This window comes from Streptomyces sp. NPDC096105, from assembly GCF_044763335.1.
Taxonomy (GTDB): Bacteria; Actinomycetota; Actinomycetes; order Streptomycetales; family Streptomycetaceae; genus Streptomyces.
The window spans coordinates 113,170-168,351 of sequence record NZ_JBIWGC010000003.1 but is presented as its reverse complement, the minus strand read 5'-3'; the positions used below and the strand labels follow the sequence as shown (position 1 = coordinate 168,351).

General features: G+C 72.8%; 53 protein-coding genes and 2 pseudogenes (2 of these 55 cut by a window edge). 26 read left to right on the top strand and 29 right to left on the bottom strand.

The features are described 5' to 3' along the window. Positions 1-643, bottom strand: the 5' portion of a protein-coding gene (gene nagB / locus ACIQ8B_RS06270) for a glucosamine-6-phosphate deaminase (protein ID WP_403545670.1). 143 nt of this gene lie to the left of the window's left edge; 643 of the gene's 786 nt are visible here — the first part of the coding sequence; its start codon is at positions 641-643; its stop codon lies beyond the left edge, outside the window. Positions 644-1,183: 540 nt separating this feature from the next. Between nagB and ACIQ8B_RS06265 the strand changes: the two genes are divergently transcribed. Then, a complete protein-coding gene (locus ACIQ8B_RS06265; protein ID WP_290006226.1) occupies positions 1,184-2,650 on the top strand; it encodes a sensor histidine kinase in 1,467 nt (488 codons plus the stop codon). 272 nt (positions 2,651-2,922) lie between these two features. On the opposite strand, the gene ACIQ8B_RS06260 is transcribed toward ACIQ8B_RS06265, so the two are convergent. Further along, positions 2,923-3,180, bottom strand: a complete 258-nt coding sequence (locus tag ACIQ8B_RS06260; RefSeq protein WP_003992873.1) for a WhiB family transcriptional regulator — start codon at positions 3,178-3,180, stop codon at positions 2,923-2,925. A 318-nt stretch (positions 3,181-3,498) separates the two neighbouring features. Beyond that, complete coding sequence (locus tag ACIQ8B_RS06255) at positions 3,499-4,467, bottom strand: diacylglycerol kinase family protein (protein ID WP_106412515.1); 969 nt, start codon at positions 4,465-4,467, stop codon at positions 3,499-3,501. Between the two features lie 117 nt (positions 4,468-4,584). Between ACIQ8B_RS06255 and ACIQ8B_RS06250 the strand changes: the two genes are divergently transcribed. Continuing rightward, positions 4,585-5,037, top strand: coding sequence for a hypothetical protein (locus tag ACIQ8B_RS06250; protein WP_290005921.1), 453 nt, complete (start codon positions 4,585-4,587; stop codon positions 5,035-5,037). A gap of 22 nt (positions 5,038-5,059) precedes the next feature. Here the strand turns inward: ACIQ8B_RS06250 and ACIQ8B_RS06245 are convergent, their stop codons facing one another. From ACIQ8B_RS06245 to ACIQ8B_RS06230, 4 genes are all read right to left on the bottom strand, one after another. After that, positions 5,060-6,163 (bottom strand): RNA polymerase sigma factor SigF, encoded by a 1,104-nt coding sequence (locus ACIQ8B_RS06245; protein WP_403545667.1) that lies wholly within the window; start codon positions 6,161-6,163, stop codon positions 5,060-5,062. A 17-nt stretch (positions 6,164-6,180) separates the two neighbouring features. Then, on the bottom strand, positions 6,181-6,594 hold the full coding sequence (locus tag ACIQ8B_RS06240) for an anti-sigma regulatory factor (RefSeq protein ID WP_004925829.1): 414 nt from the start codon (positions 6,592-6,594) through the stop codon (positions 6,181-6,183). Between the two features lie 581 nt (positions 6,595-7,175). Further along, the gene (locus ACIQ8B_RS06235) at positions 7,176-8,102 is read right to left on the bottom strand and encodes a 1-aminocyclopropane-1-carboxylate deaminase/D-cysteine desulfhydrase (protein ID WP_403545665.1); all 927 of its coding nucleotides are present in this window, start codon (positions 8,100-8,102) and stop codon (positions 7,176-7,178) included. Between the two features lie 115 nt (positions 8,103-8,217). Then, positions 8,218-8,811 carry an N-acetylmuramoyl-L-alanine amidase gene (locus ACIQ8B_RS06230; RefSeq protein WP_198602461.1) on the bottom strand — a complete coding sequence of 198 codons (594 nt, stop codon included), beginning with the start codon at positions 8,809-8,811 and terminating at the stop codon, positions 8,218-8,220. Between the two features lie 290 nt (positions 8,812-9,101). Between ACIQ8B_RS06230 and ACIQ8B_RS06225 the strand changes: the two genes are divergently transcribed. From ACIQ8B_RS06225 to ACIQ8B_RS06195, 7 genes are all read left to right on the top strand, one after another. Beyond that, a complete protein-coding gene (locus ACIQ8B_RS06225; protein WP_290005926.1) occupies positions 9,102-10,508 on the top strand; it encodes a family 2B encapsulin nanocompartment shell protein in 1,407 nt (468 codons plus the stop codon). A 133-nt stretch (positions 10,509-10,641) separates the two neighbouring features. Continuing rightward, a complete protein-coding gene (locus ACIQ8B_RS06220) occupies positions 10,642-11,763 on the top strand; it encodes a family 2 encapsulin nanocompartment cargo protein polyprenyl transferase (RefSeq protein WP_403545662.1) in 1,122 nt (373 codons plus the stop codon). Positions 11,764-11,960: 197 nt separating this feature from the next. After that, positions 11,961-12,584: a GNAT family N-acetyltransferase gene (locus tag ACIQ8B_RS06215; RefSeq protein ID WP_403545660.1), complete on the top strand. Its 624-nt coding sequence runs from the start codon at positions 11,961-11,963 to the stop codon at positions 12,582-12,584. Positions 12,585-12,927: 343 nt separating this feature from the next. Beyond that, positions 12,928-13,464 carry a hypothetical protein gene (locus ACIQ8B_RS06210; protein ID WP_403546023.1) on the top strand — a complete coding sequence of 179 codons (537 nt, stop codon included), beginning with the start codon at positions 12,928-12,930 and terminating at the stop codon, positions 13,462-13,464. Between the two features lie 123 nt (positions 13,465-13,587). Continuing rightward, positions 13,588-15,300, top strand: a complete 1,713-nt coding sequence (gene ctaD / locus ACIQ8B_RS06205; protein ID WP_403545658.1) for a cytochrome c oxidase subunit I — start codon at positions 13,588-13,590, stop codon at positions 15,298-15,300. A 3-nt stretch (positions 15,301-15,303) separates the two neighbouring features. Then, the gene (locus tag ACIQ8B_RS06200) at positions 15,304-15,918 is read left to right on the top strand and encodes a hypothetical protein (RefSeq protein WP_403545656.1); all 615 of its coding nucleotides are present in this window, start codon (positions 15,304-15,306) and stop codon (positions 15,916-15,918) included. Then, the gene (locus ACIQ8B_RS06195; protein WP_403545654.1) at positions 15,906-16,490 is read left to right on the top strand and encodes a dihydrofolate reductase family protein; all 585 of its coding nucleotides are present in this window, start codon (positions 15,906-15,908) and stop codon (positions 16,488-16,490) included. The genes ACIQ8B_RS06200 and ACIQ8B_RS06195 overlap by 13 nt, the downstream gene beginning before the upstream one ends. 23 nt (positions 16,491-16,513) lie before the next feature. On the opposite strand, the gene ACIQ8B_RS06190 is transcribed toward ACIQ8B_RS06195, so the two are convergent. Then, positions 16,514-16,939, bottom strand: a complete 426-nt coding sequence (locus tag ACIQ8B_RS06190; RefSeq protein WP_290005936.1) for a VOC family protein — start codon at positions 16,937-16,939, stop codon at positions 16,514-16,516. Positions 16,940-16,976: 37 nt separating this feature from the next. Further along, a complete protein-coding gene (locus tag ACIQ8B_RS06185) occupies positions 16,977-17,399 on the bottom strand; it encodes a helix-turn-helix domain-containing protein (protein WP_106412502.1) in 423 nt (140 codons plus the stop codon). 245 nt (positions 17,400-17,644) lie between these two features. On the opposite strand from ACIQ8B_RS06185, the gene ACIQ8B_RS06180 reads away from it, so the two are divergent. The 4 genes from ACIQ8B_RS06180 to ACIQ8B_RS06165 all read left to right on the top strand — a co-directional run bounded on the left by ACIQ8B_RS06180 (position 17,645) and on the right by ACIQ8B_RS06165 (position 20,881). Continuing rightward, complete coding sequence (locus ACIQ8B_RS06180; protein WP_403545651.1) at positions 17,645-19,009, top strand: rhodanese-like domain-containing protein; 1,365 nt, start codon at positions 17,645-17,647, stop codon at positions 19,007-19,009. Positions 19,010-19,044: 35 nt separating this feature from the next. Beyond that, on the top strand, positions 19,045-19,410 hold the full coding sequence (locus tag ACIQ8B_RS06175) for a rhodanese-like domain-containing protein (RefSeq protein WP_403545649.1): 366 nt from the start codon (positions 19,045-19,047) through the stop codon (positions 19,408-19,410). Next, positions 19,407-20,156, top strand: coding sequence for a sulfite exporter TauE/SafE family protein (locus ACIQ8B_RS06170; protein ID WP_403545647.1), 750 nt, complete (start codon positions 19,407-19,409; stop codon positions 20,154-20,156). Before ACIQ8B_RS06175 ends, ACIQ8B_RS06170 begins: the two co-directional genes overlap by 4 nt. 149 nt (positions 20,157-20,305) lie before the next feature. After that, positions 20,306-20,881: a rhodanese-like domain-containing protein gene (locus tag ACIQ8B_RS06165; protein WP_403545645.1), complete on the top strand. Its 576-nt coding sequence runs from the start codon at positions 20,306-20,308 to the stop codon at positions 20,879-20,881. A 75-nt stretch (positions 20,882-20,956) separates the two neighbouring features. Here the strand turns inward: ACIQ8B_RS06165 and ACIQ8B_RS06160 are convergent, their stop codons facing one another. The 4 genes and pseudogenes from ACIQ8B_RS06160 to sodN all read right to left on the bottom strand — a co-directional run bounded on the left by ACIQ8B_RS06160 (position 20,957) and on the right by sodN (position 23,386). Next, positions 20,957-21,148 carry a hypothetical protein gene (locus ACIQ8B_RS06160; protein ID WP_403545643.1) on the bottom strand — a complete coding sequence of 64 codons (192 nt, stop codon included), beginning with the start codon at positions 21,146-21,148 and terminating at the stop codon, positions 20,957-20,959. A gap of 116 nt (positions 21,149-21,264) precedes the next feature. Next, a pseudogene (locus ACIQ8B_RS06155) lies at positions 21,265-21,750 on the bottom strand (hypothetical protein); the annotation flags it as partial. A 557-nt stretch (positions 21,751-22,307) separates the two neighbouring features. Continuing rightward, positions 22,308-22,589 (bottom strand): metal-sensitive transcriptional regulator, encoded by a 282-nt coding sequence (locus ACIQ8B_RS06150; protein ID WP_403545641.1) that lies wholly within the window; start codon positions 22,587-22,589, stop codon positions 22,308-22,310. A gap of 401 nt (positions 22,590-22,990) precedes the next feature. Then, on the bottom strand, positions 22,991-23,386 hold the full coding sequence (gene sodN, locus ACIQ8B_RS06145) for a superoxide dismutase, Ni (RefSeq protein ID WP_006136256.1): 396 nt from the start codon (positions 23,384-23,386) through the stop codon (positions 22,991-22,993). A 145-nt stretch (positions 23,387-23,531) separates the two neighbouring features. Here sodN and sodX point away from each other — a divergent pair, with 145 nt between their 5' ends. Then, a complete protein-coding gene (gene sodX / locus ACIQ8B_RS06140) occupies positions 23,532-23,966 on the top strand; it encodes a nickel-type superoxide dismutase maturation protease (RefSeq protein WP_133169061.1) in 435 nt (144 codons plus the stop codon). Here sodX and ACIQ8B_RS06135 read toward each other — a convergent pair. Then, a complete protein-coding gene (locus tag ACIQ8B_RS06135) occupies positions 23,849-24,499 on the bottom strand; it encodes a CGNR zinc finger domain-containing protein (RefSeq protein ID WP_290005954.1) in 651 nt (216 codons plus the stop codon). The two genes, sodX and ACIQ8B_RS06135, sit on opposite strands and share 118 nt — an antisense overlap. 99 nt (positions 24,500-24,598) lie before the next feature. On the opposite strand from ACIQ8B_RS06135, the gene ACIQ8B_RS06130 reads away from it, so the two are divergent. Beyond that, positions 24,599-25,369 (top strand): trans-aconitate 2-methyltransferase, encoded by a 771-nt coding sequence (locus ACIQ8B_RS06130; protein ID WP_290005956.1) that lies wholly within the window; start codon positions 24,599-24,601, stop codon positions 25,367-25,369. 97 nt (positions 25,370-25,466) lie between these two features. On the opposite strand, the gene ACIQ8B_RS06125 is transcribed toward ACIQ8B_RS06130, so the two are convergent. Genes ACIQ8B_RS06125 through ACIQ8B_RS06115 form a run of 3 tightly spaced genes read right to left on the bottom strand, consistent with a single transcriptional unit; the run spans position 25,467 to position 28,180 of the window. Next, the gene (locus tag ACIQ8B_RS06125; RefSeq protein ID WP_106416244.1) at positions 25,467-26,219 is read right to left on the bottom strand and encodes an amino acid ABC transporter ATP-binding protein; all 753 of its coding nucleotides are present in this window, start codon (positions 26,217-26,219) and stop codon (positions 25,467-25,469) included. A gap of 17 nt (positions 26,220-26,236) precedes the next feature. Then, entirely contained in the window at positions 26,237-27,175 is a 939-nt protein-coding gene (locus tag ACIQ8B_RS06120; RefSeq protein WP_403545638.1) for an amino acid ABC transporter permease, read from the bottom strand. 36 nt (positions 27,176-27,211) lie between these two features. Then, entirely contained in the window at positions 27,212-28,180 is a 969-nt protein-coding gene (locus tag ACIQ8B_RS06115; RefSeq protein ID WP_403545636.1) for an ABC transporter substrate-binding protein, read from the bottom strand. A 580-nt stretch (positions 28,181-28,760) separates the two neighbouring features. Between ACIQ8B_RS06115 and ACIQ8B_RS06110 the strand changes: the two genes are divergently transcribed. From ACIQ8B_RS06110 to ACIQ8B_RS06095, 4 genes are all read left to right on the top strand, one after another. Continuing rightward, complete coding sequence (locus tag ACIQ8B_RS06110) at positions 28,761-29,996, top strand: NADP-dependent malic enzyme (protein WP_290005958.1); 1,236 nt, start codon at positions 28,761-28,763, stop codon at positions 29,994-29,996. Between the two features lie 148 nt (positions 29,997-30,144). Further along, complete coding sequence (locus tag ACIQ8B_RS06105; protein ID WP_106412487.1) at positions 30,145-31,110, top strand: zinc-binding dehydrogenase; 966 nt, start codon at positions 30,145-30,147, stop codon at positions 31,108-31,110. 112 nt (positions 31,111-31,222) lie between these two features. Next, complete coding sequence (locus tag ACIQ8B_RS06100) at positions 31,223-31,432, top strand: HTH domain-containing protein (protein ID WP_028959309.1); 210 nt, start codon at positions 31,223-31,225, stop codon at positions 31,430-31,432. Beyond that, the gene (locus ACIQ8B_RS06095) at positions 31,432-31,992 is read left to right on the top strand and encodes a Clp protease N-terminal domain-containing protein (RefSeq protein WP_403545633.1); all 561 of its coding nucleotides are present in this window, start codon (positions 31,432-31,434) and stop codon (positions 31,990-31,992) included. The genes ACIQ8B_RS06100 and ACIQ8B_RS06095 overlap by 1 nt, the downstream gene beginning before the upstream one ends. 7 nt (positions 31,993-31,999) lie before the next feature. Here ACIQ8B_RS06095 and ACIQ8B_RS06090 read toward each other — a convergent pair whose 3' ends face one another. The 7 genes from ACIQ8B_RS06090 to ACIQ8B_RS06060 form a co-directional block, all read right to left on the bottom strand. Next, on the bottom strand, positions 32,000-33,049 hold the full coding sequence (locus ACIQ8B_RS06090; RefSeq protein WP_403545631.1) for a helix-turn-helix transcriptional regulator: 1,050 nt from the start codon (positions 33,047-33,049) through the stop codon (positions 32,000-32,002). A gap of 1 nt (position 33,050) precedes the next feature. Then, complete coding sequence (locus ACIQ8B_RS06085; RefSeq protein ID WP_403545629.1) at positions 33,051-33,923, bottom strand: DUF4097 family beta strand repeat-containing protein; 873 nt, start codon at positions 33,921-33,923, stop codon at positions 33,051-33,053. A 244-nt stretch (positions 33,924-34,167) separates the two neighbouring features. Continuing rightward, positions 34,168-34,350, bottom strand: coding sequence for a DUF6104 family protein (locus ACIQ8B_RS06080; RefSeq protein ID WP_014176503.1), 183 nt, complete (start codon positions 34,348-34,350; stop codon positions 34,168-34,170). Between the two features lie 88 nt (positions 34,351-34,438). Next, entirely contained in the window at positions 34,439-38,254 is a 3,816-nt protein-coding gene (locus ACIQ8B_RS06075) for a multifunctional oxoglutarate decarboxylase/oxoglutarate dehydrogenase thiamine pyrophosphate-binding subunit/dihydrolipoyllysine-residue succinyltransferase subunit (protein WP_403545627.1), read from the bottom strand. 291 nt (positions 38,255-38,545) lie between these two features. Further along, positions 38,546-39,655, bottom strand: coding sequence for a sensor histidine kinase (locus ACIQ8B_RS06070; RefSeq protein WP_403545625.1), 1,110 nt, complete (start codon positions 39,653-39,655; stop codon positions 38,546-38,548). Beyond that, positions 39,652-40,392 carry a response regulator transcription factor gene (locus ACIQ8B_RS06065; protein ID WP_019522934.1) on the bottom strand — a complete coding sequence of 247 codons (741 nt, stop codon included), beginning with the start codon at positions 40,390-40,392 and terminating at the stop codon, positions 39,652-39,654. The genes ACIQ8B_RS06070 and ACIQ8B_RS06065 overlap by 4 nt, the downstream gene beginning before the upstream one ends. A gap of 125 nt (positions 40,393-40,517) precedes the next feature. After that, positions 40,518-41,207, bottom strand: a complete 690-nt coding sequence (locus ACIQ8B_RS06060; protein ID WP_403545622.1) for a spermidine synthase — start codon at positions 41,205-41,207, stop codon at positions 40,518-40,520. Positions 41,208-41,356: 149 nt separating this feature from the next. Between ACIQ8B_RS06060 and lon the strand changes: the two genes are divergently transcribed. Beyond that, positions 41,357-43,771 carry an endopeptidase La gene (gene lon / locus ACIQ8B_RS06055; RefSeq protein WP_290005979.1) on the top strand — a complete coding sequence of 805 codons (2,415 nt, stop codon included), beginning with the start codon at positions 41,357-41,359 and terminating at the stop codon, positions 43,769-43,771. A gap of 157 nt (positions 43,772-43,928) precedes the next feature. On the opposite strand, the pseudogene ACIQ8B_RS06050 reads toward lon, so the two are convergent. Further along, positions 43,929-44,753 (bottom strand): annotated as a pseudogene (locus tag ACIQ8B_RS06050) (lysozyme); the annotation flags it as partial. A gap of 228 nt (positions 44,754-44,981) precedes the next feature. Here ACIQ8B_RS06050 and ACIQ8B_RS06045 point away from each other — a divergent pair. Next, positions 44,982-45,476 (top strand): MarR family winged helix-turn-helix transcriptional regulator, encoded by a 495-nt coding sequence (locus ACIQ8B_RS06045; protein ID WP_290005982.1) that lies wholly within the window; start codon positions 44,982-44,984, stop codon positions 45,474-45,476. A gap of 107 nt (positions 45,477-45,583) precedes the next feature. Here the strand turns inward: ACIQ8B_RS06045 and ACIQ8B_RS06040 are convergent, their stop codons facing one another. Further along, positions 45,584-46,363, bottom strand: a complete 780-nt coding sequence (locus ACIQ8B_RS06040) for a hypothetical protein (RefSeq protein ID WP_290005984.1) — start codon at positions 46,361-46,363, stop codon at positions 45,584-45,586. 407 nt (positions 46,364-46,770) lie between these two features. On the opposite strand from ACIQ8B_RS06040, the gene ACIQ8B_RS06035 reads away from it, so the two are divergent. Genes ACIQ8B_RS06035 through ACIQ8B_RS06015 form a run of 5 tightly spaced genes read left to right on the top strand, consistent with a single transcriptional unit; the run spans position 46,771 to position 53,133 of the window. After that, positions 46,771-50,259: a nitrate- and nitrite sensing domain-containing protein gene (locus ACIQ8B_RS06035; RefSeq protein WP_403545619.1), complete on the top strand. Its 3,489-nt coding sequence runs from the start codon at positions 46,771-46,773 to the stop codon at positions 50,257-50,259. Next, positions 50,256-50,804: a roadblock/LC7 domain-containing protein gene (locus ACIQ8B_RS06030; protein WP_403545617.1), complete on the top strand. Its 549-nt coding sequence runs from the start codon at positions 50,256-50,258 to the stop codon at positions 50,802-50,804. Before ACIQ8B_RS06035 ends, ACIQ8B_RS06030 begins: the two co-directional genes overlap by 4 nt. Next, positions 50,801-51,229, top strand: coding sequence for a DUF742 domain-containing protein (locus tag ACIQ8B_RS06025; protein WP_106412473.1), 429 nt, complete (start codon positions 50,801-50,803; stop codon positions 51,227-51,229). Before ACIQ8B_RS06030 ends, ACIQ8B_RS06025 begins: the two co-directional genes overlap by 4 nt. Continuing rightward, complete coding sequence (locus ACIQ8B_RS06020; RefSeq protein WP_290005988.1) at positions 51,210-51,848, top strand: ATP/GTP-binding protein; 639 nt, start codon at positions 51,210-51,212, stop codon at positions 51,846-51,848. Before ACIQ8B_RS06025 ends, ACIQ8B_RS06020 begins: the two co-directional genes overlap by 20 nt. Before the next feature lie 22 nt (positions 51,849-51,870). Further along, the gene (locus ACIQ8B_RS06015; protein ID WP_403545615.1) at positions 51,871-53,133 is read left to right on the top strand and encodes a styrene monooxygenase/indole monooxygenase family protein; all 1,263 of its coding nucleotides are present in this window, start codon (positions 51,871-51,873) and stop codon (positions 53,131-53,133) included. On the opposite strand, the gene ACIQ8B_RS06010 is transcribed toward ACIQ8B_RS06015, so the two are convergent. The 3 genes from ACIQ8B_RS06010 to ACIQ8B_RS06000 all read right to left on the bottom strand — a co-directional run. Beyond that, positions 53,097-54,266, bottom strand: a complete 1,170-nt coding sequence (locus ACIQ8B_RS06010) for an NlpC/P60 family protein (protein ID WP_366251961.1) — start codon at positions 54,264-54,266, stop codon at positions 53,097-53,099. The genes ACIQ8B_RS06015 and ACIQ8B_RS06010 overlap by 37 nt on opposite strands. A gap of 103 nt (positions 54,267-54,369) precedes the next feature. Continuing rightward, positions 54,370-54,684, bottom strand: a complete 315-nt coding sequence (locus ACIQ8B_RS06005) for a hypothetical protein (protein ID WP_290005994.1) — start codon at positions 54,682-54,684, stop codon at positions 54,370-54,372. A 28-nt stretch (positions 54,685-54,712) separates the two neighbouring features. Further along, a protein-coding gene (locus ACIQ8B_RS06000) for a TetR/AcrR family transcriptional regulator (protein ID WP_403545612.1) crosses the window boundary here: on the bottom strand, positions 54,713-55,182 show its 3' portion. Its footprint extends 184 nt past the window's final position; only the last 470 of its 654 coding nucleotides appear in the window; its start codon lies beyond the right edge, outside the window — the gene reads right to left on this strand; its stop codon occupies positions 54,713-54,715.

The window sequence follows — 55,182 nt, the reverse complement described above, 5'->3', positions numbered from 1 at the left end:
CCGGGCCCTCGACGGTGGCGGCGACCGCGTCCGCCTTGCCCTCGCCGGTGGCCAGCAGCACCAGGTGCCGGGCCTCCAGGATGGTGCCGATGCCCTGGGTGATGACGTGGTGCGGGACCTGGTCGACGTCGCCGTCGAAGAAGCGGGCGTTGTCCGCCCGGGTCTGCTCGGTCAGGGTCTTGATCCGGGTGCGCGAGGCGAGCGAGGAGCACGGCTCGTTGAACCCGATGTGGCCGTCGGTGCCGATGCCGAGGAGCTGGAGGTCCACACCGCCGGCCTCGGCCAGCTCCCGGTCGTAGCGCTCGCACGCGGCCTGGACGTCCTCGGCCGTGCCGTCGGGGCTCAGGAAGGCGTCCACCGGGATACCGAGCGGGTCGAGGACCTCGCGCCGGAGCACCGAGCGGTAGGACTCGGGGTGGTCGGCGGGCAGCCCCACGTACTCGTCGAGCTGGGCCACCCGCGCACGGGAGGTGTTCACGGCGCCGGCACGGACCTTCGCCGCCAGCGCCTCGTAGACGGGCAGCGGCGTGGAACCGGTGGCCACGCCGAGCAGGGCGTCGGGCTTGCGTCGCAGCAGCTGGGCCATGGCCTCGGCGACGAGCTCGCCGCCCGCCTTGGCGTCCGCGACGATGACAACTTCCACGATGGGCCTGCCGATCTTCCGGTGGACTCGACTGGGACGGGCCCCGGGACACCGGGACCATGTGGTGTAGACCAATCTCAATCTAGCAGAGGGGCACCCGTCCGCCCAGGTGAGACCGGCCTCCGGAACGGAAACGGCACCCGGGCCCGGGTGCCCCGGAAATCCCGCGTCCGACCGGCCCCGCCGGCACACCTCTCGGGTTAGGCTGCATGCGGGACCCGTCCGCGTCCGCGGGGACGCGGAGGGACGGCGAAGAACCCCCGTACGACGCATTTACAGGCGCAGTGGTCTAGTCCACAATGCGTAGCAGGACACACAGACCTGCCTTCCCCGCACAGGAAGGCGGACCGAGGATCCGAGGCTCTCTGCCCTGACTGCCCCGGCTCCTCATCCTTCGGCCGACCGGGACCGCACACCCCACCGGCCGATATTGCTCCGGGCTGCGGTGCCGGGAGGGTTGAGGGTCCCTCCCAGGCGCCGCGGCCCGCGGGTGTTCCGGGGCCGGACGATCCCGCGGGTACGCTCGCTGACGTGCCCTCCATGAACGAACTCGTACGCCAGCACACCGCCCTCGACGACACCGACCTCGAGTGGCTCCACCTGCTGGTCTCGGAGTGGCAGCTGCTCTCCGACCTCTCCTTCGCCGACCTGGTGCTGTGGGTCCCCACCCGCGACGGCACGCGCTACGTCTCCGTCGCCCAGATGCGGCCCAACACCGGCCCGACCTCCTACCAGGACGACATGGTCGGCCACCTGGTCCCGCGCGGACGCCGGCCCATGCTGGACGCGGCCCTGGACGAGGGCCGCATCGTGCGTGAGGGCGACCCGGAGTGGCGGGAGGAGGTCCCGGTCCGCGTCGAGTCCATCCCGGTACGGCGCGAGGGGCGGGTCCTCGGCGTCATCGCGCGCAACACCAACCTGCTCACCGTGCGCACCCCGAGCCGGCTGGAGCTCACCTATCTGCAGAGCGCCTCGGACCTCGCGCAGATGATCGCGGCGGGCGCTTTCCCGTTCGCGAACCAGCAGCTGGAGATGGACGCCTCGCCACGGGTCGGCGACGGCCTGATCCGGCTCGACGCCGACGGCGTGGTCCAGTACGCGTCGCCCAACGCCCTGTCCGCCTACCACCGGCTGGGCCTGGCCGCGGACCTGGTGGGCCATCACCTCGGGCGGACCACCGCCGAACTGGCGCCCTCGCGCGGGCCGGTGGACGAGGCGCTGGCCAAGGTCGCGAGCGGCTGGGCGCCCCGCGAGTTCGAGATCGAGTCCGGCGACGGCGTGATCCAGTTCCGCGCGATCCCGCTCAAGCCCAAGGGCACCCGCATCGGTTCGCTGGTGCTGCTCCGGGACGTGACCGAACTGCGCCGCCGTGAACGCGAGTTGATCACCAAGGACGCCACCATCCGGGAGATCCACCACCGGGTGAAGAACAACCTCCAGACGGTGGCCGCGCTGCTGCGGCTCCAGGCCCGACGGATCGGGTCGGAACGCGGGCGCGCGGCGCTGGAGGAGGCCGTGCGGCGGGTCGGATCCATCGCCATCGTCCACGAGACGCTGTCCCAGAACCTGGACGAGCGGGTGGAGTTCGACGAGATCGCCGACCGGGTGCTCGCCATGGTCGCCGAGATCTCCCCGGGCAAGGTCACCGGCCGGCGTTCGGGCCGCTTCGGGATACTCGACGCCGAGGTGGCCACGCCGCTGTCGATGGTGCTGACCGAGGTGCTGCAGAACGCCCTGGAGCACGGCTTCCGCGAGGGCGAGACCGGCACCGTCGAGGTGTCGGCGGTGCGCGGCGGCACCTCCCGGGAGGCGCGTCTGCTGGTCACCGTGCAGGACGACGGGGTGGGGCTGCCCGAGGGGTTCGACCCGCACACCGCGGGCAACCTGGGCCTGCAGATCGTACGGACGCTGGTGGAGGGGGAGTTGGGCGGCGCCTTCGACATGGTGCCGGCGCCGGGGCGGGGGACCCGGGTGATCCTCGACATCCCGGTGCAGTCCCACGCGTAGCCGCCGGGCCCGGCGTGAACGGGCCCGGCGTGAACGGGCCCGGCGTGATGCGGGGCCGGCGTGATGCGGGGCCGGACAGCAAAAGGCCCCGGACCACGGTCCGGGGCTGATGCTCGTTCCTTCGCTTCCCCTGCCCGACCGGGTCGGGCACCGGGGGAACGTCGCGCTGCGGCTCGGGGCGGGAGATGCGTGTGCGCCGTCCACGGAATCATCCGGACGGGCGCACACGCGCCGCCAAGCTCAGGCTGTTCGCGGGGGCGGGGGCGGGGTCGTCAGGCGGAGGCCTGACGCGCCCGGTTGCGGGCAGCGCGGCGCTTCATCGCGCGACGCTCGTCCTCGCTGAGACCACCCCAGACGCCGGAGTCCTGACCGGACTCGAGCGCCCACTGCAGGCACTGCTCGATCACCGGGCAGCGGCGGCAGACGGCCTTGGCTTCCTCGATCTGCAGCAGCGCGGGACCGGTGTTGCCGATGGGGAAGAAGAGCTCGGGGTCTTCTTCGCGGCAAACGGCGTTGTGACGCCAGTCCATGGCTGCTACCTCTCCTTGGTATTACTGCGGTTAGCTTGTGAATGTGAACGCTTTCACGAATCCCCCAACAAGTGAAGGGCCGACTGCCAGGGTTCCTGGCGTGGTCCTTGGGTTTGAAGAGGGGTTCCGGTGATCTGTGGAGGCCGGTGTTGCGGGCCGTCCCGATCGCCAAGAAGAGACTCGCAAACCTCGGCGGCGGATACAACCCCTTCCGGAAAGTTTTTTTTGATTCTTCGGTGTCGACTAGGTCACAGCCGTACTTCCATGGGGTGGACCCTGGCCTAAACGTTCGACTGAAAGGACTTTGGGCCTTTCTGCTCACACAATCACACGCAGTGCACGGCGTACGCCTGTGAACGTCACGCTCGTACGCAGCCCCAGATGGTCACCGTCCATCTGAAGGGGCAGTGGCACCTTCGAATGCAAGGTGAAGCGTGTCAGATCGTGCCGCGACACCGCGTGCTTGCCGCGGGGGCCGCGCTCCGGGGACGAAGTGAGCAACTGCGTGCCATACCGGGCAACCGCGGCGGTGGACATCCGCGTGAGACCGAAGAGATCGAGTCCCGCGTCGAACGACGCCCGGGGCGACGCGTAGATCGGGCGATTGCCGAGGAACGTCCACGGCGAGGTGTTCGAGACTATGGACAGCACCAGGTCCTCGACCGGCTCCTCGCCCACGAGATCCAATGTGATCATTCCGTGCCGACGGTGCGGGTCGCCCAGCAGTTGACGCACCACCTGGCGCATGTAGAGCGCGTGGGTCGACCTCCGGCCCCGCTCCCGCTGCTGCTCCACCCGGCCGACCACGCCGGCGTCGAAGCCCAGCCCCGCGTTGAAGGTGAACCAGCGGGCCGGCACCGCCTCGTCCTCGGTGCCGGGAGTGCCCGAGGTCAGCCCCAGGCCCACGGTCCGCTCCCGGCCCTCGCGCAGGGCGTCCAGCAGCGCGCCGGTCGCCTCCACGGGCTGGTTGGGCAGCCCCAGGGCGCGGGCGAAGACGTTGGTGGAGCCGCCGGGGACCACGGCGAGACCGGGCAGGCGCTCCGGGTCGGGCCCCGCGTGCAGCAGGCCGTTGACCACCTCGTTCACCGTGCCGTCGCCGCCCAGGGCGACCACCAGGTCGATCTCGCCGCTCTCCGCCGCCTGCCGGCCCAGGTCGCGCGCGTGTCCGCGGTACTCGGTGGTCACCGCGTCCAGCTTCATCTCGCTGGCGAGCGCGTGGATCAGCACGTCGCGCGTGCGCGCACTGGTGGTGGTTGCCGCCGGGTTGACCACGAGGAGTGCACGCATGACGTGCAGGGTACCTACTGAGCGGTACCCGGCCCAGACCGAGGTCCCGCACCGTGGACGGCGCGGGGCGTGAACCTCGCCACGGGACGGCTCCCCGGCGGCGGCTACCCTGCAGGGGTGAGCAGCGAGCAGACCCCCGCCACCAGCCCCGACGACACCGGTGCCCGTCCGCGCCGCCTGACGTACGCCGCGGCCCTGGCCGCGTTCGAGGGCCTGGCGCTGGTCGTGGGCGGCGTCTGGCTGCTGGTGCTCGGTCTCGCGGGCGAGCCGGACGGCCGGGCGCAGGCCGTCACCGGCGGGGTCACCCTGATCGTGCTGGCGCTGCTGCCGCTGCTGGCCGCGCGCGGCCTGTTCGCCCGGCGGAGCTGGAGCCGCGGGCCCGCCGTCATCACGCAGATCATGGCGCTGCCGGTGGCCTACAACATGCTGCTGTCCGACGGGGCGGCGATTCCCGCCGGGATCGTGCTCGCCGTCGTCGCCGTGACCGCGCTGGTGCTGCTGATCAACGCGGAGACCACCCGGGCCCTCGGCATCCGCGGACCCGGGAACGCGGGCGACGCCGCGAAGTGACGCGCCGGGGCGGCGCCGGCGCTCACTCCTCGACGAGCAGCTTCTCCCGCAGCTGGGCCAGGGTGCGGGCCAGCAGCCGGGAGACGTGCATCTGCGAGATGCCGACCTCCTGGGCGATCTGCGACTGGGTCATGTTGCCGAAGAAGCGCAGCAGCAGGATCCGCTTCTCGCGCGGCGGGAGGTCCTCCAGCAGCGGCTTGAGCGACTCCCGGTACTCCACGCCCTCCAGCGCCTCGTCCTCCGCGCCGAGGGTGTCGGCGACCGCCGGGGACTCGTCGTCGGTGTCGGGGACGTCCAGGGACAGCGTGGAGTAGGCGTTCGCCGACTCCAGGCCCTCCAGGACCTCCTCCTCGGAGATGGCCAGCTTCTGCGCCAGCTCGTGCACCGTGGGGGAGCGGCCGTGCAGCTGGGACAGCTCCGCCGTGGCCGTGGTGAGCGCCAGCCGCAGCTCCTGGAGCCGCCGCGGCACGCGCACCGCCCAGCCCTTGTCGCGGAAGTGCCGCTTGATCTCGCCGACGACCGTCGGGGTGGCGTACGTGGAGAACTCCACGCCGCGGTCCGGGTCGAAGCGGTCGACGGACTTGATCAGCCCGATGGTGGCGACCTGGGTGAGGTCGTCCAGCGGCTCGCCGCGGTTGCGGAAGCGGCGCGCCAGGTGCTCGACGAGCGGCAGATGCATCCGCACCAGACGGTTGCGCAGCTCCGCGTACTCCGGAGTGCCGTCCTCCAGCGTGCGCAGCTCGAGGAAGAGGGCGCGCGCCCCGCTGCGGTCCTGCGGGTCGTGGTGCGCGTGCGTGCCCGGCACACCCGGTGCGCCGGAGGCAGGCGCCGCCCGCTCCTCGGCCTCTCGCTCGTGCTCGCTCATCGTCCCGCCCGTCGCCCTTCCCCGAGCGCTCGCCTCGTCCCCCGCCGCCGGCTCGGCCCGGGCGGGGGCGTCCCCGCCGGGAGCGGCCGGTCCGGCCGCGGACGCGCCCCGCACGGCACCGCCGGCCTGCCCGCCGCCCGGCCGGACGTCCCTGGCGGAGTCGTCCTCCGGATGCGGCCGGGCCTGCTCGGGGATGCCGTCGATGCCGTCCGGCACGCGCTCGGCCGGCAGCTCCCGTGTGCCGCGTTCTTCGTCCCGCACCGGCCCGTCCTCGCTTCTCACGCCGGCCCGGGTCCCGCGCCGCGCTGTTTGTAGAGGCTGATCGACACGGTCTTGTCCTCGTCCACGGCCGAGGAGACCTTGCCCGCGAGCGCGGACAGCACGGTCCAGGCGAAGGTGTCCCGCGAGGGGGCGTGGCCGTCCGTGGTGGGCGCCGAGACGGTGACCTCCAGCGAGTCGTCGACGAGCCGGAAGACGCAACTGAGCACCGATCCCGGCACGGCCTGCTGCAGCAGGATCGCGCAGGCCTCGTCGACCGCGATGCGCAGGTCCTCGATCTCGTCGAGGGTGAAGTCCAAACGGGCCGCGAGGCCGGCCGTGGCCGTACGCAGCACCGACAGGTAGGCCCCCGCGGCCGGCAGCCGGACTTCCACGAAGTCCTGGGTCGCGGGCTCGCCTGCGATCTGGGACACCCTCACCTCCAAGGTGGTACAAGCGTTTCAGGGCCTGTGTTCGCCCCCGGGCAACGCGCTACGTGGTTCAGCCGTGACGCTATCGCGCTCCCGGCGGTCCTGTCGCCGGGACCCCGACCCGCTGTCGTCACTCATAGTAAAGCTCTGAACACGCTCCGTGGCTAGGGGTCTGCGGCGACCAAATGGGAAGAGCGCGCGCCGCATTGACGTACCCAGGCGCCGGACCGTCGAACCGTCCGGCACCGGGGGCCCCGCCGCGTCACACCGGTACGCGGGCGACGAAGCGTCGGCGCCGGCTCCGGGTACGGCAACGCCTCGACGTGCGTGCACTGGTTCATGATGGCCAGATTACGACGGGCGCGCGGACGCCCGCGCGGAAAAACGAGGGCGGGCCGGACGTGGACGTGACGCCCCTGCTGCTGCGGGGGCCCGGGCGGAACCCGCGGGCCGGGACGCGGGCCGGGACGCGGGCCGAGGCCGACGCGCGGGCGCCCCGTCGACGAGACGCTGCGGACGCTGCCGCGCCGGCTGGGCCCGGGGAGACCGCGGCCCACCGGAGACGCGGCAGGCCGCTCAGCGGTTCACGGGAACGGACGTCCGGTGATGACCGCGGCGACCGTGCTCCCGCGCGGGAAGGCGCCCTCTCCGGCCAGGGCGACAAGGGCATGAAGCAACTTGGCGACATAGACACGTTCCACGGGGACGCCGTGGCGCTGTTCGAAGTCCGCGGCGAACGCCTCGAGACGCGCCGGGACGCGCGCGTAGCCGCCGCAGTGGAACCGCTCGTCCAGGCTCCAGTCCCCGCGCGGCCCGCCGAACGCCTCCGTCTGCAGCGCCCGTATCCGCGCGCCGAGGAAACCGCCCTTGAGCACCGGTACGCCGAGGACGCGCGCGCTGCCGGCGAGTCCGGCGGCCAGCCCCGCGAGCGTGCCGCCGGTGCCGCAGGCCACCGCGGCCACGTCCGCCGCTCCCGCCAGCTCCCCGCCGAGATCCACGCACCCGCGCACCGCGGCGGCGTTGCTGCCGCCCTCGGGCACGACGTACGCGTCCTCCGCGTCCGCCGCGCGCAGCACGGCCGCGAGGATGTCCGGCTCGGTCGTGCGGCGGTACACCGACCGCTGGACGAAGTGCAGCCGCATGCCGTCGGCCGCGCACCGCGCCAGCGACGGATTGAGCGGCCGTCCGGCGAGTTCCTCGCCGCGCACCACGCCCACCGTGGGCAGACCGAGCAGCCGGCCGGCGGCGGCCGTGGCCCGCAGATGGTTCGAGTACGCCCCGCCGAACGTGACCACCGTCCGCCCACGGGCCGCCGCGAGGTTCGGGGCGAGCTTGCGCCACTTGTTGCCGACCAGCTCGGGATGGACGAGGTCGTCCCGCTTCAGCAGCAGCCGCACCCCGTGCCGCTCGAACCGCGCGTCGACGGTCTCCTCCAGCGGCGAGGGGAGCCGCGGGCGCAGGGCGGCCAGGGCGGCGGGGCCGGGAGCGTCGGAGCTGGTCACGCGCGCCATTGTCGCCCGGGGCGGGACACGGGCGCGTCCCGGGCAGCCGCCGGGCGGGGCCGCCGGTGTTCCGCGTGGGGGGGGCACGAGGGCGGAACACCGGCGGCGAGGCCCCGGCGCCGGGTCACTTCAGACGGTCACGGATCCGCTTGCGCATCGCGTTCATGGTGAATCCGCGCGGGTCCACCTTGCCCGGCTGCCACTCCAGGTGGCCGATGACCGACTGTTCGTTCCAGCCGTGGTACCGGCAGACCGCCGCCGCGGCCTTCTCGATGGCCTCCAGCTGCGCCGCCGGCCACGGGTCCTTGCCGTCGCCGAGGTTCTCGCACTCGAAGCCGTAGAAGTGCCGGTTGCCGTCGGTGTTGGCCTCGTTGTCCGGCGGGAACGTCTTCTTCTCGGCGATCACCGCCCGCAGCACGTCATCGTCACCGAGCCCCGCGTGGTTGGCCCGGCCGTAGCCGACGAGATGCACCCGGCCGTCCTTGGTGATCACGCCGTGGCACAGCGGGCCGGGCAGGCCCGAGTAACCCCTGCGGCAGATGTCCACCGTCCTGGCGCTGCCCTTGGTCACGGTGTGATGGATCATCACGCCGTGCACCGGCCCCCAGGGGCCCTTGTGGTTCCGGTTGTGGCCGCGCCAGTCGCCGACCTCGACGACCGTGAGGCCCTCGGCCTTGAGAGCGCGCAGGAACGCGCTCGCGGACATGGGTGGGGCCATGCCGCCCTCCTTCGTGCCGGACGACGGCCGCTGAACGCGGCCGTCTGGTAGAGGGCCTATAGCCGAAAGTTCAGTCTTTCAAGTACTCGTTCGGCGGCGGTGCGAGTCGATCCGGACAATCCCCTTCCGTCCGCCTGCCGTCGCACAGCCGGTCAGCCTGCCCAGCCTCCCCAAGATCCAACCCCGCTCGATCGGGTAATGGCGCCGACACGGTACGTGAGGAACGCTTGATCGCGCACTGCGACGCCCGGCACGGCCGGGCGCGGATCTATTGGGGAGGGCAATTCTCTATGTCGGCAGGCGAAGAGGTCCGCACGGAGCAGACCAGGCAGCAGCAGAGCCTCGGTACGGCCGCGGCGCGGAACCTGGCCACCACCACCAAGTCCGTGCCGCAGATGCAGGAGATCAGCTCCCGCTGGCTGCTGCGGATGCTGCCCTGGGTCGACGTGCAGGGCGGCACGTACCGGGTCAACCGGCGGCTCACCTACGCCGTGGGCGACGGCCGGCTCACGTTCGTGAAGACGGGCGACCGGGTGGAGATCATCCCCGCCGAGCTGGGCGAACTGCCGGTGCTGCGCGACTACGAGGACGAGGAGGTGCTCACCGAGCTGGCCTCCCGCTGCCGGCAGCGGGAGATCGAGGCCGGCCAGGTCATCGCCTCCTCCGGCAGCCAGGCCGACGAGGTGTACCTGCTGGCGCACGGCAGGGTGGAGCGCGTCGGCACCGGCCCCTACGGCGAGGACGAGTCGCTCGGAGTGCTCGCCGACGGCGCCTACTTCGGCGAACAGGCCCTCCAGGACGACGACGCCATCTGGGAGTACACGGTCCGCACCCTCACCGCCTGCACGGTCCTGGTGCTGCCCCGCGACGCGGTCGACCAGGTCGCCGAGCGGTCCGAGTCCCTGCGCGAGCACCTGCGCCGGCGGGTCGACCTCCCGCGGCAGCGCACCAACAAGTACGGCGAGAAGGAGATCGACCTCGCGGCCGGCCACAGCGGCGAGCCGGACATCCCGCACACGTTCGTCGACTACGAGGCCCGGCCCCGCGAATACGAACTGAGCGTCGCCCAGACCGTGCTGCGCATCCACACGCGCGTCGCCGACCTCTACAACCAGCCGATGAACCAGACGGAGCAGCAGATCCGGCTGACCGTCGAGGCACTGAAGGAGCGTCAGGAGCACGAGCTCGTCAACAACCGCGACTTCGGCCTGCTGCACAACTGCGAGTACGACCAGCGGATCCAGCCGCACGACGGCGTGCCCGGCCCGGACGACATGGACGAACTGCTCAGCCGGCGCCGCGGCACCCGGCTGCTGCTCGCCCACCCGCGCGCCATCGCCGCGTTCGGCCGCGAGCTCAACAGGCGGGGACTCGTCCCGGAGACCCTCGACGTGGGCGGCAACCGCATCCCCACCTGGCGGGGCGTGCCGATCTACCCGTGCAACAAGATCCCGGTGACCGAGGCCCGCACCACCTCCATCATCGCGCTGCGCACCGGCGAGGAGGAGCAGGGCGTCATCGGCCTGCGGGCGGCCGGCATCCCCGACGAGATCGAGCCGAGCCTGTCCGTGCGGTTCATGGGCATCAACGAACAGGCCATCATCAAGTACCTGGTCACGGCCTACTACTCGGCAGCGGTACTGGTCCCGGACGCGCTGGGCGTCCTGGAGAACGTCGAGATCGGCCGGTGGCGGTGACCGCCCGCCGGCTCCCGCCGCGCGCGCCGTGTCCCCGCCCGCCCGGGCGGGTAGACCAGGGGGGAACGTGCTCGACGAGTGCGGAAGCGCCGTCCTCCCGTGCCTCCACCGAGTCGGTCCCAGGGGGAAGTCGATGACGGAGTCCATGGCCCGGCCCACGGCGGGCCGGCCGGAGCAGCGCACGGCACGCACCGCGCCCGACAGCGTGCCCGGACCGGACCGGCACACCGGGGACGGACACGAGGCGGCCGTCCTGCTGGAGCGCACCAGGGCCGCGGTCGACCCGGTGCTGCGCACGGCCCTCGGGTCCCTGCCCGCCCCGATGCGCCGCGTCGCGCTCTACCACTTCGGCTGGCAGAACGCGGACGGCACCCCGGCCGGCGGAGGCTCGGGCAAGGCGATCAGGCCCGCCCTGGTGCTCGCGGCGGCCTCCGCCCTGGGAGGCCCCGCCGCCCGGACGGCGGCCCTGCGGGCGGCGGCCGCGGTCGAACTGGTCCACAACTTCACGCTCGTCCACGACGACGTGATGGACCGGGACACCACCCGCCGCCACCGCCCCACAGCGTGGGCGGTGTTCGGGGACGCCGACGCGATCCTCGTGGGGGACGCCCTTCAGGCGCTCGCCCTGCGGCTGCTCGCCGAGGACCCCCACCCGGCCGCCCCGGCCGCGGCGGCCCGGCTCGCCCAGTGCGTGGTCGAACTGTGCGCCGGGCAGCACGCGGACACGGCCATGGAACGGCGCCCGCCCGACGAGGTCACCCTGGGGGAGACCCTCGCCATGGCGGAGTCCAAGACCGGGGCGCTGCTCGGCTGCGCCTGCGCCGTCGGCGCGCTGTACGCGGACGCCGGGGACGCGGAGGTGGCGGCGATGGACGCGTTCGGGAGGGAGGCCGGGCTGGCGTTCCAGCTGATCGACGACGTGATCGGCACCTGGGGCGACCCGCGCCGCACCGGCAAGCCGGCCGGCGCGGACCTCGCCGCCCGCAAGAAGTCACTGCCGGTCGTCGCCGCGCTCACCTCCGGCACGCCGGCAGCGGCGGAGCTGGCCGCCGCGTACGCCGCCCCGCACCAGGAGGGAGACGTCGAACGCCTCACCCGGCTCGTGGAGCGGGCCGGCGGGCGCGACTGGGCGCAGACCCAGGCCGCGGACCGGATGGCCCGCGCGATGCAGGAGGTGGCCCGAGCGGTGCCGGACCCGGAGGCGGCGGGAGGGCTGCTGGCCCTGGCCGAGTTCGTGACCCGGCGCACCACCTGACGGGGACGGCGCGGGCCGTCCCCCCCCGGCCCCGGGACCGCGCGCCGCCGTGCGGACCTGACCCGTACGGCGGGGTGGTCCCGGACGGGCGGGTCCCGCACTTCCCCACGGTGTGCGGGACCCGCCCCTCTCCCCCCGGCCGTCCGGCTAGTCTCAACCTCCGTACGGGCAAAGAGGGTTGGGACGAAGGGGCGCACATGGGCGTGGCGATCCGGACGGCCGGCGGGGACGACCGGGAGCTGGTGGTCCGGCTGCTGGACGAGGCGTTCCAGGACGATCCGGTCAGCAGCTGGGTGTTCCCGGGCGCGGAGTACCGCCGCAGGACGCACCACCGGCTCATGGCCGCCTTCACCGACGTCACCCTCGCCGAGGGGCGCGTCGACCTCGTCGAGGACGGCTCGGCGTGCGCCCTGTGGACGTCCGTGCCGGCGGGGGACCCGGGCCACGGCGCAGAGGCCGAGGGCGAGGACGAGTTCGCCGAGTTGCGCCGGGCCGTCGACCCGGACAACGAGCGGGTGGAGCTGATCGGCCGGCTCACCGCGGGCGTCCACCCGCAGGACCGCGCCCACGAGTACCTGTGGATGATCGGCGTGGTTCCCGGCCGGCAGGGCGAGGGACTCGGCACCGCGCTGATCGGCTCCGTCCTCGACCGCTGCGACCGTGAGGCGCGCGCCGCGTACCTGGAGGCGAGCAGCGAACGCAGCGTCCGCCTGTACCGCCGTCTCGGCTTCGAGCCCACCGGCGAACCCCTGCGCCTCCCGGACGGCCCCCTGATGTACCCCATGTGGCGCGAGCCCCGCCCCAGCGGCCCGCAGGGCTGACCCGCGGGCCGGCGCCGGCCGGCTCCGCAGGCTGATCCGCCACCGGACGCGCACGCGGGCCGCCCGTCGCCGATGTCCCGGCGCCCTTCGCCGTGTCCCCGCGTCCCGATGTCCCGGCGCCCTTCGCCGTGCCCCCGAGTCTGATGTCCCGGCGCCTCTCGTCGTGCCCCGCGTCCGGCCGTCCAGGACCGCGTCGGCGCTCCTCGCCTCCGCTCCGGCCGCCCGCAGCACCCTCGCCCCGCGGGGCGGACCCGTGCCGTACAGGGACGTTCGGCCCTGTACGGCGCCTCGTGGGCACCGCTTCACTGGCTCGCGGGCGAAGGACGAGCGGAACGGGGTGCGTATGGGGCCGGCGGCGCACGGGGACATCGCGGTCGTGGGGCACCGCGATCTGACCGACGGTTCGCTGCGGTGGGTGGAGTCCGCCGTGCGGACCCGGCTGGCGCGTCACTCCGCGCGGGCGACGGCCATGGTCCGCGCCGGCGCGGGCACCCCACTGGCGTCCGGCCGGGCCGCACGCGCCTCGGGTTGCCCGCTGGCCGTGGTGATCCCCACCGCCATCGGCGTCCCCGCGCTGCCGCCCCCGCAGGACCGGCCGGCCACGGGTGAGCTGCTCACCCTTGCCGACCAGGTGCGCCTGCTCGACTACGACCCCACGGACCGTGACGCGTGCGTCGTCGCGGACGAGCGCCTCGTCGCCGCCGGTTCGCTCCTGCTGGCCGTCTGGGACGGTTCCCCCTCCGACGGCCGTGACGCGACCGCCCATCTGGTGACCTTCGCCCGTGCCCGCGGCATCCCGGTGGAGGTCCTGTGGCCCGAGGGCGCCGCCCGGGACCGGACGCTCCGCGACCGGACATCCCGTGCCCGCACGTCGTTCTGACGCGGCGACACGGGACCTTCGGCCCCTGCCCCGGTACCCGCGCGGGGACCTTTCGACCCATGCGGACCCGTCCTGCCCCCATCGATCATGGGCGCGCACCACACATGGGGAGGAAGACGTCCGGTGGACGAGATACGCACGCAACACGTGGAGGCCGCCGTGGACGAGCGGCCCCGGCCGGCGTCGGAGACGGGCCCGCCCGCGCGGCCGGCCCCGCAGCCGGCCGCGATGCGCCGGGCCGCCTGGGTGGACTGGCTGACGACCACCGACCACAAGAGGATCGGCACGCTGTACCTGGTCAGCGCGTTCGTCTTCTTCGTGGTCGGCGGTGTGATGGCGCTGGTGATGCGCGCCGAACTCGCCCGGCCGGGCCTGCAGATCATGTCGAACGAGCAGTTCAACCAGGCGTTCACGATGCACGGCTCGATCATGCTGCTGATGTTCGCCATGCCGCTGTTCACCGGCTTCGCCAACTGGATCATGCCGCTGCAGATCGGCGCCCCCGATGTGGCGTTCCCACGGCTGAACATGCTGGCGTTCTGGCTGTTCCTGTTCGGCTCCGTGATCGCGGCGGCCGGATTCCTCACCCCGGGCGGCGCCGCCGACTTCGGCTGGTTCCTGTACGCGCCGCTGTCGAACGAGATCTACTCGCCGGGCATCGGCGCCGACTTCTGGATCATGGGCGTCGCCCTCTCCGGCTTCGGCTCGATCCTCGGCGCGGTCAACTTCATCACCACCGTCATCTGCATGCGCGCGCCCGGCATGACGATGTTCCGCATGCCGATCTTCACGTGGAACGTGCTGCTCACGGCGCTGCTCGTGCTGATCGTCTTCCCCGTGCTGGCGGCGGCGCTGTTCGCCCTGGAGTGTGACCGGAAGTTCGGCAGCCACATCTTCGACTCCGCCAACGGCGGGGCGCTGCTGTGGCAGCACCTGTTCTGGTTCTTCGGGCATCCCGAGGTCTACATCCTGGCGCTGCCGTTCTTCGGCATCGTCTCCGAGGTGATCCCGGTCTTCTCCCGCAAGCCGATGTTCGGGTACATGGGCCTGATCGGCGCGACCATCGCCATCGGCGGTCTCTCCGTGACCGTGTGGGCGCACCACATGTACGTCACGGGCGCTGTGCTGCTGCCGTTCTTCTCGTTCATGACGATGCTGATCGCGGTGCCGACCGGCGTGAAGTTCTTCAACTGGATCGGCACCATGTGGAAGGGCAGCCTCTCCTTCGAGACGCCGATGCTGTGGACGCTGGGATTCCTGGTGACGTTCCTCTTCGGCGGCCTGACAGGTGTTCTGCTGGCCTCGCCGCCGCTGGACTTCCACGTCTCGGACACGTACTTCGTCGTCGCGCACTTCCACTACACCGTCTTCGGCACGGTGGTGTACGCGATGTTCGCCGGATTCCACTTCTGGTGGCCGAAGTTCACCGGCAAGATGCTCGACGAACGCCTCGGCAAGATCACCTTCTGGACGCTGACGGCCGGCTTCCACATGACCTTCCTGGTCCAGCACTGGCTGGGCGTGGAGGGCATGCCCCGCCGGTACGCCGACTACCTGGCCGCTGACGGCTTCACCGCCCTCAACACCCTGTCGTCCATCGGCTCGTTCCTGCTCGGCCTGTCCGTCCTGCCGTTCTTCTACAACGTCTGGAAGACCGCCAAGTACGGCGAGCCGGTCGGCGTGGACGACCCCTGGGGCTTCAGCCGCTCGCTGGAGTGGGCCACCTCCTGCCCGCCCCCGCGCCACAACTTCGTCTCCCTGCCGAAGATCCGCAGCGAGTCCCCGGCGTTCGACCTGCACCACCCCGAGGTCACCGCACTGGAAGCGGGGAGGTGAGCGATGGCGCAGCCCGTCCTCGCCCTCGGGTGCGCGCTGGTCACCGGCGCCGGCTGCGTCTGGTACCTGCCGGCCCTCGCCGACCTGCGGGCCGGGCCCGCCGACCGGCCGCCCTCCCGCCGGACCGCGGCGTTCGCCTGCCTGACCGGCTGGGGCACGGTCGCGGCGCTCGGACTGGCGCTGCTCGTGGCGCCGGTCCGGTGGGTGCCGTGCGCGGTGGCGGCGGTGGGCGGCACGGCCGCCGCCGCCCTGCGCGTGCGGGCCGCGGTGCGGCGCACCGGTGAGCGGCGGGAGACGGCACGGCTGTGGGCCGGACTGGTCCCCGGCGGCCCGCTGCCGCCGGGCTCCGTCCCGCGCGGGGCGGTCGCCGCCCTGGCCGTCGGCCTCCCGGTCGCCGTGACGGCGGCCGTGCTGGTCCCGGTCGCGAGCGTGGCGCTGGCCGCGCTGGTGGTGGGGACGGGGCTGGTCACCGCCGTCCGGCACGGCCGTGCGGCGCACCGCGCGACGGCACACCGGGGCGCGGATAATTCCTTGCGCCACTACAACCGGAGTACTGCAATTGGAGTTGTCACGAACGAAGCGCCGCCCGAGGGAAAGAGGCCGTCGTGCGAGGACTGACCTACTTCATCGCCTGCTCCATCGACGGCTTCATCGGGGACCCGGAGGGCGACGCGTCGGCCATGGTGTCCCTCGTGGACGAGGAGTTCCTCGACTTCCTGAAGACGGAGTACCCGGAGACGCTGCCGACCTCCGGCCGCCGCCCGCTCGGCATCGACGACCTGCCCAACAAGCGGTTCGACACGATCGTCCAAGGCCGCCGCAGCTACGACGTGGCCCTGAAGGACGGCGTCACCAGCCCCTACGCCCACATGCGGCAGTACGTCGCCTCCCGCACGCTGGGGGAGTCCCCCGACCCCGACGTCGAGATCATCTCCGGCGACCTGGCCGGCCGGGTGCGCGCGCTGAAGGCGGAGGACAGCGCGTACGGCATCTATCTGTGCGGCGGGGCCGGGCTGGCCGGCGCGCTGATGGACGAGATCGACGAGCTGGTCGTCAAGACCTACCCCATCGTGCAGGGGGCCGGCATGCCGATGTTCGCCTCCGGCTTCTCGATCACGCACTTCACGCTGGAGTCCGTACGCGCCTTCGGCAACGGCGCGCTGGTGCGGACGTACCGCAGGAAGCGCTGAACGGGCGGGCGCCCGGCGGGTGTTCAGTCCGCGGGGCGCTCCAGGAAGCGCACCATGTTCCCCGCCGGGTCGCGGAACGCGCAGTCCCGCATCCCGTACGGCTGATCCACCGGCTCCTGGAGCACGTCGGCGCCCGCGGCCCGCACGCGCTCGAAGAGGGCGTCGCAGTCGGTGGTGGTGAAGTTGACCCCGCGCAGCATGCCCTTGGCCAGCAGTTCGGCCATGGCCTGCTTGTCGGCGGGGGAGGCGTCCGGGCTCGCGGCGGGCGGCTCCAGGACGATCTCCACGTCCTGGTCGGGGGGAGCGACGGTCACCCAGCGCATCCCCTCGAACTCCACGTCGTTGCGTACCTCGAAGCCCAGCACGTCGCGGTAGAAGGCCAGCGCCTTGTCGTGGTCGTCGACCGCGACGAAGCACTGCGCGAGCCTCACGTCCGTCGCCCTGTCCATACCGTCCCTGCCGTTCCTGCCGTTCCTGACGTTCCTGTTAGAAGTTCCCGCTCGGATCGGCCCGCCGCCGCACCCGGACCGGGCGGGTGTACGTCCGCACCACGCACGGCGGGATGACCGCGCTCTCCTCGTGCGAGCGGGCGCGATAGGCGCTCGGCGTCTCCCCGACCAGCTCGGTGAACCGCGAGCTGAACGACCCGAGCGAGGTGCAGCCGACCGCCAGGCACACCTCGGTCACCGAGAGGTCGCCCCTGCGCAGCAGCGCCTTGGCCCGCTCGATCCGTCGCGTCATGAGATAGGCGTACGGCGTCTGCCCGTACGCGGCCCGGAAGCTGCGCTGGAAGTGCCCGGGCGACATCAGCGCCGTCCGCGCCAGCTCGGGGACGTCGAGCGGCTCGGCGTACTCCCGGTCCATCCGGTCCCGGGCCCGCCGTAGCCGGACCAGGTCCTCCAGCTCCATGCGCCCAGCATCCCACGGCCCGTGCGGGCGGCGCCGGGAAACGGCGAAGGGGGACCGCCGCGGACGGCGAGGGGATCCCGGCGGAAAAGTCCACGACCTGTGATGGCGCACCGGCTGCCGGCCGCCGGACGGTGGGGCCGGGGCGGCCCCTCCCTGCCTCGTGGAATACCCCCCGGGGTAATGCTGTTAAGGTGGGCAGTCAATACCCCCCGGGGTACACCGCTTCCTGTGGAGGAGCCGTAGCCGTGTTCTTCGTCGACACTCTGGAGTTCGAGGGCCTGGGCAACCGCAGCTACCTGGCCGGCGGGTCCGCCGCCGCGGTGGTCATCGATCCGCCGCGCGACATCGACCAGGTGATCGCCGCCGCCGCCAGGCGCGGGGTGCGCATCGCGTACGTGGCGGAGACCCACCTGCACAACGACTACGTCACCGGCGGTCCGGAGCTGGCACGCGTCACCGGAGCCCGGTACCTGGTGCCGGCCGGGGCGCACGTGTCCTTCGCCCGTACCCCGGTCGCCGACGGCGACACCGTGCCGGTGGACGAGGGACTGGCGCTGCGCGCGATCGCCACCCCCGGGCACACCCCGCACCACACCTCCTACGCCCTCACCGAGGACGGCCGCGGTGTGGCGGCGTTCACCGGCGGGTCCCTGCTCATCGGCACCGTCGGCCGGCCGGACCTGGTCGAGCCGCGGCTGACCGAGCAGCTGGCCCGGGCCCAGCACGCCTCCGCCCACCGGCTCGCCGCCGAGCTGGACGACGAGGTGCCGGTGCTGCCCACCCACGGGTTCGGCAGCTTCTGCTCCTCCTCCCAGGCCGAGGGGGAGACGACCACGATCGGCGCGGAGCGCACGACCAACGACGCGCTGACCCTGGACGTGGACACCTTCGTCACCCGGCTGCTCGCCGGGCTGGACGACGTGCCCGCCTACTACGCGCACACGGGCCCGGTCAACGCCGCGGGACCGGCTCCGGTCGACCTCACCCCGCCGAGGCGGGCGGACGCCGAGGAGATCGCCGCCCGGCTGGCCGCCGGTGAGTGGGTGGTGGACCTGCGCAGCCGGGTGGCCTTCGCCGAGGGGCACGTGGCCGGGTCGTTCAACTTCGAGGGCGAGGGCAAGCTCGCCACCTACCTGGCCTGGCTGATCCCCTGGGGCAAGCCCGTCACCCTGCTCGCCGACACCTCGGAGCAGGTCACCGCCGCGCAGCGGGAGCTGACACGCGTGGGCATCGACCACCCGGCCGCCGCCGCCACCGGCGACCCGGCCGGCTGGGTCCGCGGGGGTGAGCGGCTCGCCTCCTACCCCCGCGCCCGCTTCGCCGACCTCGCCGGTGTCCGCCGGCGAGGCGACAAGGTGGTCGTCCTGGACGTGCGCCGGGACTCCGAGCGCGCCGGCGGCCACATCGAGGGCTCGGTCCACATCCCGGTCCACGAGCTGCACGGCCGCATCGGCGAGGTACCGGACGGGACGGTGTGGGTGCACTGCGCCGGCGGGATGCGCGCGGCGATCGCCGCCTCCCTGCTGGATGCCGCCGGCCGTGACGTGGTCGCCGTCGACGACGGCCTCGACGCCGCGGCGGACGCCGGGCTGGCCCTGACCTCCGGCTGACCGGCGACCGTCCCCCACGAGGAAGGAAGCGTGTGATGTCCCTCTTTCGCCGACGCGAGCCCCGTGTCACGGCCGACGAGGCACGCAGCCGTACCGGCGGCGACCGGCCCGAGGCGGTCCTGCTGGACGTCCGGGAGAAACCCGAGTGGGCCGCGGGCCACGCGCCGGGCGCCGTCCACGTACCGCTGACGAAGCTGGTCGCCGGCGCCCCCCTGCCCGCCGAGGCGCGGGGACGTCCGCTGGTGGTGATCTGCCGCAGCGGCCACCGTTCCCGGCAGGCGGCGAAGCTCCTCGCCGGGCGGGGAGCGCGGGCGGTGGACGTCGAGGGCGGTATGAAGGCCTGGACCGCCGCCGGGCACCCGGTCGTCGACGAGCGCGGGAACAACGGCCGGATCACGTGACCGTCCTCGTTCTCGCCCTCGTCGCCGGCGCCGTCGTCGGTCTCGCGCTCGGATCCCTCGGCGGCGGTGGCAGCGTGCTCGCCGTACCGGTGCTGATCTACCTGCTCGGCTTCACCCCCGACGCCGCCGCCACCGCCAGCCTGATCATCGTCACCGCCACCTCCGTCACCGCCCTGTACGCGCACACCCGCGACGGGAACGTGGCGTGGAGGACGGGAGCGCTGTTCGCCGCGGCGGGCATCGCCCCCGCCTTCCTCGCCGGCGCTGTCGCCGGACGCCTGCCCGAATCGGCGCTCACGGCGGCGTTCGCCGTCGTCGCCGCGCTGGCCGCCCTGCGCATGCTGCGTCCGCCGGCGTCCGCGCCGCCGGACCGCATCCGTCCCGGCAGGGCGGCCGGCGCCGGCGCCGGCCTGGGAGCCGTGACGGGCTTCCTGGGGGTCGGCGGGGGGTTCCTCGCCGTGCCCGCCCTGGTGAGCGTCCTGGGACTGACCATGCGGCGGGCGGTGGGCACCAGCCTGCTCGTCGTCACGGTGAACGCGCTCGCCGCGCTCGCCGCTCGCACCGGCGCCGACGCCGGCGGAGCACCGCACTGGGAACTCGTCGGGCCCTTCACCGGAGCCGCGATCCTCGGCGCCTGGGACGGCAAACGGCTCGCGGCGAAGATCTCCGGCACCACCCTCCAGAAGGTCTTCGCCGGGGTCCTGCTGGCGGTGGCGGCCTTCATGCTCGTCGACGTGACCGCCTAGCCACCAGAGCCGGCACCGGAGCCGCCGGCGGCTCAGGACACGGGCCGGGAACGCCGCTGCGGACGGCCGCGCGTCCCGGGACCGTCCTCGGCCCGGCTCCCGTCGGGCCGAGCCCCACCCCACTCCGACACGCAAGGATGACCTCTGCCATGACCACACCCACGGCCCTCGCCACCGACGAGGCGCGCACCCGCCTGCACGAGCTGACCGTCATCGACGTGCGCACCCCGGGCGAATACGCCGGCGGCCACCTCCCCGGCGCGCTCAACGTCCCCCTCGACCAGATCCGGCGCGCGCTGCCCGACCTCCGGCACGCCGCCGACCGCGGTGACCTCCTGGTCGTCTGCGCCTCGGGCGCCCGCTCCGAGAACGCCTGCCGGATCCTTGCGCAGAACGGCGTCACCGCCGCCACCCTGGCGGGAGGCACCGGCGCGTGGGCGGCCGACGGCCACGAACTCCACCGGCCCCAGGGCGCCCCGCGTGCCACCTGGGGCATGGAACGGCAGGTGCGGCTCACCGCGGGAGTGATCGTGCTGCTCGGCCTGCTGCTCGGGTACGTCGTCCACCCCGCCTTCCAGCTCCTCTCCGCCGGCATCGCGGGTGGCCTGGTCTTCTCCGCCCTGACCAACACCTGCGGCATGGCCGCCCTGCTCGCCAAGCTGCCCCACAACCGCCCCCGCGCCGCCGAGCTCGGCGACACGCTGGCCGCACTGCGCAGCCGCTGAGCCACGCGAGAGAAGCGGGGAGGGATCCGGATCCCTCCCCCCTCTCGGGTGCCAGGGCACGCGGCCACAAGGCCGTCACCCGTGCGCGGACGTCTCCTCGTCCGGCGACGGCTGCGGATCGCGCCTCCTCACCGGCCGGAGCAGCACCAGCGGCGCGGCCGGCGCCGCCACCGCGGCCAGGACCAGCAGCACCAGCCGGTCCGACACCCCCGCGCCGAGGCCGGACCACCGCTCTTCCAGGGCGAACTCGGCGCCGGTGCTCAACACCGACGGCAGCGCGGACGTGCCGTCGAAGGCCGGGAAAGCCGCACTGAGCGCGATGAACAGCACGCCGCCGACGGCCGAAGTGAAGTGCTGTGCAGGGCCACCGGGCCCGCCCGGAACGCCATGACCGGGCACGCGGTCTGCGAGGACAGGCGGCGCAGCGCGGCTTCCGCCGGCAGCCCCGCCGGCACGACAGCCGGCAGCGGCTGCAGGGGAGCCCAGTAGCTCAGGGCTCCGGACGCTCCGAGGAGGAGAAGGACGAGCTTGTTGCAGACCGGGCAGCCGACGGCGAAGAAGGACAGCACTCCGCCGGCCGCTCCCAGACGGCCGCCGTCATGGGGCTCGGGCTCGGGAGGGGCGGAGGGCCGGCGCACATAGGTGCTCAGGACGATGCCGGCCAGTACGGCCGTGACGGCGAGGGCCGGGTAGTTCCACCACTGCACGGGGACCGACCGGTCGAACAGCGGATTGGGCACCACGTCGCTGGGTGTGCCGACCAGGACCGCTGCGGCCAGGGCGCCGAGGCCCGCCACGGTCCACTGCCGGGTGCGCCACGCGCGCAGCGCGGCACCCGCCCGACTCCACGAGTGCGGGGAGGAAGGCATGCTGAAAGGCTCCGTTTCAGGGATTCAGGGACACGGCCGACAGGCCGGTCCAGATCCGCAGAACGGAGTGAAGGGTCGTCGGCGGCGGCGGAGCCGGGCCGCCCGACAGCGTTCTGGAGTGCTGTGACCGGGGCGTCGCGGGGGCGTGAGGGGCCGCGGGACCGGGGCACGAAGCCGTCGGCGGCGGGGTCTCCGCCCGCTGCGTGCTGTGATCGACGATCATCTTCTTGCCGCAGGGCGCCGCCGGTGCGTCGGACCCCTCGGAGACGGTGGCCGCCCGCGCCTGCTGCGGGACGGACGGGTGCGCGCCCGGGGCCCGCCACGCTCCGCGTGCCCGACGACGCGCAGCAGCGCCGCCACGAGCAGGGCCAGCGCACCACGGGGAGCCGGCCATGGCCGGTCCGTGCGCCGCTGCCCGCTTCATCGCCGTTCCTGAGCCGCTCGGAGATACGGCCACCCTGGGGCACGCCCTTCTGTTCCCCGTCCCCGGCCCGGGAGGGGCTTCCTCACCCTCCCGCGGCCACCGGCCGGCGGGACGGGGAACCGGGTGTCACGGCTCAGGCCAGCGAGAGGAACAGCTTCTCCAACCGGGCGCGCATCTGCTCCCGGTCGCCGGAGGCGGCCATGTCCTCGTCGGTCAGGCAGTGCTGCAGACCGGTGGCGATGATCGCGAAACCCGCCTTGTCCAGGGCCCGGGACGCCGCCGCGAGCTGGGTCACCACCTCCTCGCAGTCCCGCCCCTCCTCGATCATCTTGATCACGCCGGCGATCTGGCCCTGCGCCCGGCGCAGCCGGTTGACCACCGTCTTCAGTTCCTCAGCCGCCATCGCCAGTTCCACGCCCACGCTCCTTCGGAATACCCCCTTGGGTATCCTAGCGAAGTACTGACTCGAATGGGCGAAAAAGTGCCCGGGGGCTCAGCCGCCGGATCGCCGTCGTCCGGGCCGGCATCCGTTCCGCACGCGTCTCCGGACGCCTCCGCGAAGACGGACGCCCACCCCCTGGAAGGGCTCGGCGCGGACCGCGGGGCGCGTCCCTCCGGCCGTCGGAGCACGGGTCCCGCGGGGCCCCGGGCGCGCCCCGGCCGTCATCGCGCGGCGGATCCACGCGCGCCCGCGGCCGGGAGAAGACGACCGCACCCGGGCCGTCATGGACGCCGTGCTCGGCGTTCTGCGGACCGGGTGCGGACAGTGGGGCGGTGCGACCCGCGAAAGCGCGGGTCAGAGGGCCCAGGTGACGATCAGGCCTTCTTGGTCTCCCAGAAGATCTTGTCGATCTGGGCGATGTAGTCCAGCGCCTTCTGGCCGGTGGCCGGGTCGGTCGACGCCTTGGCGGCCGAGAGGGCCTTCAGGGTGTCGTTGACCAGCTGGTGCAGCTCCGGGTACTTCTCGAAGTGCGGGGGCTTGAAGTAGTCGCTCCACAGCACGGAGACGTGGTGCTTCGCCAGCTCGGCGCGCTGCTCCTTGATGACCGTGGCACGGGCCTGGAAGTGCGGGTCGTCGTTGCCGGCCATCTTCTCCTGGACGGCCTTGACCGACTCCGCCTCGATGCGGGCCTGGGCCGGGTCGTACACACCGCAGGGCAGGTCGCAGTGCGCGCTGACCTTGACCCTGGGGGCAAACAGGCGGGAAAGCATGAAGCGTTCCTTCCTCGTGATCGTCTTCTCACAGGGGACATTACTCCGTGGCGGACCGGTTTTCGCGGGTGCCCCCGTGGGCTTAGGACAAAAGTCCGGGGTCAGACTGAGACTGGTGGGGGAAGAACCGGGGAGGTGTCGGGAGATGCCGGAGCTGTCGCAGGACGCCGAGCGGGTGAGGGCGCCGCTGCCCTTCGGGGTGGCCGAGGTGACCGGACCGTCGATGGTGCCGACGCTGCACCACGGGGACCGGCTCCTGGTCCACTACGGGGCGCGGGTGAGACGCGGCGACGTGATCGTGCTGCGCCATCCGTTCCAGCAGGACCTGCTGGTCGTCAAGCGGGCGGCCGAGCGGCGCGACGGCGGCTGGTGGGTGCTCGGGGACAACGCGTACGCGGGCGGCGACAGCACCGACTACGGCGTCGTCCCCGACGAGTTGGTGCTGGGCCGGGTCCGCTTCCGCTACCGGCCGCGCTCCGCGGGCCGGCGGTCGCCGCTGTCGCTGCTGGTCCGGGCGCTGACGTCGGTCCGGCCGGTGCTCTCCGGCCGGTCCGCCTCCAGGCGTTTGCGGGCCCGGTAGGCGGCCACGTTGGCGCGGGTGGCGCAGCGGTCCGAGCAGTAGCGCCGGGAGCGGTTGGTGGAGGTGTCCAGGTAGGCGTTGCGGCAGGGCGCGGCCTCGCAGAGACCGAGGCGGTCGACGCCGTACTCGGTGAGGTGGAAGGCCAGGCCCATCGCGGCGATCGCGGCGTAGCCCGCGGTCGCGTTGGACGGATGGTCGGCCAGGTGCATGTGCCACAGCGGGCTGCCGTCGTCGTCGCGGAAGTCGTGGCCGGAGATCTGCGGGCTCACCGGGAACTCCAGCAGCAGCGAGTTCAGCAGGTCCACGGCGAGGGTCTCGTCGCCGCCGTCGGCCGCCTCGAAGACCGACCGGAGCCTGGCCCGGACCGAGCGGAACCGCGTCACGTCCGCCTCGGTGGCCCGCCGGGCGGCCGACCCGTTGCCGCCGAACAGGTCGCGCACGGCCTCGACCGAGGTGAGCGTGTCCGTGCCCCGGCCCGGCTCCTCGGTGTTCACGAGACGTACGGCGTAGTCCGAGTAATAGGCCAGTTCCACTTGTAGTCCTTACGCAGGGGCTCTAAAGTCGTGCGTGCGGTCGGGTAACAGACGATCGTGCGTCCAGGGTATTACGGAGCGCACCGCGAGGGAGGGCCCATGACGGACTCGCACACCACCACGGCCGGTACGGACTGGCAGGCCTGGCAGGAGAGCTGGGACCGGCAGCAGGAGTGGTACATGCCCGACCGGGAGGAACGCTTCCGGGTCATGCTCGACATGGTCGAGGCGCTCGTCGGCACCGCCCCGCGCGTCCTGGACCTGGCCTGCGGCACCGGCAGCATCACCGCCCGCCTGCTCGCCCGCTTCCCGGACGCCACCAGCACCGGCGTCGACCTGGACCCGGCGCTGCTCGCCATCGCCGAGGGCACCTTCGCGGGCGACGAGCGGGTCACCTTCGTCACCGCCGACCTCAAGGACCCCGACTGGGCGACCCAGCTCCCGCACGACTCCTACGACGCCGTGCTGACCGCGACGGCCCTGCACTGGCTGCACCGGGAACCCCTCGCCGACCTCTACGGGCACCTCGCGGGCCTGGTCCGCGACGGCGGCGTCTTCATGAACGCCGACCACATGATCGACGAGACCACGCCCCGGATCAACGCGGCCGAGCGCGCCCAGCGCCACGCCCGCATGGACCGGGCCAGGGAGCAGGGCGCCCTCGACTGGGCCGAGTGGTGGCAGCTCGCCGCGAAGGACCCCGTCCTCGCCGGCCCCACCGCCCGCCGCTTCGAGATCTACGGGGAGCACGCCGAGGGCGACATGCCGTCCCCGGCGTGGCACGCGCGCGTGCTGCGCGAGGCGGGCTTCGCGGAGGCGCGCCCGGTGTGGTGCTCACCGTCGGACACCTTGCTGCTGGCCCTGAAGTAGCGCGCCCGGGGCAGGGGAAGGGGGCGGTACGGACATCCGTACCGCCCCCTTCCGCGCGCGTGCGGGTCCGAGGTTCCGCGTGCGTTCCTGTCCGAGGTCAGAGGACCTTGGACAGGAACGACTTGGTGCGCTCGTGCTGCGGATCGGTCAGCACGTCACGCGGGTGGCCGGACTCGACCACCACACCGCCGTCCATGAACACCAGACTGTCGCCCACCTCGCGGGCGAAGCCCATCTCGTGCGTGACGACGATCATCGTCATGCCCGACTCGGCCAGGTCGCGCATGACGTCGAGGACGTCACCGACCAGCTCCGGGTCGAGCGCCGAGGTCGGCTCGTCGAACAGCATCAGCTTGGGGTCCATGGCGAGCGCACGCGCGATCGCCACCCGCTGCTGCTGGCCGCCGGAGAGCTGGGAGGGGTAGTTCCCGGCCTTGTCGGCGAGACCCACGCGGTCCAGCAGCTCGAGCGCGCGCTGCCGGGCCTGGGTCCTGTTGACGCCCTTGACCTGGACCGGCGCCTCCATGATGTTCTCGACGGCCGTCATGTGCGGGAACAGGTTGAAGCGCTGGAAGACCATGCCGATGTCCCGGCGCTGCTGGGCGACCTCGCTGTCCTTCAGCTCGTAGAGCTTGTCGCCCTTCTGGCGGTAGCCCACCAGCTCGCCGTCGACGTAGAGCCGGCCGGCGTTGATCTTCTCCAGGTGGTTGATGCACCGCAGGAAGGTCGACTTGCCCGAGCCGGAGGGGCCGATGAGGCAGAACACCTCGCCGGTCCTCACCTCCAGGTCGATGCCCTTGAGGACCTCGACCTGGCCGAACCTCTTGTGAACGCCCTCGGCTTTGACCATGACGGCGGAGGACTGCGTCATGCCGTGACTCCCTTGGCGCGGCGGGTGGGCAGGACGGCAGCCTTGAAGCGCTGCAACGGAGTGGGCGGCAGAGTACGCAACGAGCCACGTGCGTAGTGGCGCTCCACGTAGTACTGGCCGACGCTCAGGATCGACGTCATGATCAGGTACCAGGCCGCGGCGAGGAAGTACATCTCCACCGGGGACCCCGCGCTCTGGCCGATGTCCTTCGCCTGCTGGAACAGCTCGGCGAACTGCACCGCGGAGACGAGCGAAGTCGTCTTCAGCATGTTGATGACTTCGTTGCCCGTGGGCGGCACGATCACCCGCATCGCCTGCGGAACGACGATCCGGCGAAGCGTCTTGGTGTGGCTCATGCCCAGCGCATGGGCCGCCTCCGTCTGTCCCTCGTCCACCGAGAGCAGGCCGGCACGGCAGATCTCGGCCATGTAGGCGGCCTCGTTGAGGCCCAGGCCGAGCAGCGCCGTCAGCAACGGCGTCATGAAGGACGACCAGTAGTCCTTGTAAACGGGACCCAGGTTGATGTACTCGAATACCAGTCCGAGGTTGAACCAGACGAAGAGCTGGACCAGGACCGGCGTGCCGCGGAAGAACCAGATGTAGAACCAGGCGATCGACGAGGTCACTGGGTTCTTCGACAGGCGCATCACGGCGAGCAGGATGCCGCCGGCGATGCCGATCACCATCGACAGCACCGTCAGCAGCAGGGTGTTCCATACGCCGTCGAGGATGCGGCCGTCGAAGAAGTACTCGGGGATGGCCCGCCAGTTGATGGCGCCTTGCGCGAAGGCGTACACGACCGCCCCGAGGAGGGCGAGGGCGACGGTCGCCGACACGTACCGCCCCGGGTGCCGGACCGGAATGGCCTTGATGGCCTCCGCTCCGGCGGGGGGCGTCGCGCCGGGACCGTCGGTCTTGCTGACGTCAACAGTCACGGGTGGAGCCTTTCAGAGCCAGTCGAACGGTGCGGTTCAGGAGCCGCCGTTGATCTTGGCCTCGGTGATCGCGCCGTCCTCGACGCCCCACTTCTCGATGATCTTCTGGTACTCGCCGTTGTCGATGAGGGCCTGGACCGCGGCCTGGAGCGCGTCGCGCAGTTCCTCGTTGCCCTTGGCGACGGCGATGCCGTAGGGGCCCGCCTCGACCTGCTCGCCGACGATCTCGAAGTACTTGCCGCCGCCGGAGTTCTTGACGGAGTAGGCGGCGATCGGGAAGTCGGCGGAGACGACGTCCGCGCCCTTGGAACGCATCCGCGTCTCGGCTTCGGGGTTGGTGTCGAACTCCTCGATCTTCAGCGTCTCCTTGCCGTCCTTCTCACACTTCTCCGCCTGGTCCTTGGCGAGGTCGTGCGAGAAGGTGTTGCGCTGCACGGCCATCGTCTTGCCGCACAGGTCGTCCCACGTCTTGATGCCCTGGTCGTCACCCTTGTTGGTGTAGAGCGAGACGCCGGCGGTGAAGTAGTCGACGAAGTCGACGCCCGCGCCGACCTTCTTGCCCGTGGTGGAGTCGATGCCCTGCTGACGGTCCTTGGTGTCGGTCATGGCCGACATGGCGATGTCGTAGCGCTTGGAGGCGAGGCCGCCGATCAGGGTGTCGAACGTCGCGTTCTGGAACTCGAACTCGACCCCGAGCTGCTTGCCCATGGCCGCGGCGAGGTCGGGGTCGATGCCGACGACCTTGCCGGAGTCGTCCTTGAACTCGACCGGGGCGTACGCGATGTCCGAGCCGACCTTGATGACGCCCTTGTCGCGAATCGCCTGGGGCAGCTTGTCGGCCAGCGGGGCGGTGCTCGTCGACGCGGCGTCCTCGCTGCCCGAGTCCTTGTCCTTGGTCTGGTCACCGCAGCCGGTGAGAAGCAGTGCGCCTGCGACCGCGATCGCGCCGACCGCTGCAATCCGTGAGCGCGCTGCGGTGGTACGACGGGTGGTGCTTGCGGTCATGGTGGGTTCCTCCGGCGGATGGGTGGAGTTGCCGATGGGCCGGCGACGGCCGGTCGGCGTCGCCGCGGGGTCGACGGAGGCACACGTCTTCGAGTGCCGCGACCTCGTGTGATTACCGCATCTTGCCATTCGGATTGGGCCGTTCAGGGGGCCTGTGATGTCAAAATCGGATAACGGAGAGTTCTCCAACCCGACCACTCCGGTACATCACGACCGAAGACTCTTCGGGAATCCTCAATTCCGGCCGCAAGATCTCCGCTAATACGCCTGTCGGGCGGACGACCCGCCGAGCCCGCGCTCCGCTTGAGGGTTTGCTGAGGCTTCGTCCGGGTCTTGTCCTGATATCGGACGAAGATTCATGGCGTCGGCATGTGACCTTCGCGTTATGGACTCGTCGCCGACGGCGTCCGTCCGGTAAGAAGGTTCTTCACACCCCTCATCCGGGGCTCAGGGCGCGTGTGCGGCGCGCCCGTCGCGTTCGGCCCGTACGTATCAACCCCTCCGGGCCCGGCGCGGTCCCGCCCGCTCCTCACCAGGAGTGGCAACCCTCAAACAATGAACACTTAAGGGGTAAAACCAAGTGGCAGCGGAGATTGTCAATCCTCGCAGCGACAGCGAGAACCGGGACGCTTCCGAGCAGGACGGCGGGGCGGAGCCCCTGGAGTCCTTCGACCCGGCGTTCGCGCTGCACCGCGGCGGCAAGATGGCCGTGCAGGCCACCGTGCCGGTCCGCGACAAGGACGACCTGTCCCTGGCGTACACGCCCGGCGTCGCGAAGGTGTGCAGCGCGATCGCCGAGCAGCCGGAGCTGGTCCACGACTACACGTGGAAGTCCTCGGTCGTCGCCGTCGTGACGGACGGCACGGCCGTGCTCGGGCTCGGCGACATCGGGCCCGAGGCCTCCCTCCCGGTCATGGAGGGCAAGGCCATCCTCTTCAAGCAGTTCGGCGGTGTGGACGCGGTCCCCCTCGCGCTGAACTGCACCGACGTCGACGAGATCGTCGAGACCGTGGTCCGGCTCGCCCCGTCCTTCGGCGGGGTGAACCTCGAGGACATCTCGGCGCCGCGGTGCTTCGAGATCGAGCGGCGGCTCCAGGAGCGCCTGGACATCCCGGTCTTCCACGACGACCAGCACGGCACGGCCGTGGTGACGCTCGCGGCGCTGCGGAACGCGGCGCGGCTCAGCGGGCGTCCGCTGGGCGAGCTGCGGGCGGTGATCTCCGGTGCGGGCGCGGCGGGTGTCGCCATCGCCAAGATGCTGGTCGAGGCCGGCATCGGGGACGTCGCGGTGGCCGACCGCAAGGGTGTCGTCTCGCGGGACCGCGAGGACCTCACGCCGATCAAGGCCGAGCTGGCGTCGTTCACCAACAAGGCCGGGCTCTCCGGCACGCTGGAGTCCGCGCTGGCGGGCGCCGACGTCTTCATCGGCGTCTCCGGCGGCACGGTCCCCGAGCCCGCGGTGGCGTCGATGGCGGAGGGCGCGTTCGTCTTCGCCATGGCCAACCCGAACCCGGAGGTGCACCCCGAGGTCGCGCACAAGTACGCGGCCGTCGTGGCCACCGGCCGGTCGGACTTCCCGAACCAGATCAACAACGTCCTGGCGTTCCCCGGCATCTTCGCGGGCGCGCTCCAGGTGCGGGCCTCCCGGATCACCGAGGGCATGAAGCTCGCCGCGGCCGAGGCGCTGGCCTCCGTCGTCGGTGACGACCTCGCCGCCGACTACGTCATCCCGTCCCCGTTCGACGAGCGGGTCGCCCCCGCGGTGACGGCGGCGGTGGCCGCGGCCGCCCGGGCCGAGGGCGTCGCCCGGCGCTGAGCGCACGTGTGAGGGGCCCCGTCCGGACCGTGGACGGGGCTCACGCACGTCCGGGGCCGCACCGCGAGCGGGCGGTCCGGCGCAAGAGGGCGTGTGTCACAGCCGGGCACGGTTCCTTCGGCGGGGCGCGGAACCTATCGTCAAGGTCATGTTCGCTGTCTACGCCGCCCGAATCGACCGCGACCAGCCGCTCACGGGACTGGAGTCGGGAGAGCGACCCGCTCCCGAGTCCCGGCCGGGCTGGAGCACCGTCACGGTCAAGGCCGCCTCCCTCAACCACCACGACCTCTGGTCCCTGCGCGGCGTCGGCCTCGCGGAGGACAAGCTGCCGATGATCCTCGGCTGCGACGCAGCCGGTGTCGACGAGGACGGCAACGAGGTCGTCCTGCACTCGGTGATCGGCCAGACCGGTCACGGGGTGGGCCCGAAGGAGCCCCGCTCCATCCTGACCGAGCGCTACCAGGGCACCTTCGCCGAACAGGTCTCCGTGCCCGCCTGGAACATCCTGCCCAAGCCCGAGGGGCTCTCCTTCGAGGAGGCGGCCTGCCTGCCCACGGCCTGGCTGACCGCCTACCGGATGCTGTTCACCAACGCCGGTGTGCGGCCCGGTGACGCGGTGCTGGTGCAGGGCGCCGGCGGCGGTGTCGCGACCGCCGCGATCGTGCTCGGCAAGGCGGCGGGGCTGCGGGTCTTCGCCACCAGCCGGGACGAGGCCAAGCGCAAGCGGGCGCTGGAGCTGGGCGCGGTGGAGGCCGTGGAGCCCGGCGCGCGGCTGCCGCAGCGGGTCGACGCGGTGATCGAGACCGTGGGGGCGGCCACCTGGTCCCACTCGGTGAAGTCGCTGCGTCCCGGCGGCACGCTGGTGATCTCCGGCGCCACCAGCGGTGACCGGCCCTCGCACGCCGAGCTGACCCGCGTCTTCTTCCTGGAGCTGAAGATCGTGGGGTCGACGATGGGCACCAAGGACGAGCTGGAGGACCTGCTGTCCTTCTGCGCCGCGACCGGGGTGCGGCCCGTCATCGACGAGGTGCTGCCTCTGGACCGGGCCCGTGAGGGCTTCGAACGGATGGCGTCCGGAGAGCTGTTCGGGAAGATCGTGCTCACCAACCCCTGAGGCGGCTCTCCTCACTCCTGCGGCACCCCTGCGGCCGGTCCGGTTCTCCGGGCCGGCCGCGGTTCTGTCAACTGGGGTTGACGTGATCGGCATGTCAACGTACGTTGACATCATGACTGAGGCAACCGATCTCGCCGAGCGGGCGGGCGACCGCGACCCGCGGGTCGGCCTGCGGGCCGTCGCCGCGCTGCGCAAGCTGCTCGAGCAACTGGAGGCCGTGCAGGTGCGCAACGCGCGCAACCACGGCTGGTCGTGGCAGGAGATCGCCACCGAACTCGGGGTCAGCAGGCAGGCCGTGCACAAGAAGTACGGGAGGCATTGATGTTCGAGCGGTTCACCAAGGACGCCCGGGACGTGGTCAAGGAGGCCGTCGCCCAGGCCGAACGGGCGGGAGCGGCCCGCGTCGGCGCGGAGCACCTGCTCCTCGCCCTGCTCGACCGGGAGGGCAGCCGCGCCTCCTTCGCCCTGACCGCCCTGGGGCTCGACGAGCGCCGCGAGCCGGTACGGGAGGCCCTGGAGCGGGCGCGACGGCGGGGCGGACTCACCCAGGCCGAGACCGACGCCCTCGCCGGACTGGGCATCGACGTGCCGGAGATCGTCGCCCGGGTGGAGGAGACGCACGGCCCCGGGGCCCTGTCGGAGAAGCGGCCCCGCGCCCGGTGGCGGGGGCACCGGCCCTTCGACCGGGCGGCCAAGGACACCCTGACCGGAGCCCTGCGCACCGCCACCGCCCGCGGCCACCGCCACATCGGCGACGAGCACCTGCTCCTCGCCCTCACCGCCCGCCCCGGTGTGCCCGCCGAGGTCCTCGCCGACCACGGCGTGACCCACGCGTCGGTCACCCGCGTGCTCTACGGCGACGGCGAGGCCGAGGCGGGCTGACGGGTGCTCAGGGCTTCGGCGCCCGCAGCAGCGCCCCGATACGGGCCGCCGCCTCCGACAGGTGCCCGCGGGCGTCGCGGAGCTGCTCCTCGGTGACCCCGTGGTCCCGCGCGGCGTCCCGGACGTCGTCCCGGAAGCGGTCCAGCAGCCGCTCCAGGTCGCGCACCGGGTCGCCGGTGGACTCCGCCGCGCTCGCGTGGCCCCAGGAGGGGGCGTAGCCGGCCGGGAAGTCCTCGGGGGTCGTGGAGTACGACGGACGGGAGCCCGCCGCGTCCGCGGAACCTGTGCGGCCGAAGGGGAAGTCCTTGCCGAACTCGCCCATCTCCTTAACCAGTTCGCCCAGGCCCTCGCGCAGTCCGGACGGCCAGTCGCCGCGGGCGAAGTGGCCCTGCACCTGCTCCTGGACCTGCCGGACGATGCGCTGCACCTGCTCCTGCGCCCGGTCCTGGGCCTCCTTGGCCTGACGGCGGGCGCGCTGGGCCTCCTCGCGGGAGCGCCGGCTCTCGTCCTTGGCGCGCCGGGCCTGCTCCTTCCACTCCTGCTTGGCGCGGCGCATCTCCTCCTTGGCGGCGCGCCAGGCGTCCTTGTCGCCGAACACCGAGAAGTCGCCGAGGTCGAAGTCGCCGAAGGGGGTGTCCTTGCCGCCGGACGCGCCGCCGCCCCGCGACCGGCGGGCCCGGCCGGCCGCGGCGCGCATCTCGCGGCGCAGGTCGCCCGCCGCGCCGCTGACGTCGGCCCGGATCTCGGCGGCGAGCTCGGCGACCGACTCGCGGATCTCCAGCTCCAGGTCGGCCAGCTCGCCGCTGCGGTCGGCCAGCTCGGCGCGGCCGGCGTCGGTGATCGAGTAGACCTTGCGGCCGCCCTCGGTGGTGTGGGTGACCAGCCCTTCCGCCTCCAGCTTGGCCAGACGGGGGTAGACCGTGCCCGCGGACGGCGCGTACAGCCCCTGGAAGCGCTCCTCGAGGAGACGGATCACCTCGTAGCCGTGCCGGGGAGCCTCGTCGAGCAGCTTCAGCAGGTAGAGGCGGAGGCGTCCGTGGGCGAAGACGGGGGGCATGTCAGAGCACCTTCTTGTCGGTCGTGCCGGCATTGTCTCCCGGGCCGCCGCACCGGTCCGGCTCGTCCTCCCGGGGCGGGCGGCGCAGCAGGGCGATGGAGCCGGAGACGGTGGTGGCCCGCAGGGTGCCGCTGCCCGCGCCCAGGCGGCCGGTGAGCTTGTGGGCGCCCCACATCCCCTGGACCCGCAGGTCGTCGAAGGCGTTGGAGATGGCGCCGCCGGCCGTGCTGGCCTCCACCTCGGCGTCCGCCGGGTCGGGCAGCCGGACCGCGATCTCGCCCGAGACGCTGGTCAGCCGGACGTCGGTGGGGCCCTCGGGGTTCAGGTCCACGATCACCGAGCCGCTGACGGTGTCCGCCCGGACGGAGGGGCCGGAACCCTCGACGACAGTGAGGTCGCCGGAGACGGAGGCGAAGCGGAGGTCGCCGGTCACGGACTGGGCCTCCACGCTGCCGGAGACGGTGTCCGCGCGGACGGGCCCCGAGAGGTGGACCAGGGTGGTGTCGCCCGCGACGCCCTTCACCGCGGCGGGGCCCCGGATGCCCGAGACGACGGCGCCGGCCCCGACGACGCCGACCTCCACGCGGGTCCGCGCGGGGACGGCGAGGGAGACCACCGCGCTGCGGCGCCAGCCCTTGCCGTCCAGCCAGGTGAGGAAGCCCTTCCAGGGGAGGTCGTCGTAGGCGACGGTCAGGACGCCGCCTTCGTGCGTCACCACCAGGGGTGGGCCCTCCACGTCGGAGACCTGGAGGCGGGCCTCGTCCCCGTCGGTCCCCACGACGTTCACCGTGCCGTTGACGAGGCGGACGTTGAGGCGGGTCAGGGGGGCGTCGAAGGTGAGGCGGGTCTTGTCCGCGACGGACCACTCGGGCATGGGACGACCTCCTGATCGCGGGCGGGCGCCCGGGGCGGCGCGAGGCGCGGGGCGTCACGCCATATCGCGTATTACTCGTTTGACGATATATCGCGGCGCATAAAAGTCAAGGCACTCGTTCTGGTGAACGGTGCCTTGGGTGCGCGATGTGGGGAGGTGCGGAAGGGGGCGGATGCGCGGCCCGGCGTCTACGGGGCGCCGTCGCGTCCGTCCGTGCCCCCTCGGCGGCACGGACGCCCGCGGCTCACTCGTCCTCGTCCTCGTCGTCCAGGCGGGCCAGCCAGGTCGCCAGGCGTTCCACCGGGACCTCGAAGTCGGGGTTGAGGTCGACGAAGGTGCGGAGCTGCTCCGCGAGCCACTCGAAGGTGATCTCCTCCTCGCCGCGCCGCTTCTCCAGTTCCTCGATGCCACGGTCCGTGAAGTACATGAGGTCAAGGATATGTGCCGCGGAACGGGGCGGGCCGCACCCCCAGGGAGGGGGTGCGGCCCGCTCGGTCACCGCGTCTTCGTGCCGGTCAGGCCTCGAAGACCTCGCGCACGAGCTGCTCCTGCTCGGCCTGGTGGCGCTTGGCGGAGCCGACCGCCGGGGACGAGCTGTGCGGCCGCGAGATGCGGCGCAGACGCTCGGCGTGCGGCAGGTCGGCGCCGACGGCCAGGTCCAGGTGGTCGATCAGGTTGAGCGCGATGAACGGCCAGGCGCCCTGGTTCGCCGGCTCCTCCTGCGCCCACAGGTACTTCTCGGCGTTCGGGTACTTCTTGATCTCCGCCTGGAGCTCGGCGCCCGGCAGCGGGTACAGGCGCTCGATGCGGATGATCGCCGTGTCGTCCGCGCCGCGCTTCTTCCGCTCGGCGACCAGGTCGTAGTAGACCTTGCCGGCGCAGAAGACGACCTTCTTCACACCGGCCGGGTCGACCGTGTCGTCGCCGATGACCGGGCGGAACTGGCCCGTGGTGAACTCCTCCGCCTTCGACGCGGCGGCCTTCAGGCGCAGCATCGACTTCGGGGTGAAGACCACCAGCGGCTTGTGGTGCGGGTTGTGCACCTGCCACCGCAGGAGGTGGAAGTAGTTCGACGGCGAGGTCGGCATGGCGACCGTCATGTTGTTCTGGGCGCAGAGCTGCAGGAAGCGCTCCGGGCGGGCCGAGGAGTGGTCCGGGCCCTGGCCCTCGTAGCCGTGCGGGAGGAGCAGGACCACACCGGAGGTCTGGTTCCACTTCTGCTCGGCCGACGAGATGAACTCGTCCACGACCGTCTGCGCGCCGTTGACGAAGTCGCCGAACTGCGCCTCCCACAGCACGAGCGCGTCCGGGCGGGCCAGCGAGTAGCCGTACTCGAAGCCCATGGCCGCGTACTCGGACAGCAGGGAGTTGTAGACGTTCAGCCGCGCCTGGTCCTCGGAGAGGTACTGCAGCGGCGTGTACTCCTCGCCCGTCTCACGGTCGATGATGACCGCGTGGCGCTGGCCGAAGGTGCCGCGCTGGGAGTCCTGGCCGGCGAGCCGGACCGGGACGCCCTCGAGGAGCAGCGAGCCGAAGGCGAGGGTCTCGCCCATGCCCCAGTCGATGGTGCCGTCCTCGACCATCGCCGCCCGGCGCTGCAGCTGCGGCAGCAGACGCGGGTGGACGGTGATGTGGTCGGGGATGTTCACCTGCGACTCGGCGATCCGCTTCACGATCTCCGTGCTCACCGCGGTGTTCACGGCGACCGGGAACTCGGCCTGCGGGTCGGACGGGGCGACCGCGGTCGGCTGCGAGGTGGCCTCGCGGACCTCCGTGAAGACCTTCTCCAGCTGGCCCTGGTAGTCCTGCAGCGCCTGCTCGGCCTCTTCCAGGGTGATGTCGCCGCGACCGATGAGGGACTCGGTGTACAGCTTGCGCACCGAGCGCTTCTTGTCGATCAGGTCGTACATCAGCGGCTGGGTGAAGGCCGGGTTGTCCGACTCGTTGTGACCGCGGCGGCGGTAGCAGATGAGGTCGATCACCACGTCCTTGTTGAACGCCTGGCGGAACTCGAAGGCCAGGCGCGCGACGCGCACGACCGCCTCCGGGTCGTCGCCGTTCACGTGGAAGATCGGGGCCTCGATCATGCGGGCCACGTCCGTCGCGTACATGGAGGAGCGCGAGGACTCGGGGGCCGCGGTGAAGCCGACCTGGTTGTTGATGACGATGTGGACCGTGCCGCCGGTGCGGTAGCCGCGCAGCTGCGACATGTTCAGGGTCTCGGCCACCACGCCCTGGCCCGCGAAGGCCGCGTCGCCGTGGATGGCCACCGGCAGGACGGTGAAGTCCGTGCCGCCCTTGTTGACGATGTCCTGCTTGGCGCGGGCGACGCCCTCGAGGACCGGGTCGACGGCCTCCAGGTGCGAGGGGTTGGCGACCAGCGAGACCTTGATCTGCTCGCCGTCCAGGCCGGTGAAGGTGCCCTCGGCGCCCAGGTGGTACTTCACGTCGCCGGAGCCGTGCATCGACTTCGGGTCGAGGTTGCCCTCGAACTCCCGGAAGATCTGCGCGTACGACTTGCCGACGATGTTGGCGAGGACGTTCAGCCGGCCGCGGTGGGCCATGCCGATGACGACCTCGTCCAGGCGGGACTCGGCGGCCGAGTCCAGCACCGCGTCGAGCAGCGGGATGACGGACTCGCCGCCCTCCAGCGAGAAGCGCTTCTGGCCGACGTACTTGGTCTGCAGGAAGGTCTCGAAGGCCTCCGCCGCGTTCAGCCGGCGCAGGATGCGCAGCTGCTCCTCGCGCTCCGGCTTGGTGTGGCCGCGCTCCACGCGGTCCTGGATCCACTTGCGCTGCTTGGGGTCCTGGATGTGCATGAACTCGATGCCGGTGGTGCGGCAGTACGAGTCGCGCAGCACGCCGAGGATGTCGCGCAGCTTCATCATCGACTTGCCGGCGAAGCCGCCGACGGCGAACTCGCGCTCCAGGTCCCACAGGGTGAGGCCATGCTCGACGATGTCCAGGTCGGGGTGCTTGCGGACCTTGTACTCGAGCGGGTCGGTGTCGGCCATGACGTGGCCGCGGACCCGGTAGGAGTGGATCAGGTCGAAGACCCGGGCGGCCTTGGTGACGTCGTCGTCGTGGCTGGCGTCGATGTCCTTGAGCCAGCGGACCGGCTCGTAGGGGATGCGCAGGGCCTCGAAGATCTCGTCGTAGAAGTTGTTCTCGCCGAGCAGGAGGTTCGCGACCTGGCGCAGGAACTCGCCGGAGGCGGCGCCCTGGATCACCCGGTGGTCGTAGGTCGACGTGAGCGTCATGACCTTCGAGATGCCGAGCTTGTTCAGGGTGTCCTGGGAGGTGCCCTGGAACTCCGCCGGGTAGTCCATGGAGCCGACGCCCATGATCACCGACTGGCCGGGCATGAGGCGCGGCACGGAGTGCACGGTGCCCAGGCCGCCGGGGTTGGTCAGGGAGACCGTGACGCCGGTGAAGTCGTCCATCGTCAGCTTGTTGTCGCGGGCGCGGCGGACGATGTCCTCGTAGGCCTGCCAGAACTCGAAGAAGTTCAGCGTCTCGGCCTTCTTGATCGCCGCGACGACGAGCTGGCGGTCGCCGTTGGGCTTGACCAGGTCGATGGCGAGACCGAGGTTGACGTGCTCCGGCTTGACCAGGGTGGGCTTGCCGTCCACCTTGGCGTACGACCAGTTCATCGCCGGCATGGCCTTGATGGCCTGCACCATCGCGTAGCCGATGAGGTGCGTGAAGGAGATCTTCCCGCCCCGGGCGCGCTTGAGGTGGTTGTTGATGACGATGCGGTTGTCGAACAGCAGCTTCACCGGGACCGCGCGCACGGACGTGGCCGTGGGCAGCTCCAGCGAGGCGTCCATGTTCTTCGCCACGGCGGCGGACGGACCGCGCAGGGTGACCTGCTCGGGGCCGCTCTTCGCCTCGCCCGCCGGCTCGGCCTTCCCGGCCGGGGCCGGCTTGGCGGCGGGAGCGGCCTGCTTCTTCGGCTGGGCGGGCGCCTGGGCCTTGGCGGGCGCCTGAGCCGGGGCCGGAGCCTTGGCCGTCGGAGCGGCGGCAGCGGGCTTCGCGGCCGGGGCGGGCGTCTCGGCCTTGGCGGGCGCGGCCGGCCGGGACGGAGCGGTGGGGGTCACCGCGGCCCCCGCGGCCGCGTCACCCGCCGGAGCCGAGGACGCGGGAGCGCCCGGCTTGTAGTCGGCGAAGAAGTCCCACCAGGCTCGGTCCACCGAGTTCGGGTCCTGGAGGTACTGCTGGTAGATCTCGTCGACGAGCCATTCGTTGGCACCGAAGGCCGCAGCGGGGTTCTTGCCCGCTTGGTCGGTGTCGGTCGAGATGCTCGAGTTACTGGGGGACTGTGGCGACACGGCGTCAACCGCCCTCTTCCGCTTCGCAAGATGATGGACAGCGGAAATAAAGGCTACGCCTCCCCGCGCGATAAGGTCAGGCCGGGCCCGTGCAACGTCGTGCACATCACATCTCGGCGGGTGTTTCGGCGCTGGAATTGGCGGGAAACAAGCGAGGTTCCGCTTCTTTCGACGGTATCAGGCATCGCTCGACCAGGGCCCGTCGCGCCCCGCGCGCGGGCCTGTGCCTGATCACACGTGTCCGCCAGGACGAACGCGGATGGATCTTGAGGCTCCGCTTCGAACTTTACGTCAACTTGGCACGGAGGAGGGCCCTGGAAGAGTGATCAGAATCCGGCAACCCCGCTCGGATTCCGCCACTCCGATCCGGCCGCCGTGCAGATCCACGGCCCAGCGGGCGATCGCCAGGCCCAGCCCGGTGCCGCCGTCGCTGCCGGGGCCGTGCGGCCGGTTGACGTTGCCGCGGTTGAACCGCTCGAAGACCCGGTGCCACTCCGTGCGCGGGATGCCCGGACCCTCGTCCAGCACCTCCAGCTCCAGCGACTCCGGCTCGGGGCCCCGCCGGGCCCGGACGGTCACCCTGCCGTGCGGCGGGCTGTGCTTGACCGCGTTGTCGATCAGGTTGGCGACCACCTGGTGGATCCGCTCGGGGTCGGCGTGCGCGACCAGCTCGGGCGGCGAGACGTCCAGGTGCAGATGCACGTCCGTACGGGTGTGGCTGCCGGAGCCGGAGGCCATGCCCGCGCGGGCGGAGGCGACCATGTTGGCCTCCTTCAGCACGCCCGACAGGTACGGCCACACCTCGAAGCGGCGCTTCTTCAGCGGCACCACGCCGTTGTCCAGGCGGGACAGGTCCAGCAGCGTCTCCACCAGACGGCCGAGCCGCTCGGTCTGCTTCAGGGCCGTGCGCATCGTCTCGGGGTCGGCCTCGGTGACGCCGTCGACGATGTTCTCCAGCACCGCGCGCAGTCCCGCGATGGGCGTGCGCAGCTCGTGCGAGACGTTGGCCACCAGCTCCTTGCGCTGGCGGTCCTGCGCCTCCAGCTCGTCGGCCATGACGTTGATCGTCTGCGCCAGGTCGCCCAGCTCGTCCCGGCGGCTCTCACGCACCCGGCGGGTGTAGTCGCCGTGCGAGATGGACCGCGCGACGGCGTTCATGTCGTCCAGCGGAGCGGTGAGGGAGTGCGCCACGAACTGGGTGATCAGCAGCGTGGCGATCATCGAGAAGACCGTGATGAAGCGCAGCTCCGTCTTGGTGTGCACGGCGATCACCGACAGTCCGGTGGTGATCAGGACCGAGACGACGACCAGCGCGCCCAGCTTGGTCTTGATCGAGAACGGGCGCACACCGCCCCAGGGATCCTTCTTCCCCTGCCCGCGTCCCCCCGGACCCCCGCTCATGGCGTCGGCGTCTCCAGGGCGTAGCCCACGCCGTGCACGGTGCGGATGCGCTCGGCGCCGATCTTCCGGCGCAGCGCCTTGATGTGGCTGTCCACGGTCCGGGTGCCGGAGGCGTCCGCCCAGTCCCAGACCTCGGCCAGCAGCTGCTCGCGGGAGAGCACCGCGCGCGGGGTGTTGGCCAGGCACACCAGCAGGTCGAACTCGGTGGGCGTCAGGTGGACGTCCTCGCTGCGCACCCGCACCCGGCGCTGGGCGTGGTCGATCTCCAGCTCGCCCAGGCGCAGGATGCCGCTGCGCGGGGTGGTGGCCGCGAGGGCGGCGCGCTCCATGCGGCGCAGCAGCACGTGCACGCGGGCGGCGAGCTCGCGCATCGAGAACGGCTTCGTCATGTAGTCGTCGGCGCCGACGCCGAGGCCCACCAGCATGTCGGTCTCGTCGTCGCGCGCGGTGAGCATCAGCACCGGCACCGGCCGCTGGGCCTGCACGCGCCGGCAGACCTCCAGGCCGTCGAAGCCCGGCAGCATGATGTCGAGGATCAGCAGGTCGGGCTGCCAGGCCTCGGCCGTGTCCACCGCGGACGGGCCGTCGCCCGCCGTTTGCACGAGGAATCCCTCGGCGCGCAGGCGGGTCGCGATGGCGTCCACGATCGTCGCGTCGTCCTCGACCACCAGGACCCTGCGCTGCGCGCCGGGGGTGGTCGTCGCCGTGCCGTTGTGGGAGGTGTGTGTCTGCTCCATCGCCCGCCCCTGAGGTGTGCTTTTTCCGGAATCCGTGGGGTGATCCGTCGTCTGCGCATCACTGCGACCGACGCTTGGATGATCCGCGCCAGGGCAGCAGCGTACGGGGACGCACCACGGGTTTGCTATCCAGGGCGGACGCCGATGTGCACGACGTCCGGAACGCCCCGGGCAACGGGGATCTCTTCGGTACGCACCTGCCGGAACCCGGCATTCCGCAAGGTTCCCTCGAATTCCGGAGAGGGCGTGGCGGACCATAGCGCGAGGACCCCGCGCGGCTTCAACACCCTTGCGCAGGCCGCGAGTCCGTCCGGCGTGTACAGCCCCTCGTTGCCCTCGTCGACGGTCCAGCCGGGCCCGTTGTCGATGTCGAGGCACAACGCGTCGAACGTGTCGGACGTCTCCTTGACGTAGGCCACCAGGTCCTGCTCGACGATCTCCGTCCGGGGGTCGGCGAGCGCCTCGCCGGAGAGCCCGGCCAGCGGGCCCGTGCGGTGCCACTCGATGATCGCGGGCTCCCGCTCCACCACCGTGATCCGTCCCCAGCGCGGCTGCCCGGCCGCGTGCGCCAGGGAGAAGCCGACGCCCAGCCCGCCGATCAGCACCCCCGGGTCCGCCGCCTCCGGGTCCAGGGCGGCCAGGGCGGCGTCCACGAGCAGCCGCTCGGAGCGCCCGTCGGAGGTGTCCATCAGGAAGCAGCCGTTGGCGATGATCTGCAGCAGACCGCCGTGCCTGCGCAGCGCGACCTCGCCGTACGGGCCCTCGCGGCGGTCCAGGACTTCGGGAGCTTCGGGAATGTCGTACGGGGTGGACATGCGTTCATCCTGGCAGGCCCCCGTCCCGGCGATCCGGGGCCGTGGGGCCCGGCCCGGTGATCGCTCAGAGCGAACGCGACTCCGGGAACATTCGGCGGCTCCCCTGCATTGAGTCGACATAGCTCAACTTGACTGCCGAAGGGGAGATCATGGCTGCTGAGTCCACACCGCTCGCCCTGCCCGTGCTGCCGCTCGACGACGAGGTCGTGCTGCCGGGGATGGTGGTTCCGCTGGACCTGAGCGACTCCGAGGTGCGCGCGGCCGTGGAGGCCGCCCAGGCCGCCGCCCGCGACGAACCGGGCAAGCCCCGGGTGCTGCTGGTGCCGCGCGTCGACGGGACCTACGCCGGGACCGGCGTGCTGGGCACGGTCGAGCAGGTCGGCCGGCTGGCCGACGGCGACCCGGGCGCCCTGATCCGCGGCCGGGGGCGGGTGCGCATCGGCGCCGGCACCACCGGGCCGGGCGCGGCGCTGTGGGTGGAGGGCGCCCGCATCGACGAGAGCGTGCCCGACCCGCTGCCCGGCCACGTGACCGAACTGGTCAAGGAGTACAAGGCGCTCGCCACCGCCTGGCTGCGCAAGCGCGGCGCCTGGCAGGTCGTGGACCGGGTCCAGGCCATCGACGACGTCTCCGCCCTCGCCGACAACTCCGGCTACTCGCCGTTCCTCACCACCGACCAGAAGGTCGCCCTGCTGGAGACCACCGACCCGGTGGCCCGGCTGAAGCTCGCCACCCAGCAGCTGCGCGACCACCTCGCCGAGCAGGACGTCGCCGAGACCATCGCCAAGGACGTCCAGGAGGGCGTCGACAAGCAGCAGCGCGAGTTCCTGCTCCGCCGCCAGCTCGAGGCGGTCCGCAAGGAGCTGCGCGAGCTGAACGGCGAGAAGGAGGGCGAGGAGTCCGACGACTACCGGGCCCGCGTCGAGGCCGCCGAGCTCCCCGAGAAGGTCCGCGAGGCCGCGCTCAAGGAGGTCGACAAGCTGGAGCGCGCCTCCGACCAGTCGCCGGAGGGCTCCTGGATCCGCACCTGGCTCGACACGGTGCTGGAGATGCCGTGGAACGAGCGCACCGAGGACTCCTACGACATCCGCGGCGCCCGACAGGTGCTGGACGCCGAGCACGCGGGCCTGCAGGACGTGAAGGAGCGCATCACCGAGTACCTGGCGGTGCGCAAGCGGCGCAACGACCGGGGCCTGGGCGTCGTCGGCGGGCGGCGCGGCGGCGCCGTGCTGGCCCTGGTGGGCCCGCCCGGCGTCGGCAAGACCAGCCTCGGCGAGTCCGTCGCGCACGCGATGGGCCGCAAGTTCGTCCGGGTCGCCCTCGGCGGCGTCCGCGACGAGGCGGAGATCCGCGGCCACCGCCGCACCTACGTCGGCGCCCTGCCCGGCCGGATCGTGCGCGCCGTCAAGGAGGCCGGGTCGATGAACCCGGTCGTCCTGCTCGACGAGATCGACAAGGTCGGCTCCGACTTCCGCGGCGACCCGGCCGCGGCCCTGCTGGAGGTCCTCGACCCGGCGCAGAACCACACCTTCCGGGACCACTACCTGGAGGTCGAGCTCGACCTGTCCGACGTGGTCTTCCTCGCCACCGCCAACGTCCTGGAGGCCATCCCGGAGCCCCTGCTCGACCGCATGGAGCTGGTCCGCCTCGACGGCTACACCGAGGACGAGAAGATCGTCATCGCCCGCGACCACCTGCTCCCGCGCCAGCTGGAGCGCGCCGGCCTGGACACCGACGAGGTCACCCTCGACGAGGGCGCGCTGCGCAAGCTGGCCGGCGAGTACACGCGCGAGGCGGGCGTGCGCAACCTGGAGCGGTCCCTCGCGCGGCTGCTGCGCAAGGTGGCGGCCCAGCACGAACTGGGCGAGCGGGAGCTGCCGTTCACCGTGACCGAGGGCGACCTGCGGGACCTGATCGGACGGCCGCACCACGTGCCGGAGTCCGCCCAGGAACCGGCCGAGCGGCGCACCGCCGTGCCCGGTGTCGCCACCGGGCTCGCCGTGACCGGCGCCGGCGGTGACGTCCTCTACGTCGAGGCGTCCCTGGCCGACCCGGAGACGGGCGCGGCGGGGCTCACCCTGACCGGTCAGCTGGGCGACGTGATGAAGGAGTCCGCGCAGATCGCGCTGAGCTTCCTGCGCAGCCACGGCGCCGAGCTGGAACTGCCGGTGGGCGACCTGAAGGACCGGGGCGTGCACATCCACTTCCCGGCGGGCGCCGTGCCCAAGGACGGCCCGAGCGCGGGCATCACGATGACCACGGCCCTGGCCTCGCTGCTCTCCGGACGGCTGGTCCGCACGGACGTGGCGATGACCGGCGAGGTGTCGCTGACCGGGCGGGTGCTGCCGATCGGCGGGGTGAAGCAGAAGCTGCTCGCCGCGCACCGGGCCGGCGTCACCACCGTGATCATCCCCAAGCGCAACGAGCCCGACCTGGACGACGTCCCGGCGGAGGTGCTGGAGAAGCTGGACGTGCACGCAGTCACCGACGTCCGCCAGGTCCTGGAACTGGCGCTGTCCCCGGCCACCGACGAGGCGGCGCCGGAGGTTCCGGTGGCCGCGTGACCGGGCTGCCGGACGAGGAGGGCCCGGGTCCCGTGAGGGAGGCCCGGGCCCTTCCCCCGGCCCGGGTCCTTCCCCCGGCCCGGGCCGCTCCTGCGCCGGGCGTCGGGGCCTGTCCCGGGTCCGAGGCGCCGCGCCTGCCGGGGCCGTCGGGTCGGTCGCCGGCGGCGAAGGCCCGCACCCGGTCGAGGGTGCCGTTGAAGCGGTCGTGGTCGCCGACCGCCGGGCCGGTCGAGGCGTACTGCCACATCGTGTACGTGCTCCAGCCGGCGGGCAGTTCGCCGACGGTGGAGGCGTACCGGGCGATCCACAGCGGGGTGCCGGCGGCGAAGCCGGCGTGGTCGCCGGTGCACTGCTTCCACCAGCTGGTGGCGGTGTGGAGGACGGCGTCGCGGCCGGTGCGGGCGCGGTAGCGGTCGAGGAAGTCGCGGATCCAGCTCACCATGGCGCTCACCGACTTGCCCTAGCAGGCGTCGCCGTACGGGTTCCACTCGATGTCCAGGACGCCGGGCAGGGTGCGTCCGTCGGCGGACCAGGCGCCGCCGCGGTCCACGAAGTGGTCGGCCTGCGCGGCGCCGCTCGCGGTGTCGGGCGTCGCGAAGTGGCAGGCGCCGCGGACCGTGCCGACGTCGTAGGAGCCGTTGTACTGCTGCGGGTGGTACGGGTTGGTGTAGTACGTGCCCTCCGTGGCCTTGGCGTAGGCCCAGCGCACCCCGCTGTCCCACAGGGCGGCCCAGGCGACGTCGCCCTGGTGGCTGGAGACGTCCACGCCCTCCGTCCGGGCGGAGCGGGCGGTGGGCAGGCCGGCCCGGCCGTCGTGGGCGAGGACGCCCATGCCCATGTGGGCGGAGCCGCGCGGCGGGACGGCCGGGGCGGCGCCGTCGGCGACGGCGGCGGTCCGCGGGAGGGCGAGCAGCGCGAGCAGGACGGCGCCGGCGGCGCCGAGCGCGCGTATGCGGACGAGGCGGGATCCGTGCACAGGCATGACGCATCTCCGGACGGTCACGGGACGCACCCGGAAGGTGACCCGCCTCGCATGCGGTGGGCATGCCGCGTGAGGGCCCGACGGGGAAACCGCGGGGCGCCGGCCGCGGCGGCGGGCGCGATCACCGCGCGCTGCCGTTGGTCTACGCCTGCGAAATACTGGTGGAGCTGCGGCGACGCCGCCACTCGGCGGAAACTTTCGGAACGGGAAACCGAGGCAGGGGCCAACGTGCACGAAGACGGAAACGGCGGCGGGGAGCACGCCGCCTCGCCGGAACCCGGGTCCGGTGCGGAACAGCCCGCGCTCCTGGCGCTGGAACGCGAGTTGACGGTCCTGCTGCGACGCGCCCGGGCCAACCAGGGGGAGATGGCGCGCGAGGTCCACCCCGACCTCGAGCCGTCCGCGTACGGGCTGCTGGTCCGTCTGGAGGAGTGCGGGCGGCAGCGGGCCACCGAACTCGCCGCCTACATCGGCGTCGGCAAGGCGACGATGTCCCGTCAGCTGCGCGCCCTGGAGGACCTCGGGCTGGTGGGCCGCGAGCCCGACCCCGTCGACGGCCGCGCCTGGCTGGTCACCCTCACGGAGGAGGGCCGCCACCGCGTGAGCCGCGTCCGCGAGGCCCGCCGCGCCCGCTACGCCGGCCGCTTCGCCGACTGGGACCCGGCGGAGGTCGCCGAGCTGGCCCGGCTGCTGCACCGGCTCAACCGGGGGATGGAGCGGTAGGGCTCCCACGGTGCGGGTGCTTCGCACCGGCGGGTCGGCCGCCCGGGTGACGGCGGCCACGGGGCGTCAAGGGGCGGCGCCACCGGCCGGCCGTGCGGGTGACGTCGTCAGCCCGGCGGCAGCTCGACGTGGACGACCGTCGCGTCGTCGTGGGTCTTGCCGCCCGGGGGACGGTCCCGTTCCAGGGCGCGGACGCGCTTCACCAGACTTCGGGCGCCCTCCTGGCGGATCAGGGCCACGCAGTCCGCCCAGTCGCCCTCGCCGAAGCGGTCCACCCAGCGGGTCGCGCCGTCCGTCAGCGCCGTCAGGGCGCGCACCCGGTCGCGGGGCAGGGAGACGGTGACGGCGCGTGAGGACACCGACGGGTCGGCAGCGGCGGTGAAGAAGCCGCCCTCCTTGTTCCGCAGGGTGGTGTCCACGACGGTGTGGCTGACCAGGGCCGAACGGGGCAGCCGGTCCAGCCGGTCGTCCCGGACCGCCGTGACCGCGCCGTCCGGCGACTCCACCAGCAGGACCGAGTCGGACAGCACCAGACAGTCCACCGCGTCGGGCGACCAGCGCGCCAGCACCACTGTCGCCTGCGGCGTCCGGGGGTGAGAAAGGTCACAGGTCGCGGCATGGCTCCCGGCCGTGCGCGCGATGCCCCGGGACAGCAGCCCGGCCGGCGGAACATCCGGGAGGGAAACGGTCAGTTCGGTCAGCGCGCCGCCCAGCCGGGCGGTGAACCAGGGGACCGAATGCAGACAACCGCCCCCGTCCGGCGGCGGCGTGACGCCGTCGAGGACCACGAGCGCGCCGCCCTGCCCCGACGCCGGGAGCGCGACGCTCGCGAAGTCCTCGTTGGGGCGCCCCGGGTCACCGGGTTCCGAGACGAGTTCCGTGCGCATCCGGCCAGTCTGCACGAGCTCCCCGCGACGATCGCCGGAGCCCGGCGACGGCCGCCCGTTCTTCCGCAGGCGCGCAGGTCAAGCGCCTGATTTGGGGGGGAATGCAGGGCTAGGGGAAGGCGTGGCGGCGAATATTGCCACCGCCCGCCGCAGACGTCCAACCGGTGTGCCGCCCGGGTCCGCTGCGGGGCGCAACGGAACTTGCTCCTCAACTCGCCTCCGATGTTCACTCCTTCGAGTGGCGGGTCAGGTGATGCGCATCCGCTGTCCACGGGCGCTGGGAGGGTCGGGGAGCGTTGGGGGCGCCTCGCTGTCCGAGCGCGGCCAGCGACTCGGGGAACGCGCCCGCGCCCGTTGACGGAGCGTCACCCGGGCCCACGGGTACACGAGCAGGAATGCGAGCACCGGTGCAGAAGACGCGGCCTCGTCGCAAGGACAAGCAGGCGGCCCTCGCGGGGGACGCGCAGCAGACGCCCACCGTCGGCAGGGGCCGCCCCACCCACGTACGCAACCGTCTCGTCGTCGCCGTCGCCGTGGTGGCCGCGGCGATCGCCGGGGCGGGGGCGCCCTCCGTGCTGGCGGCCTCCCAGCAGCTGCACGACGCCCAGGAACTGGTGACCCTCGCCGAGCGGACCGAGGACGCGCTCACCCTGGCCCACTCCCTGGCCGACGAGCGCGACGAGGTCGTCCCCTACATCGCGGCGGGCCGCCCCGAGTCCGAGGCGCCCTCCGAGGAGCACAGCGCCCGGGTGGACCGCCAGGTCGAGGAACTGCGCGCCGACGAGGACACCTCGCAGGCGCTGCGCGACGAGCTCGACGCCGTCGCCGCCGTACGCCGCGCCGCCCTCACCGGCAAGAGCAGCGCGCTGGAGGCGCACCAGGCGTACTCCACCGTCATCTCCCAGCTGCACCGGCTCGCCGCGCGGCTGGCCGACCGGACCCCGCCCCGCGCGGGCTCCGGCGGCCACGCGCTCGCCGAGCTGGACACGGCCGTCCAGCAGGCCGCCGCCACCCGCGGGCTGCTGCTCGCCGCGCTGAACGTGCCCAGCACCACCGAGACCGTGCTCGACCCGGTCACCGGCCTGCCGGTCACCGTCGGCAGCACGTCGGAGGCCGACGGGAAGCGGCGCGACGAACTGTCCGCCGCCGCGCTCCAGGCACGGGTCCGCTCCGACGCGGCCCTCGCCGGCTTCCGCGACGCCGCCCCGAAGGCCGCCCGCGCCTCCTACGACTCCACGGTCACCGGCCCCGAGGTGGACACCGCCGAGGAGTACCTCGGGAAGCTCACCGACAAGCCGACCCTCTCCGACTCCGAGCTCGACACCGGCACCGAGAAGCTGGCGGCGGCGCTCACCGCGCGGATCGACATGATGCGCGGCGCCGAGGCCGCGCTGTTCGACCAGCGCACCAAGGACCTCGCCCAGCTCCGCGACGAGGACGTCACCGAGCTGGAGATCCGGATCGCCGTCCTCGGCGCCCTCATGCTGCTCGCGGTCGGCGTCGCCACCGCGATGGCCCGCAGCCTCACCCGGCCGCTGTCGGTGCTGCGCCGCGGCTCCGCCCGGCTCGCCGAGGCGGAGGACCCGGCCGCCGAGGAGCCGGTCACCTTCACCGGCCGCAACGACGAGTTCGCGCAGGTCGTCCGCTCCGTCAACGCCCTGCACGCGCACGCCGCCGGACTCGCCCAGCGGATCGCCACGCTGGAGGCCGACCGCAAGCACCTGGTCGGGCAGCGGCAGAAGATGGCCGACGCCCGCGAGGAGCTGCGCAACGAACTCGCCGAGGCCACCGCCCGCATGGAGCGGATGCGCCACAGCATCGACGGCACCTTCGTCAACCTCGCCCTGCGCACCCTCGGCCTGGTCGAGCGGCAGCTCGGCGTCATCGAGGGGCTGGAGCAGCGGGAGGACGACCCCGACCGCCTGGCCACGCTGTTCAAGCTCGACCACTTCGCCACGGTGATGCGCCGGCACAGCGAGAACCTGCTGGTCCTCGCCGGCGCCGAGCACGGCCGGCAGACCGCGGGCCCGGTCCCGCTGGTCGACGTCGTACGGGCCGCGGTGAGCGAGATCGAGCGGTACGAGCGGGTGCGGATCGCCGCGCTGCCGCCGCACGCGCACATCGCCGGGTTCGCCGCGGACGACCTGTCCCACCTGCTCGCCGAACTCATGGAGAACGCGACCTCGTTCTCCCCGCCCGACGGGCCCGTCGAGGTCTCCGGCTGGCTGCTGGAGAACGGCGAGATCATGCTCTCCGTCCAGGACGAGGGCATCGGCATGGCCGAGGACCGGCTGGAGCGGCTCAACACCCGGCTGTCCGAGTTCGACCCGGAGGCGGCGTACGACGCGGAGTCCGACGACGGCCTCGGCCTCGGCCTGTACGTCGTGGCCCGGCTCGCCCACCGGCACGGGGTGCGGGTGCGGCTGCGCAGGCAGAAGCAGGGCGGGATCGCCGCGGTGGTCGTCCTGCCGGACCCCCTGCTGGCCCCCGCCACGCCCACGGCCGTCCCCTCGTCCGCCCCCTCGTCCGTCCCCGACGGCACCCCCACGGTGTCCCTGCCGGGCGCCGACGCCGAGGCCAACTCCAACGAGCTGCGGGGCCGCGGCACGTCGGGCGACCCGCTGGTCGACCTCGCGGAGAAGGCCCTGGAGGCCCGCGCGGCGGCCGGGACGTCCAGCTCGGCCGCCTCGGAGACGCCGCCCGCGTCCGAGGGGGCGAGCGCGGACGCGCGGGGCGCGCAGGAGGCGGGGGAGACCCCGGAGCCCTCGGCCGCGGCGGAGGCGCCGTCCGCTGCGGACACCCCGACGACGCCGGACACCGGTACGCCGCACGGCCCGGACGAGACCGCCCCGGCCGCCGTGACCGAACCGGAGCCCCCGACCCCGCACGCGGCGGCCGGCTCCGCCGCGGAACAGGCCCAGGGCGGGTCCGCCCCGGCCGCCCCGGACGCGCCCGCCGCGCAGGCGGCTGCCCCTGGTGCGGTGGCGGGACCGGCCTCTGGCGGGACCGCTTCGGGAACCGCGGAGGGGGCGCAGTCCCGCACGGGAGTCCCGGGCGACGCGGACGCGCTCGCCGCGCACACGGTTCCCCCCGTCGCCGACGAGGAACCGCTCCCCGGCAGCGGGACCACCCCGGTCGCCCCCCAGGCCTCGGAGCCGCACGCGGCCGCCTCGGCCGCCGGGGCCGAGCCTGCTCCCGGCGAGGCCGCCTCGGCGCCGGAACCGAGCCAGGGCGCCCCCGAGCCGGAGGCGCAGGCCCCGGCCGAGCGCCCCGCCGAGACCACCATGGAGTTGTTCATCCCGGCCCAGCCGGATGGCCGTGCCCCGGCGGGGGCCGGGGACGCGGCGTCCGACGACCGCCCCACGGCGGCCGGAGGCCACGGCGCCGGGACCGCCCCGCCCGCCGACGAGGCCGTACGCCCGGGCTCCGGGCACGCACCCGCGCGCGGCTCCGGGCCCGCGCCCGCGCACGGCACCGGGCCCGCGCCCGAAGCGGCGCGGGCACCCGGGGGCCCCGCCCCCGGACCCGCCGCTGCGCAGGAGTCCCGCGCCGGGCTGCCGGGCGGCCCTGTCACCGGTGACGCCGCCGGCCGGCCCGAGCACGCGCGGGTCGCCGACGGCCCTGCCGAGGACGACCCCGTCACCGCCAAGGGACTGCCGAAGCGGACGCCGAAGATCACCGCGCCGGTCGCTCCCCCGCGGTCGCGGTCGGGGTCGGTGGACGCCGAGGCCCTGCGCCGGCGGCTCGGCGGTTTCCGCCGGGGCGCGGACGCCGGACGGCGGGACGCCGAGGCGGAGCTGGCGGCCGAGCGGTCCCGCGGGGACCGGACGCCGTCCGGCACGGACGCCGCAACCGAGGAAGCCACGGGGGGCACTGTCGAGGAGGCAAGCAGTTGACCGCGCCCAGTACCTTCGGACTGAGCAGTGAGGCCCGCAACCTGCACTGGCTGCTGACGAACCTCGTCGAGGAGGTGCCCGGCATCCTGTCCGTCGCGGTGGTCTCCTCCGACGGCCTGCTGCTCCTCTCCTCCGACGAGACGCTCGCCCAGGCCCGCAGCGGCCCGGACGGCGCCGCCCCGGCACCCGGCGAGCGGGGGGCGGGGCGGCCCGGCCCGCGCGGCTCCTCCGCCGACCTGGCCACCGTCGTCTCCGGCATCGGCAGCCTCACCGTCGGCGCCTCGAAGCTGATGGACTACGGGTCCGTCAAGCACACGATGGTCGCCATGGACGAGGGCAGCCTCTTCGTGATGTCGATCAGCGACGGCTCGCTGCTCGGCGTGCACGGCTCGGCGGACTGCGACATGAGCGTCGTGGCGTACCACATGGCCCTCTTCGTGGGCCGCGCCGGCCACGTCCTGACCCCCGAACTCCGCAGCGAGCTCCGCAGGAACCTCGAGTCGGCGGGAGGCGGGGAGCACGAGTCCGCCGGGAGCCCCCGATGACCCGCGCCCCGAAGAAACACCTTCCCGTGCGCGGCGGTGACCGCAAACCCGCCCGGGTGCGCCCCTATTCGCTCACCGGGGGCCGCACCCGCTTCGGCCACGTGCTGCTGGTGGAGACGTTCGTCGGCGCCACGGCCGGCGCCGCCGGGCTGGAGGCCGCCGAGGAACGCAGGGAACTCACCTCCGGCGGCCTCGCCCGGATCATGCCGGAGGCGCGTGCCATCGTCGAACTGTGCCGCCGTCTGCGGACGGTGGCCGAGATCGCCGCGCTGCTGAAGATGCCGCTCGGCGTGGTCCGCGTCCTGCTGAGCGACCTCGCGGACCAGGGAAAGATCCGTGTCTACGGGACGGGCACCGGCCACGGCACGGGCCGCCCGGACCGCGCGCTGCTGGAAAGGGTGCTGAGTGGACTCCGCCGTCTCTGACGCCGCCCCGGGCGTCGCCCCGCTCGTCGAGGAGGACGAGCCCCTGCTGCCCTGGCAGACGGACCCCGCCCGGGCCCCGGTCGCCACGAAGATACTCGTGGCCGGCGGCTTCGGCGTCGGCAAGACCACCCTCGTCGGCACCGCCTCCGAGATCACGCCCCTGCGGACCGAGGCGCTGATGACCGAGGCGAGCGAGGGCACCGACGACCTCACCGCCACGCCGGGCAAGTCGACCACCACCGTGGCCCTGGACTTCGGGCGCATCACGCTCGACGACGACCTGGTGCTGTACCTGTTCGGCACGCCCGGCCAGGAGCGGTTCTGGTTCATGTGGGACGACCTGGTGCGCGGCGCGATCGGCGCCGTCGTGCTGGCCGACACCCGCCGGCTGAAGGACTGCTGGCCGGCGCTGGACTACTTCGAGAGCTGCGGGCTGCCGTACGTCGTGGCGGTCAACCACTTCGACGGCAGCGAGCGGTTCGACCCGGAGGACGTGCGGGAGGCCCTCACGATCCCCGCGCACATACCTGTCATGATCATGGATGCGCGCCGTCGGATCTCGGTCATCGAGACCCTCTTGACCCTCGTGGGCCACGCGCTCGACGAAACCCCCGAGTAGCCCTCTTAGGAGCGTCCCCCGCATGCGGAAGATACTCGTCGTCGGGGCCGGCCAGTCCGGTCTCCAGCTCGCCCTGGGACTCCAGTCGCACGGGTACGAGGTCACCCTCATGTCCAACCGGACGGCGGACGAGATCCGCACCGGGCGGGTCATGTCGACGCAGTGCATGTTCCACACCGCCCTGCAGCACGAGCGCGACCTCGAGCTGAACTTCTGGGAGCCGCAGGCCCCGAGGATCCAGGGCCTCGGCGTCTCGGTCGCCGCCCCCGGCTCCTTCGACCCGGGCCCCTCGCGGCGGGCGGTCGACTGGCTGGGCCGCCTCGACGGGTTCGCGCAGTCGGTGGACCAGCGGGTGAAGATGGCCGGCTGGATGGAGACCTTCGCCCGGCGCGGCGGACAGCTCGTCATCCACGGCGCCGCCGTCGGCGACCTGGACTACCTCTCCCGCGCCTACGACCTGGTGCTCGTCGCGGCCGGCAAGGGCGAGCTGGTGCGGATGTTCGCCCGCGACCCCGAGCGCTCCCCGTACAGCACGCCGCAGCGCGCCCTCGCCGTCGCCTACGTGCACGGCCTCGGCCCGCGCCCGGAGCACCCGGACACCGAGGCGGTCCGCTGCAACCTGGTCCCCGGCGTCGGCGAGATGTTCGTCATGCCGACGTACACCGTCTCCGGCCGCGCCGACATCCTGTTCTGGGAGGGCGTCCCCGGCGGCCCGCTCGACGCCTTCAAGGACGTCAGGGACCCGGCCGAACACCTCTCCCTGACCCTGGAACTGATGAAGAGGTTCCTGCCCTGGGAGTACGCCCGCGCCACCGGGGTCGAGCTGACCGACGCCGGCGGCACCCTGGCCGGCCGCTACGCCCCGACCGTCCGCCACCCCGTCGGCCGGCTGCCCTCCGGCGGCCTGGTGCTGGGCGTCGCCGACGTCGTCGTCGCCAACGACCCGATCACCGGCCAGGGCTCCAACTCCGCCTCCAAGTGCGCCGCCTCCTACCTCGCCTCGATCCTCGAGCACGGCGACAAGCCGTTCGACGAGGAGTGGATGCGGCGGACCTTCGACCGCTACTGGGACATCGCCCGTCACGTCACCAAGTGGACGAACGCCATGCTGGCCCCGCCGCCGGAGCACGTCCTCGGCCTGATCGGCGCAGCCGGAGAGCTCCAGCCGGTCGCCGACCGCTTCGCCAACGGCTTCGACGACCCGGCGGACTTCGAGAACTTCTTCTACGAGCCGGAGAAGACCGACGCCTACCTGGCCGAGGTCTCCGCCGCGGCCGGCGCGTAGGCGGCGTCGTACCCCTCGTCGGACCCGTCCGTCGCCCCCTCGGGGAGCTCCGGCGGCACGTAGTGCTCCAGGGGCTCCCCGCCGGGGTCGGGCCGCACCGCGCCCAGCACCGGGTTGGCCGCGATCGGCGACACCTTGATCCGCGCGCCGGGCCGGGGCGCCTGCACCACCTTGCCGTCGCCCAGGTAGAGGGCGACGTGCGTGGCGTCGTCGAAGTACACGACGAGATCGCCGGGGCGCAGGTCCACCAGCTCGATCCGCTCCAGCCGCGCCCACTGCTCCTGGCTGGTCCGCGGCACCTCCGCGCCCGCCGCGCGCCACGCCTCGGAGGTGAGCCCCGAGCAGTCGTAGGCCTCCGGGCCCTCCGCGCCCCACTCGTACGGCTTGCCGAGCTGCTCCACCGCGTACCGCACGGCTCGCTCGCCGGCCGCGGACGGGGCGTGGGCGCCGCTCAGCGCGCCGGACGCCACCATTTCCCGCTGCGCCTCGGCGACCCGGCTCCGTTCCAGCTCGGCCAGCTCGGCCAGCTGGCCGGCGGTCAGCGAGGCCAGCAACTCCTCGACGTCCCGCAGCCGTCCGACCACCTGGTCGCGTTCCTTCTCGCGCCGCTCGGTGAGCGCGATCCGCTCGTCCAGCGCCTTGCGCGCCCGCCGCGCCAGCTCGCCCGCCCGCTTCGCGTCACCGGTCAGGCGGCCCACCGTCTGCGCCCGTTCCCGCGCGAGCTGCCCGATCACATGCCCCTGCTCCAGCGCGCGCTGCGGGTCGCGCGCCAGCAGCAGACGCACGTAGGGGGAGAGGCCGCTCAGGCTCTGGTACTGCTGCCGGGCGAGCCGTCCGGCGGCGCCCCGGCTGTCGTGCAGGGAGAGCCGGGTGCGGGCGAGGGCGCGCTCCAGCCGCTCGGTCTCGGCGCGCTGCTCGTCCAGCGCCTCCTCGGTGGCGTTGTAGCGCTCGGTGGCCTTCTCGGCCTCGCGGTACAGGGTCTGAAGGTCCGTCAGCAGCGCGGCGACGGAGCGCCCGCCGGACGCCGCGGCGCCGCCACCCGGCTCCGGGGCGGCCGTCGCGGGCACGGGTGCGAGAACGGTCCCGGCCGCCAGTGCCGCCGTACACACCAGACGCAGAAGCATTCCTGACACGCCATCACCTCCGACGCGGGGCGGCTCGTCCGCTCCGCACCGCGAGCATCAGGGGAGGGGGCGCGGTCCGCTCGCCGAGTGTGCGCGGTTCGGCGCAACGGGGTCACCCGTGGGCGTCGTCCGGCTTGCCCTGCGGCGTGGCGTCCGGATGCGGCTTCGGCCTCGACCACGGCCAGCGCGGTCCGTCCCCGGCCCGGCCGGCGGGGTCGTAGAGGTACTTCCAGCGGGCGGTCAGACCGGTGAGCCGGCTGTTCCCGCGGGGCACCCGCCGGTACACCAGCACGGTGGGCGGGCCCCCGTCCGGGGCGGGCACGGGGATGCGGTACGTCTTGGGCGGGTGCCCGGTGATGCCGAGCAGCACCGGCAGGACGCGCCCGTCCATGGGGCCGCCCTCGAACGGGGTGTCTTCGCTCTTCACCCCACCAGTCTCGGCCATCGGCCGCGGGTCACAGCTCCGCGGCCAGTGCCCGCACCAGCGCGTCGGCCTGCGCGTCCCGCCGCGCGGTGACCGTCAGCACCGCCACGAACTGCTCCACGAGCCAGTCCCGCAGTTCCTCCGGCGGCGGCTGCTTGTCCTCGTCGAGCCAGATCAGCGAGGCGGCCTCCACGGCGGTGATCCACATCCGGATGGTCATGCGCAGCCGGGGACCGGGGTCGGCGACGTCGAGATGGCGGAGGATGTGCTCGGCGGCGGCCCGCCGCACCCCGTCCACGATCGCGGTGGTCCGGGAGGTCTCCACCACGCTGCCGCCCTGGAGCAGGGCGCTGAAGCCGGCGTCGTGGCGGCCGACGAAGGCGAGGTAGCGGTCCACGGCCCGGGTCAGCCGGGCGAGCAGCGGGCCCGCCCGCGGCTCGTCGAAGCAGTCCCGCAGCTCGTCGGCGGCGGACTTCAGGGCCGCCTCGTAGAGCTGCTGCT

Excerpts from the sequence above, each read along its gene's own strand:
- ACIQ8B_RS06265 (WP_290006226.1), top strand. The coding sequence starts at position 1,184 with ATGAACGAACTCGTACGCCAGCACACCGCCCTCGACGACACCGACCTC.
- ACIQ8B_RS06260 (WP_003992873.1), bottom strand. The coding sequence starts at position 3,180 with ATGGACTGGCGTCACAACGCCGTTTGCCGCGAAGAAGACCCCGAGCTC.
- ACIQ8B_RS06255 (WP_106412515.1), bottom strand. The coding sequence starts at position 4,467 with ATGCGTGCACTCCTCGTGGTCAACCCGGCGGCAACCACCACCAGTGCG.
- ACIQ8B_RS06235 (WP_403545665.1), bottom strand. The coding sequence starts at position 8,102 with ATGGCGCGCGTGACCAGCTCCGACGCTCCCGGCCCCGCCGCCCTGGCC.
- ACIQ8B_RS06230 (WP_198602461.1), bottom strand. The coding sequence starts at position 8,811 with ATGGCCCCACCCATGTCCGCGAGCGCGTTCCTGCGCGCTCTCAAGGCC.
- ACIQ8B_RS06225 (WP_290005926.1), top strand. The coding sequence starts at position 9,102 with ATGTCGGCAGGCGAAGAGGTCCGCACGGAGCAGACCAGGCAGCAGCAG.
- ACIQ8B_RS06220 (WP_403545662.1), top strand. The coding sequence starts at position 10,642 with ATGACGGAGTCCATGGCCCGGCCCACGGCGGGCCGGCCGGAGCAGCGC.
- ACIQ8B_RS06215 (WP_403545660.1), top strand. The coding sequence starts at position 11,961 with ATGGGCGTGGCGATCCGGACGGCCGGCGGGGACGACCGGGAGCTGGTG.
- ACIQ8B_RS06210 (WP_403546023.1), top strand. The coding sequence starts at position 12,928 with ATGGGGCCGGCGGCGCACGGGGACATCGCGGTCGTGGGGCACCGCGAT.
- ACIQ8B_RS06200 (WP_403545656.1), top strand. The coding sequence starts at position 15,304 with ATGGCGCAGCCCGTCCTCGCCCTCGGGTGCGCGCTGGTCACCGGCGCC.
- ACIQ8B_RS06190 (WP_290005936.1), bottom strand. The coding sequence starts at position 16,939 with ATGGACAGGGCGACGGACGTGAGGCTCGCGCAGTGCTTCGTCGCGGTC.
- ACIQ8B_RS06185 (WP_106412502.1), bottom strand. The coding sequence starts at position 17,399 with ATGGAGCTGGAGGACCTGGTCCGGCTACGGCGGGCCCGGGACCGGATG.
- ACIQ8B_RS06175 (WP_403545649.1), top strand. The coding sequence starts at position 19,045 with ATGTCCCTCTTTCGCCGACGCGAGCCCCGTGTCACGGCCGACGAGGCA.
- ACIQ8B_RS06165 (WP_403545645.1), top strand. The coding sequence starts at position 20,306 with ATGACCACACCCACGGCCCTCGCCACCGACGAGGCGCGCACCCGCCTG.
- sodN (WP_006136256.1), bottom strand. The coding sequence starts at position 23,386 with ATGCTTTCCCGCCTGTTTGCCCCCAGGGTCAAGGTCAGCGCGCACTGC.
- sodX (WP_133169061.1), top strand. The coding sequence starts at position 23,532 with ATGCCGGAGCTGTCGCAGGACGCCGAGCGGGTGAGGGCGCCGCTGCCC.
- ACIQ8B_RS06130 (WP_290005956.1), top strand. The coding sequence starts at position 24,599 with ATGACGGACTCGCACACCACCACGGCCGGTACGGACTGGCAGGCCTGG.
- ACIQ8B_RS06125 (WP_106416244.1), bottom strand. The coding sequence starts at position 26,219 with ATGGTCAAAGCCGAGGGCGTTCACAAGAGGTTCGGCCAGGTCGAGGTC.
- ACIQ8B_RS06115 (WP_403545636.1), bottom strand. The coding sequence starts at position 28,180 with ATGACCGCAAGCACCACCCGTCGTACCACCGCAGCGCGCTCACGGATT.
- ACIQ8B_RS06105 (WP_106412487.1), top strand. The coding sequence starts at position 30,145 with ATGTTCGCTGTCTACGCCGCCCGAATCGACCGCGACCAGCCGCTCACG.
- ACIQ8B_RS06100 (WP_028959309.1), top strand. The coding sequence starts at position 31,223 with ATGACTGAGGCAACCGATCTCGCCGAGCGGGCGGGCGACCGCGACCCG.
- ACIQ8B_RS06095 (WP_403545633.1), top strand. The coding sequence starts at position 31,432 with ATGTTCGAGCGGTTCACCAAGGACGCCCGGGACGTGGTCAAGGAGGCC.
- ACIQ8B_RS06090 (WP_403545631.1), bottom strand. The coding sequence starts at position 33,049 with ATGCCCCCCGTCTTCGCCCACGGACGCCTCCGCCTCTACCTGCTGAAG.
- ACIQ8B_RS06085 (WP_403545629.1), bottom strand. The coding sequence starts at position 33,923 with ATGCCCGAGTGGTCCGTCGCGGACAAGACCCGCCTCACCTTCGACGCC.
- ACIQ8B_RS06080 (WP_014176503.1), bottom strand. The coding sequence starts at position 34,350 with ATGTACTTCACGGACCGTGGCATCGAGGAACTGGAGAAGCGGCGCGGC.
- ACIQ8B_RS06070 (WP_403545625.1), bottom strand. The coding sequence starts at position 39,655 with ATGAGCGGGGGTCCGGGGGGACGCGGGCAGGGGAAGAAGGATCCCTGG.
- ACIQ8B_RS06065 (WP_019522934.1), bottom strand. The coding sequence starts at position 40,392 with ATGGAGCAGACACACACCTCCCACAACGGCACGGCGACGACCACCCCC.
- ACIQ8B_RS06060 (WP_403545622.1), bottom strand. The coding sequence starts at position 41,207 with ATGTCCACCCCGTACGACATTCCCGAAGCTCCCGAAGTCCTGGACCGC.
- lon (WP_290005979.1), top strand. The coding sequence starts at position 41,357 with ATGGCTGCTGAGTCCACACCGCTCGCCCTGCCCGTGCTGCCGCTCGAC.
- ACIQ8B_RS06040 (WP_290005984.1), bottom strand. The coding sequence starts at position 46,363 with ATGCGCACGGAACTCGTCTCGGAACCCGGTGACCCGGGGCGCCCCAAC.
- ACIQ8B_RS06025 (WP_106412473.1), top strand. The coding sequence starts at position 50,801 with ATGACCCGCGCCCCGAAGAAACACCTTCCCGTGCGCGGCGGTGACCGC.
- ACIQ8B_RS06015 (WP_403545615.1), top strand. The coding sequence starts at position 51,871 with ATGCGGAAGATACTCGTCGTCGGGGCCGGCCAGTCCGGTCTCCAGCTC.